This is a genomic window from Pseudoalteromonas sp. SCSIO 43095, assembly GCF_023650455.1.
GTDB lineage: Bacteria > Pseudomonadota > Gammaproteobacteria > Enterobacterales > Alteromonadaceae > Pseudoalteromonas > Pseudoalteromonas tetraodonis.
The window spans coordinates 1,845,486-1,903,156 of the sequence record NZ_CP087995.1 but is presented as its reverse complement, the minus strand read 5'-3'; the positions used below and the strand labels follow the sequence as shown (position 1 = coordinate 1,903,156).

Here is a 57,671-nt window from a genome sequence, read left to right as displayed (position 1 = left end):
ACCGGCTAAATGAAACTCTTTCTTTAGGTATTGCTCGCGTACGCCGCCAAACAAAGTTAAAAAGCTTGGGTTAATATCCACCAGCCTAAAGTCTTTATCATAAATGGCCAGCGCATCAGTGAGTGACTCAACACATTTTGCAAATAAGTTAAGTCGATCTTCCGTTGATTTTAACTGCGAGATATCTCTGACTATGCCAGTCATTCGCAGTGGGCTTAGGTTAGCGTCTTTTTCAATGATTTTTCCGCGGTCGAGCACCCAGTGCCATTTACCAAAGCTGTCTTTAATACGATAAGTTGCTTCAAAAAAAGTACTTTCTTCGGCAAAGTGTTTTTTTAGTAGGTAATCAACATGGGTTAAATCGCGGGGATGGATCAAGCTTTTATTCGGTGGAAATTCTACTAGGTTATTACTATTCATCACGTATTTGTCATTGATACGAATAACTTTACCGGTTTTGATATTCCAATCCCATAGAGTGTCACCACTGCCTTCTACGGTACTTTTTAATCGTTTTTCAGAAAGCTGTAATTGAGAGTGTGAACGCTTGAGTGAGTGAACAATCGTTAACAAATAAACTACAACTAACAACATTATTGCGCACACGCTCACGACCAACGCATTTAAATTCAAGTTAAACGATGACTCGAATGCACTCGCAGAGTAGGCTGTGGCCAAAGAGGCCAACAATAGAATATATTTTATTATTTTTATTTTTTTCATTGTCTTACTTCTTATTAACAAAAGACAATCTAAATCAAGCGCGAGCAAGAGTCAAAGAGAATGCGAATGAAGTGGTAGTTTCTCAGACGAATTCACAGATTTGGCACTTAAAAGCTCATATCTTGGGCGATCTGCATTAAAAATTTCAGCGGCGTAGGCTTTTAAATCTTCAAGCGTTAATGCGTTTAAAGAATCCAGCAGGCGTTGCTGCATATTAAACCGATGATCGCCATTACCTATAGCAAGCCATAAACGTTGTGAACGTAAACGCAAATTTTTGTCTTTTTCAGCAATATGGGTTGTTAATCCATGTTTTTGTTGCAGCCAGTCTTGTTCTGTTAGTTCATTAATTATTGCTAAATACTGGCTAATAAATAAATTATGTCTGTGCAGTAACGTGGTGGGCTCAAATTTTGGTGATTGTATATAAAAGGCAATACCAGCACGGGTATTAAAAGGAGCGTATCCTGCGCCTACTAAATAACCGAGTTGTTGCGTGGTTCTGAGTTCATTAAAGTAATCTTGATTAATTAAATGATTTAGCGCCATCATTTTCACTTTTTCAATAACGTCATCGCTTTGTGCTTGGTAGTAAATCACCATGGCATTATCGCTGCAGGCAAGTTCAAGCTCGTAGCGAGTCACTTTAGTAATTTCATAAAGTGGGCGCTTTAAATCGTTGATAACGGCTGATTTTTTAAGGTGCTGAGCGACCTTCTTTTGAAACTCAAGCGCATCATTTTGCTGCCAATTACCATGTAAAAAAGACTCAACATGAAGGGCATTAAAAAACGCTTGTCTAAATTCATTAAACTGATGGAAACAGGTGTCTTTGAGTGCATTTGCTAACTCGTCAGGCTTAGGATTCCACGGCATTATTTTAGCGCCTAAAATACTAAATAGCTCACTAACGGGTTTGTTTTGATTGCTATTTCGCCAATGTCTAACTAATTGCTTTTTATATTCTGCAAAGCGTTTGGCACAAATTTTTACGTTAAATAGTGCATCAATCAGCTGATCGACTAATTCGAGTTGGCTTGAAGAAAGCCCCGCAGTGTGAAGCGTTAAGCCACCTTGATGAGAGGTTAAGTGATAACTTAAGCCCGCAAGTTCCGCTGGGTAAAACTGTTCGCCAACACTGTCCATGAATAAATCTGAGAATAACCGCGTCAGTGCCATATGTTTCACGTCTTTTACTGCAAAGTCAGAGTCCATGGCTAAATAAAAATGCCCTTTGGCGACTCTAAAGGTGGCGTCTTGTTTAAACCAAAAGTCAAAGCCTGCTTCTTTTACCAGTAATGTTGGATGTCGTTGCTGTGATTCAACCGGATATAAAATGACATCTTTAGCTAAATAAGGATTAGCCGTGGGCAATAGCATTTCACTTTGTGGCTGGCTAATCTGTGCAAGTGCTTTGAGCCAATGTAGCGACAATTTTTCAATTTTATAGGGGGTGTTATACCAAGCAGCTGTGTGTTCAGGCTCTACATCAGGATGAATAAGCACTAAACGCATGTTGTGCGGAGTTAACCACTGCATAGCCATTTCATGCGCGCTGGCTTTAAAGCCCTCCATTAAATAGTCACCCTGTAAGTAATTAACTTCATCGTAGTGTTGCATGTTAATACTTAAATTACTGACCCAATCAATTAGGCGAGACTTTTCTTGGTTATCAAATGCGATTTGTAATAGTTTTTGCTTATCTTGATATAGGCGAGGTAATTTGCTGGTGTTGTTATTGATTAAACAAATGTATTCAAACACCATCTCAATAATATCTTCGTAGTATTCAATGCCTTCATCGGTCAGCGCCATACTAATATTAAAGTCTTTAAAATTACTGCCATTAATTCCGCCACCTGCAGAGAGGGCATTGATCCAACCTTGCTCTTTAAGCACAGAATATAACGAGCCTTGCCCCTCATAACCTAGTAAGTGCGCAATAAAGCTGACCGTTTTATGACGATAAAAATCGTCAATGTTTGGCATGGCAAAGCTAATAATCAACTTTTGTACGTGTTTGTGTGGTTCAATATGAAGCAACTTACCCAAGTCTTGGCTGCGATAAAGCGGCGCTTCTATAGGTGGCTTTAATTGGTGTTTATCTCCCTTTATCTGGGCGAAATACTGGGTTGCCCATGCCTCAAGTGTATCTAATGACTCATTGGCACAAATCACTAAAGTCATCCACTGAGCTTGGTAATGCTGATTAAAAAAGTCACGTAATTCATCACTAATACAGCGCTTTCTATCTGCTAATGTTTGCAAGTTTCCCACTGAGAACTTAGCAAAAGGATGTTTTGGGTTAACCGTTTCTTTATGCACTTGATAAATTCGACGGCCATCGTCTTTAATTTTTAATTTAAACTCAGCCTCAATAGCATTACGTTCTTTTTCTGTTTCAGCGGGGTTTAGTCTGGGCGCTATAAAAAACCGACTAAATTGCGCTAATGCTGTTTCAATATGATGGTTATTAATATCAAAGAAATAGCAGGTATGCTCTGTGCCAGTCCACGCGTTGGTATTGCCACCAGACTGCGAGACAAAATTATTAAAACTTCCTGATTCAGGATAAAGGTCAGTGCCTAAAAACAACATATGCTCTAAAAAGTGCGCTAGGCCTTGTCTATCAAGCGGATCATCAAAGTGACCAGCGTTAACAGCCATGGATGCGGCAGCTTTTGCTGAGTCTTGATCGTGCACTAAAAGTACTTTTAGACCATTGTCCAGTGTTAGTGTGCGGTAAGCTCTGTTATCATTAGTGCTGATTTTCAAATGATGCTCCTGAAACTAAACGTATAATTGTTAACAACAGATGATAACTTCAGGAATGCAATGCTATTTACCTGAACATCATGAAAGAACTATTTTAAGAAAATAAATAGGTTTGAGTTATTAATATAGCGGAAATTCGAGCAAACTGGCTACTGTTTTATATTCTTTAATTGGTTGATTTTTTATGAAAACAATCTTGATAATGCGTCATGGTGAAGCAATACCGATGCACTCTGATGATGTCAGTAGAAATTTGACTCCTTTGGGCCATCAGCAGGTAGAAAAAATGGGGCTGTGGTTACAAAAAAAGCATGCTCCAACGGGGTTATTAGTGAGTCCTTATGTAAGAGCGCAGCAAACAGCTGAGGGTGTTAAAAAAAATAATACCTTTTTATTTGAAGAGACCTGCCAAGATATTATTCCTGAAGGTAACCCGCAGGTTGCTGCAGATTATTTAGAAACGTTAATCGCGCTTCATCCAGAATGCGATACCTGGCTTGTGGTTGCCCATATGCCTATGGTGAGCTATTTGGTTGATCAGTTGTGTGCTGGGCACATGCCTATTTTTAATACCGGCGCTGTTGCACAAATTAGTTATGATGAAACTCGCCATAAAAGTGATTATATCACCATCAATGCACCAGCGAATGTAGATACATAGCGTGTAAATTAGCATTTAGCTAAGCCACTTTCTGTTAGGTAAATGCTACTACTTTTAGGTATTTGTCTACAGTAGAATTGTTAACCACATACTAAAACTCACCACACTCAAAACTGTCGATAAAACAACCGCACTGGCTAACGTATCTTGATGTTGTTTTATTTGGCATGCAATTAAGTACGCATTAACTCCCAAGGGCGATGCGCTCAATAATACGAGTACTTTTAACAGCGACTCATTAATAGCAAATACATGTGAGCCTAACACTAATACCAAGGCGGGCAATATAACTAGCTTTAACAGGCTGGCAATAGCTGCCGCTTGCCAGTTATCGCTAATTTTATAAAAAGCTAAATTTGCACCTAATACAAATAACGCACAGGCAATGGCAGGTTTAGCTAAAAGCGCTAAGCCATTACTTAAATCAGCAAATAAAGTAATCCCTGCTAAATTTACCAATAAACCCATGCTAATACTCAATACGACAGGATTGAGTAACATATTTTTGGCAAATGTTGACCAAGAAAACACATGACTGGCACTGTTTGCACTAATTAAAAAGGTAAGGGTGAACAATAGCGCGCTATGAAAGGTGATGATCATAAAAATAATGCCCATCATTTGCTCACCCAATGCTGCAATAATAATGGGCAAGCCCACCAATACGGTATTTGAATAACTACTGCCAAGGGCAAATACACTGTGACGTTCATATTGAGGATGCTTAGAGAGAGTGTAGCGGTCAATAATGAGCGCAAAAAAATAAATTAAAATAACGGGAATATAAAAGCTTAAAAAGCCATTTAAGCTCACGCTGGTTTTTAAGTCTGCCTGGGCCATATTTAAAAATAAAAAACTCGGTACACTAATGTAAAAAGTAAATTTACTGAGCCCCGTTATATGAATGCGTTCTAAAAACTGACTTCGGCTTGCTATGTAGCCGCATAACACAATAAAAATAAGCGGAAATATAATCGAAAATATATGCACTAAAAAAGGCTCTTATTGATTGGCTCTAGTGCTCAGCGTCTAAACTCATCACTTTGCGGTAAGTTAATTAATATGAGTACCGCCCCTTTACCGCCATACTCAAGCGGAGCTTGGTGCATAGCAATAACGTCGGGGTGTTGCACTAAATATTGCGGTACTTTATGCCTGAGGATATGGCCGCCAATTCCGTGTACAACACAGGCACAATAGTAATGCTTTTTTTTGCACTCATGAATAAGCCCTGCGAGTTCATCTTTGGCTATCTCTTTATTTAAGCCATGCAGGTCGAGGGTTAAATCAGGAATAAAATCCCCTCGACGAAGTTGTTTGGCTAAAAAACGATCCTGACCCTGTTGTACATAATTAACGGTACCATGCGTGTCTATATCGGGCACATATTCATCAGAAAAGAAAAATTCTGACTGTTGTTGCTTTTTTTGCTGGGCAAATTGCTTCGCTTGTGACACTTTAGGTTTATTGCTAAAACGGTGAGTGTCTTGTTTAAATACACGCGCACCACTGATACTTTGACGAAACAAGTCAATGTCGTCAGGACTAATTAGGCTGTTTGAGTGGGGATCTTTTTTCATAGCGGCAGTTTAAACAAAAAAGCGGTAAAAATCGAGTAAAAAGGTGTGATACCCAAGCAGCTTTGAGGTACATAGTACAGCGCCATTAAGGTTAGTTTAAAAGCGATTTATACTGCGTTATTGATTTGCACAATAGAGTGACTATTATTTGCAATCAAAGCCTTACCTAAATCGCTTTTAACACTAACTGCGCTCGCACCTAAAGGTGGCTTGGGTATACAATAGGGTAATCATGGGGCCAATGATGCGCCCCGATTGAGTTTATTTTTTTTGAAAGTAGCAGGCAGATAACACTGATGAGTGAATTACTAATAGAAGAAGCAACCCTAGATGAAGCTGTTGCAGAACTTTCAACCTTACACGATTGGCTTCGTTGGACAACTAGTCAATTTGCAAGTAGCGGTATTTTCTTTGGTCATGGCACCGATAACGCATGGGATGAAGCGGTAAGTTTGTTATTACCGGCGCTTAGTTTGCCTATCGATGCACCCAAAGAGCTGATGCATGCGCGTTTAACCAGTACTGAAAAAAATCGTTTAGCGGGCTTAATTGCCGAGCGCATTAACGATTTTACCCCAGTACCTTACCTTACCAACATTGCATGGTTTGCTAACATGCCATTTTATGTGGATGAACGCGTATTAATTCCTCGCTCACCTTTTGCTGAGCTTATTAATAATCGCTTCACCCCTTGGTTAGAAAAACCAGAGTCAGTAGGGCGTATTTTAGATTTATGTACAGGCTCAGGTTGTATTGCTATTGCCTTGGCACAAGCGTTCGAGAATGCGCAAGTTGATGCGGTTGATATATCCTATGAAGCGCTTGAAGTGGCTGATATTAACATCACTGACTATCAACTAAGTGACCGCGTACTGCCTATTCAGTCTGACGTATTCAGTGGTGTACCTGGGCAAAAATACGACCTAATCGTAGCAAATCCACCGTACGTTGACGCTGAAGATATGGCTGATTTACCACGTGAATTCCACCATGAACCAGAGCTTGGATTAGCATCGGGACACGATGGCCTTGATGTAACACGTACTATTTTAGATCAAGCTAGTGAGCATCTAACAGATAACGGTTTGTTATTTGTCGAAGTAGGTAACTCTATGGTACATATGGATGCACTGTATCCAGGTGCACCATTTGAATGGATTGAGTTTGAACAAGGCGGATTAGGGGTGTTTGTTATTAGCAAACAACAACTAGATGCCTACTTTGCACAGTAATAATTAGTACTAGCCATTCATCCGAAATGGCTGGGCAAAACAATAGCCGAGTTAATTCTCGGCTATAAGTCATTAGGAATGAGGAAAGTTAATGGCAGGTAATAGCATAGGGCAGTTATTTAAAGTGTCCACCTTTGGCGAAAGCCACGGCGTTGCATTAGGCGGCGTAGTGGATGGCACGCCCGCAGGCCTTGAAATCACTGAGGCCGACATACAACACGATTTAGACAGACGCAAACCTGGGCAAAGTCGCTATACCACGCAGCGTCGTGAGAGCGACCAAATCAAAATTTTAGCGGGCGTTTTTGAAGGTAAAACCACTGGTACCAGCATTGGTTTATTAATTGAAAATACCGATCAACGTTCACAAGATTATGGCAAAATTAAAGATGTATTTCGCCCAGGCCACGGTGACTATACCTACTGGCACAAATACGGCCTTCGCGATTACCGTGGTGGTGGCCGTTCATCTGCGCGCGAAACCGCTATTCGGGTTGCCGCAGGCGCTATTGCTAAAAAGTATTTAAAGCAATTTCATGGTATTGAAGTACGTGCGTGTTTGAGCCAACTAGGGCCAATTAAAGCCGAAAATTACGATTGGGATGAAGTGGAAAATAACTTATTCTTTTTCCCAGACGTTAGCAAGCTTGAAGCACTCGATGAATATATGCGTGACCTTAAAAAACAAGGTGACTCAGTTGGCGCTAAAGTAAAAGTAGTAGCTAAAAATGTGCCTGTTGGCTTAGGTGAGCCGGTATTTGATAGGCTAGATGCCGAACTTGCCCATTCATTAATGAGTATTAACGCTGTAAAAGGCGTTGAAATTGGCGATGGCTTTGATGTGGTTGAGCAAAAAGGCTCAGAGCATCGTGATGAGTTAACCCCTGATGGTTTTACCTCAAATCATGCCGGCGGCGTATTGGCAGGTATTTCTACAGGGCAAGATATAATCGCATCCATTGCGCTTAAGCCAACATCAAGTATTACCATTCCCGGTAATAGTATTAACACGAGTAATGAAGCGGTTGAGATGATCACTAAAGGTCGTCACGATCCTTGCGTAGGCATTCGTGCTATTCCGATAGCTGAGGCAATGATGGCCATTACTTTAATGGATCATTTACTACGTCAACGCGGTCAAAACCCGCATGTAAATCACGAACATGGGCCAATTAAAGGCGCTATCTAAGCGCGATTTACTATAAATTAATAATAAACGCGCACCAGCGCGTTTATTATGTACAAGCTATACATCTTAATTGCCGCTCAATAATTTAAATGTGCTCAGCGCACCTAAAAATAAGAGAGCTGTTAGTATGCAAAAAAACAATCAATCTCACGTTACACAAGCTGAATATAAAGCCACCATAAAACGACTCGAAGAGTTTAGCCGCTTTACCGATAGCAGTATTGGTATTCCGTTTACTAAATTTAAATTTGGTGTTGAGTCGCTGATTGGGCTTTTACCTGTAATAGGTGATTTAGCGGGACTTATTTTGTCTGGCTATGTACTAATTGAAGCGCAGCGCTTAGATGTTAGCAAGCGAGTAAAAAGCCGTATTATTATAAATATGTTGATTGATTTTGTTGGCGGGCTCATTCCATTTTTTGGAGATATTTTTGATGCCATGTTCAAAGCAAATACGCGTAACACCCGCATACTTAAAAAACATTTAACAGATAAGCTAACCACAAACCCATAAATATTATTAGTCATAAAGTGTGTAATTAGCCCTGTTATTAACTAACCTGAGCTGCACATAAGAAATGGAACTAAATGCCCTTGCGGTGATCAGATCTTTCGACCAAGAAACATAAGATTACCGAGGCAAGGGCATGAATAACTTAGATGCAATTTACGTAGATGTCGATGATTTTTGTTTATTGTTTGAACCTCAATGGCTTAAACACCTAATAGAATCAGGTGAAAAGCAACGCATTAAGCCATCTCGACTATCCTCTAGCGAAGTGATGACTATATTAATTGCTTTTCATCAATCAGGTTATCGCGATTTTAAAACTTACTACACCAAATTTGTTTGTCAGTATTGGCGACATTATTTCCCTGATTTAGTCAGTTATACACGTATGTTGAAGTTACTTCAGGCCACGTTACCTGCTCTGTGTAGCTATCTGAAGCAGCGCTTTGATAAACCAACAGGCATTGCATTTATCGATTCCACTTCTCTCAAGGTGTGTCACAACATGCGTATTCCTCGCCACCAAGTTTTTGCAGGAGAAGCCAAACGAGGCAAAGGAACAATGGGCTGGTTTTATGGTTTTAAACTTCACCTCATCATGAATGATGAAGGGGGTTTATTAGCTGTAAAAGTGACAGCTGGGAATGTTGATGATAGACAGCCAGTATTAGATATGGTCGATAATGTTGCAGGTAGTTTATACGCTGATAAAGGTTATGTATCTGCAAACTTAAAAGCGGAACTTGCTGAGCAAGGTATTGATTTTATTACAGGTCAACGACGTAATATGAAGCGTCAGCCAATATCATCTTGGGATAGAGCGATGTTATCAAAGCGTTTCATCATCGAAACAGTGTTCGACCAGCTGAAAAATATGGCTCAAATAGACCACACAAGGCACCGCAGCTGCATCTCATTTATGGTTAATTTAATGGCTGGATTAATTGCCTATACTTTTCAGGCTAAAAAGCCGAGTATAAAAGTGACTCGGCTTTAATTCTTATGCAGATCTGAGGTTAACTATTTATTTGGCATCAAAAAAGTACTTAGCGAGTATTTCTTTTTGTTGACCAAACTGATCAGACACTCCAATTCCAATCCCAATTATTTCACCTTGTGCCTGGGGCGGCTCAGCGTGCAGTGCTTTTTGTACTAACGCTAATGCTGGGCTTTGTTCATTCGCGAGTAGGGTTAAATGCGGCTGAAAATTCTGAAATACATTAGGGCTGCCATAACGTTCAAAAGCCACAAGTTTATTAGGGTAATGCTTTACCCAACTTGGCACTAGCGCTTGATGATCGCGAAGCGGCTCAAGATTAAGGGTAACCTCGTCGGCTAAGCGTTGTAACTGATATGATTTTTCTAATTTTATAAATGCCCAATTACTTGGTGACACATTAAACCCATTGGCTTTTATCTCAAACGACTGATGCTCTTTTACAATACGCTCTACCACTTTCTTAATTTCGTTTTGTGCGTCAACGGGATAATCCGTTAAATACAAGGTGGCGTGTACGGGTAACCCTTGTTGGTAAAACGTAATAATTTGGTGCGTAGCCAATTCATCGCTGGTGTTAGCGACTAACTCAACAATAGGCTTAGAAGGAATAGCAAATACGTTAATACTTATACTTTTTGCATAACTGCTGGCAGAAGCAGCCAAGAGTGTTAAAAAAGTAAAAGAGATAAATAGCCACGATAAAAAGCTGTGTTGTTTAACCATAAGAGTGAGTCAATTCAGGTTTTTTGTTGGTGTATGGTAAGCGTAATTAAGCGTTCAGTAAATAAAGTATGGTAAGGAAGCCTTAATTAATGCATCGCTAATTTTTTACTTTGTAGATAAAAGTACGTACAATTCGCTTCGTTTTTAGTGTGCTTTATACTAATTTCATCTGTCTTTAAAGCATCGGGTTCAAACGAGTATACGAAGTATTTATGCACCAAGTAGCTGATCTAATTTCTATTTTCGAACACACTTTTTACCAAAGCTATAACACGCGTTTGGTAAAAGGTGAGCATGAGCCTATTTATATTCCCGCAAATGATACAACCCCGTATCATCAAATTGTGTTTGCCCATGGTTTTTATGCCAGTGCATTGCATGAAATAGCCCATTGGTTAGTGGCAGGTGCGCAACGCCGTTTAAGTGAAGATTATGGTTATTGGTATTGCCCTGATGGGCGCGATGCTACACAGCAAGCAGAGTTTGAGTCAGTAGAGGTAAAACCTCAAGCAATAGAGTGGGCATTGAGTGTGGCTGCTGGGTTCGATTTTAACGTATCGATAGATAATTTAAATGGTGAGCAAACTTGTCGATTTGCGTTTCAATCGCGTGTTCATGCAAAGTTATTAGAGTTGTTGCAAAACGGGTTTAACCCGCGAACAACCTTATTATTAAAAGCACTGTGTAAATTTTATAACACCATGTGGCCTTTAAATGCTGCGCAGTTTTCATGGCATTCTCCCAAGGAGCTAAAAGATGCAGTTTAAGTTAGGGCTGATTGTAAACCCGGTTGCAGGATTGGGCGGTAGTGTGGCGTTAAAAGGCAGTGACGGCGAAGACACCGCCGCTAAAGCCATTGCATTAGGCGCTGAGCCTAAATCAAATAGCCGCACTAAAGCTGCACTTGAAGTGCTGGTACCTTATCAGTCAAATATTACTATTTATACTGTTAATGATGAAATGGGGGAGCACACAGCAAAATCGCTCGGCTTTAATACGCAAGTGGTTTATCAAAGTAGCTCACCCACAACCAGTGACGATACTGAAGCGGCAGCTCGTTTATTACAGCAGCAAGGTGTAGATTTAATCTTATTTGCTGGTGGCGACGGAACGGCGCGCAACATTTGCCATGCTGTAGAAGACTCTGTACCTGTGTTGGGTATTCCTGCGGGGTGTAAAATTCACTCTGGAGTATATGCCATAACGCCAAAAGCTGCAGGTCGCGTAGTTGAAATGTTAGTTAAAGGTGAGCTGGTAACGCTAAGCGATGCTGATGTGATGGACATTGATGAAGTCGCCTTTCGCCAAGGAACAGTAAAAGCAAAACGTTATGGCGAAATGCAAGTACCCAGTGAAGTGCGCTATGTACAAGCGGTTAAAAATGGCGGTAAAGAAACCGATGAATTGGTACTTGCTGATATTGCCGCTTATGTGGTCAGTGAAATGGATGCCGATACCCTCTATGTCATGGGCAGTGGCTCTACCGTTGGCGCGGTGATGGAAGAAATGGGGCTTGAGAATACACTGCTCGGTGTTGATTTAGTTGAAGATCAAGCTTTAGTAGGCCAAGACTTAACAGCTCAACAATTACTTGAACTTACGACAGGACGTGAGACAAAATTAGTGATCACCTTGATTGGCGGTCAAGGGCATATTTTTGGTCGAGGTAATCAACAACTCAGTCCTGCGTTAATTAAAGCGATAGGCCGCGACAATATTATTGTAGTGGCAACAAAAACTAAATTACAGGCTTTAAATGGCCGACCGCTAATTTGTGACACCGGCGATAGCGAGTTAGATGATGAATTAAGCGGTTATATACGTGTAACCAGTGGGTTTAACGACCATATTATGTATGCAGTAGGTCATCAAGATGGGCTGCACCTTGAGGAGAAGTAACACATGAGTTTAGTAAATTACATAGATGCTGCGCAGCAATATTTTGATGATTTAGTGATAAAAGCCACTGATGATGAGCTATTTGCCGGCGGTTATTTACGTGGTCACTTTGATTTAGCGGTAGGGTATGCCCAAGTTGAGGAGCTAAATTTAGAAATTACTGAGCTAAACGACACCGTTGAAAAAAGCCTAGTAAAAGCCTATCGCAATGGCGAACTTAATGAAGACGATAAAGCACTCGTAGTAAGAATATGGGATGAAGTAAAAGCACTCGCATAAGCTTTTTTATTCATTTATAACTGCGCGGCCACTGAGCCGCGTTTTTTTGTGGCTAAAAAAGAACTTGTTTACTCAGTTAAAATTTACCTCATTCCTTAGATACGCTAAAGTAGCGTAGTCTAAATTCTAGGGAATAAGTGAAATGAATAACAATAATAATGCGACAATGCCAACGGGCATAGTTGCGCGATTTTTAAATTTTGTTGAACGGGTAGGTAATAAGCTGCCTGATCCAGCAATTATCTTTTTGTTTGCCATGTTATTAATCTGGTTTTTGTCTTGGTGGTTTTCAAGCGTCACATTTGATGCAATAGACCCTCGTACTGGCGAAGCCATTATCATTAATAACATGCTTGCCAGCGATTCGTTGGCCACTTTTTTATCTTCTATGGTAAAAACATTCACCGGTTTTGCGCCACTGGGTGTAGTGCTGGTTGCAATGCTAGGTGTGGGCGTTGCAGAGCATTCGGGCTTTATTAATACCGGCCTTAAATTAATGCTCAAAGTAACGCCTAGAAAATTACTAACACCCTCAATTATTTTGGTGGCTATTGTGAGCCATACGGCTACCGATGCAGGGTATGTGTTAGTTATACCTCTTGCTGGGGTAATATTTTTTGCCGCCGGTCGTCATCCGCTTGCCGGTATTGCAGCGGCATTTGCTGGGGTGAGTGGTGGCTTTGGTGCTAACTTTATTCCATCTGGAATTGACCCACTATTGCAAAGCTTTACCCAAAGTGCAGCACAAATTATTAATCCGACAATGAGCATTAACCCGCTTAATAACTGGGGCTTTGCTTCAGCATCAAGTTTATTTATTGTGCTGTTAGGTTGGTATATCACCGATAAAATTATTGAACCACGTTTAAAAAATTCACCAGTAGATGGCGAAACTCAAGACCTACCAGCATTTGAAGATGCGCGTAGCGACGAAAAGCGCGCCTTTCTTATTGCAAGTAGTGTAATGATTGCAGGTATTGCATTATTAGCGTATGTATCTGCACCGGCTGATTCAGCGATGCGCAGCAGCGATGGCTCGTTAACAAATTTTAGTTCACCACTAATGCAATCAATAGTGCCACTGATATTTTTGTTATTTTGGATCCCAGGTGCAGTATATGGTTTTACTGTAGGGACCTTTAAAACCTCTAAAGACATGATAGATGCGATGAGCAAAGCCATGAATGGTATGGCGTATTACATTGTTATGGCATTCTTTTGTTCATTATTTATTGCTGCATTTAGTAAATCAAACCTAGGTGCTTTACTGGCAATTGAAGGGGCTCAAGTATTAAAAGCAATGGAGTTACCGAGCTCAGTAACGGTAGTAGGGATTATTTTCCTAACTGGTTTTGTAAACTTATTTGTTGGTTCAAGCTCGGCTAAGTGGGCACTGTTAGGCCCGGTATTTGTACCTATGCTAATGCAACTCGGTATTTCGCCAGACTTAACGCAAGCGGCGTACCGCGTGGGAGATTCTAGCTCTAATATTATCACTCCGCTCATGCCATACTTCCCACTAGTTGTGGTGTACTGTCAAAAATACGTTAAAGGTACAGGCATAGGTACGCTTATCGCGATGATGCTACCGTATTCAATCGCCTTTATGATTGGCTGGAGTATCTTCTTGCTGGGGTATTGGGCACTCGGTCTCCCATTAGGACTTGATGCCAGCTACGTGTACCCAGCAGTAGCGCCTTAACTTAATTTTGATTCATAAACCTCACTCACTCGAGTGAGGTTTATATAAAAGTGCTGTAATATTCAAAGTAAGTCTAAGTTACCTTTCTAAATCTCTCACTATATAGCCAAACAAACTGGCCTCACCAAGAATATAAACATAATCGTTTTTGTTATTCATTATTGTAGACTTATCGTCGTACCATCTAAAATCATGAGTTTCGTTTGTTTTAGGATCTTTAAAATATAAATGAGTACAACTATCTTCATAATCAGAACCACACTTTTGTACATCAGTTAGGATATATTCCTTATACCAATAGTCGCCTTGCGTGTAGTAAGCCCATAACTTTATGGGCTCAGAGATAAAAATATAGAGTGTTCCATAGATTAAAAAAGGGATTAATGGATACGTGAATATTAATGATAATTTCGTTTTTGTATCTGAGAAACTAGATTTAAGATGCTCTCTGTATTTACTGCAGCGTCTATATTTATTGAATACAAGTATATTTAAATAGATGAATGATGCGCCACAAATAATAGGGAGTGTTATAAAGAAAATAACGTCGTATATTTCATTTGTGATAAATGGTGGATCTGTAAAGTCCATTAAGATAGGAATAATGATGCATAATAAAATAGGGAACATTATTGCTACAAAGAGTAAGTTGTCGTAATTTCTTTTCAATTTTTAATTCGTCCATGAATTATAGCCTTTGCTTAGTTTACATAAATTTTATTGTTTTAAAAATCAAAGAAAACATGTTTATACACATTAAGTAATCTGAGTTATTGGGTAATAAAGCTATCTCAAGCAGCTTTTTCAACGCTAATTGCGTTGAATTTACTTACAATAGGCTAGCTATTGACGCGTAATTTAGCCTTGTTTTCACTGCAATCTCTGGTTAGAGAAAGCAAACAAAATATATTTTAATTCAATATGTTAGTTAAGTACCTAATACTGGCTTGCGGCTTCGAGTTAGGGAAATTAAGCTGATACCTGAATTCCAGACACAAAAAAGCCTTGGCACTTTCATGCCAAGGCTTTTTTCTAAAGAGTCGTTGCTTACTTAGCGGTAAAGCTAACTGGGCGACGTTCTTTACGAGGGCCGCTACGCTTATCAGGGCGTTGACCATCTTTATTAAAGCTACGCTTCTTGTCACCACCAGCAGGGCGTTCAGAACGCTCGCCGCGTGGCTCAGAAGGGCCTTGATCTTGTGTTAGTGTCATACCCATTGGGCGTTTACAAATAAACACTTTTTGGAAGTGATCAAGCACATCTTTAGGCATGTTTTGCGGTAATTGTACCGTACTGTGATTATCGTGAAGACGAATGTCACCAATAAACTTGCTTGAAATGTCTGCTTCGTTAGCAATTGCGCCAACAATGTTCTTAACCTGAACACCATGTTCACGACCTACTTCGATACGGTATGTATCCATAGGGCCTGCATCACGGCTGTTACGCTCGCGTGGTTTACGCTCAGCGCGCTCACCACCACGTTCGTTACGACGACCACGGTCATTGCTACGAGGATTACGATCATTACGTTCGTTACGCTCACGCGGTTGAATCTTAACTTCTTCAACTTTAATTGGTGATTGTTGCTGTGCTAAACACAGTAACGCACCCGCTAAGTCTTCAGGAGCAAGCTCAAGTTTTTGTGCCATGTTGGCAGCCACTTCATTGAAGAAAGTAATATCTTTGTTTTCAAGAGCAAGCGTAAGCTTTTCTTGTAAGGCATTGATACGTTTTTCTTCAACAACTTTAGCTGTAGGTAATTCAACTTGTGCGATTTCAGATTTAGTATGACGAATGATATTTTTAAGTAAATAACGCTCGTTATGCTTAACGAAAAGAATCGCTTTACCAGTACGACCAGCACGACCTGTACGGCCGATACGGTGAACGTAGGCTTCAGAGTCTTGTGGAATGTCGTAGTTGATAACTAAGCTTAAACGGTCTACATCAAGACCACGTGCCGCTACGTCTGTTGCAATAACAACGTTTAGCATGCCGCTTTTTAAACGATCAACCGTGCGCTCACGCGCTTGCTGGTTCATGTCACCGTTAAGTGGCGCTGCAGAGAAACCTTCGCGCTCTAATAACTCAGCAAGTTGCACTGTGTCGTTACGCGTACGTACGAAAACAATAGCACCTTCATATTGTTCAGCTTCTAAGAAACGAACAATCGCTTTATTTTTATGAACATGGGCATTCCAAAACACTTGCTCAACTGATGATACAGTTGAGTTGCGCGCAGAAATATGAATCTGTTCAGGGTTATTCATATATTTGCTGCTGATGTTTTGAATTTGCTTAGGCATAGTCGCAGAGAAAAGACATGTTTGCTTTTCACGCGGTGTTTTTTCCATGATGCTTTCTACATCATCGATAAAGCCCATACGTAGCATTTCATCGGCTTCATCAAGTACAAGTGCTTGTAAAGCATCAAACTTGATAGTGCCACGGTTTATGTGATCGATTAAGCGACCTGGTGTAGCAACGATAATCTGTGCGCCACGACGAAGTGCGCTCAGCTGGATGCTGTAGCTCTGGCCACCATAAAGTGCCAATACTTCAACACCACGAGTGTGTTTTGCATATTGTTCAAATGCCTCAGCTACTTGGATCGCAAGCTCACGGGTAGGTGTGAGTACAAGGATCTGTGGCTGTTTCACAGACGGGTCAATATTATTTAGTAATGGCAGTGCAAATGCTGCTGTTTTACCTGTACCCGTTTGTGCTAGTCCCAGTACGTCCTTTCTTTCTAGCAATAACGGTATACATTGAGCTTGGATTTCAGATGGTGTCTTGTAACCCAACTCTTCAACTGCCTTTAAAATTGCAGGAGAAAGATTTAGAGATTCAAACGTGACTGGTTCTGACATTAATACGCCTCAACGAATTTAAAGAGGCGCGCATTGTATAGGAAATGCGAGGCAAATGCTTGTATAAATTACAACTAATTTATATGTGTTTGATGTTGGTCGAAATTTAACCAGCTTCAATTGTGCGTTAATTGAGCTGGTTAACACTCTGTCTACAAAATTACTGGTAAAGGCCTAGGTTTTCTTTAGCATAGGCTTCAAATTCAGTGAATCCACCAATATGAGTTTGGTCTACAAAAATCTGCGGTACGGTTGGGCATGGTTTGCCTGCAGACTTCTCTAAATCTTCTTTACTGATACCTTCTTTGATGATGTCGATGTAGCGGTATTTAAAATCATCGCGATCATTAGCAAGTTGCTCTGCAACATCTTTAGCGCGAACACAAAAAGGGCAGCCTTCACGGCCAAAAATTACTGTTAACATAACGCTCTCCTCAGATTAGTTGACCCTAGTGTAACTAATTTCATTTTTTATTACAGTGCAAAAAAACGATTATTGCGTTCGCTTTTTTTAGGGCCTGTAAAAAAATAAAAATATTTTATAAAAAAATCTTGAAATAAAATTGCCCGCCTATAAATAGTTATTTGAGGACGCCTTATGGGTCTTCAGTAAATCAGAACTATTTGAAAATTATATTATTAATTAACTTTTGCCGTTACTTGTTCAAACGAAAAGTAGCAGCAATATATCGCTTAAATATGAGGATATTATTATGCGTACAGTAGATTTATCACCCCTATACCGTTCATTCATTGGCTTCGATCATTTAGCATCATTAATGGATGCTGCTGCGCAAACTGACAAGCAGCCAAGTTTTCCTCCTTATAACATCGAAGCGCTTGATAAAGACAAGTACCGTATCACTATGGCAGTCGCTGGATTTAGTGAAGACGAGTTAACCTTGCAATCTGAAAACAACACTTTGGTTGTATCAGGCACTAAAGCAGGTAAAGAGCAAAATGATGAGCGTAAATTTATTCATCAAGGGATTGCCGAGCGTAACTTTGAGCGTAAGTTCCAGTTAGGCGACCACGTTAAAGTACTTGGTGCAGACTTAGCCAATGGCTTACTAAGCATCGACCTTGAACGTGAGATCCCAGAAGCGCTTAAGCCACGTAAAATCGAGATTGGCTCAGGCAATATGCTAGAAAGCAAATAGTTAAGCTAGCACACGTATTTTCCCTGTGAAAAGCCGCCATTTGGCGGCTTTTTGCGTTGTTTGTCTTTTAAGTTTATTTGTAGTTGTTCTTGTAAAAGCTTTATTTGTCGGCCTTTAGCCAGTAATTCTTCAAGTTTTAATATTTTGGCTTGTGCAGCAATAACAAAACGTTGCTCTAGCTGTCTTTGCTGTTCAAGGTGGAAATCTTGATATGCCTGGTGATTATTTAAACCACCACCGTACTGAGCAATTGGCTGAGTATTTTTTACTATGTTGGGTAAATAGGCAGGAGAGGTTATTGGTAGCAAAGGCTGAGGGCTCGTATTATTAGTTGTAACCGTGTTTAATTGCGTGCTTTTCAGCTCTTGGGTCATGTCAGCAGTAGTCAGCTCAAGTGACGTTATTTGCTTGACACTTTTAGCTTGGTTAAGGGAATCAATATTCTTTATCGTTGGTTTACTAGTATATTGAGTAAAAAGTGCGTACATACCAACACAAGTTACAACAACAGAAACGAAAACTTTTTTACTCATAAAATTACTCCTGTCTTATTTTGCCACTTGAGCCAAGTATCCTCATACTGTTGTACCGCTTTTTGTTTTGCGATGACCTTTGTTGCTTGGTATCGAACGGTTTCATCTTCTGGCGAAAAGTACTCAAACTGATGCTCATAACTGTGTATCACCACCCATTCATCACTGGGTGTACGTATAATAGGAGAAATGGTGTTTTCTTTAGTTGTGAACGCAAGTTGTACAACCCAGCTACTTTTGTTTTTACGGTTTAATTCACTGGTGTATTGAGCATATATATCTTGTTTTCCTAATATTACTAATGCTTGTTTGAGCGTTTTGTTACCGGCCAAGGTGCGAAAACTTACAGCATTGGCTCGATGAGCAAATTGAGCTCCATGGGCTTTTACGTGGCTTAAAAATTTAAACTGCGATTTATTGGCTTGATAAAATGCTTTAATTTCGCTTTTGTTTACTTGTTTACTTGTTTACTTGTTTACTTGTTTCTCTAGTTTTTCAAGAACGGGGCTTTGCATATGCATCATTGTATTTATGCCTAGCCAGCTTTGAATGGAGGGGCGCAAAATATCTCCTTGAGCTATTTCATACAGATGTTCAATATCAATATTTTGTTTTGCCAAAATCGGTTTGGCTTTTGAAAACGCTATATTGAATTGCCGCTTTTTTATTAATCCACTTTTGAATAGTTCACTATCTCCTTTGTGGAGTTTAAAGCGTACCTGCATTGCTAATGCATCGACAAATTCATATAAATTAATAGCGTTATACAAAAGAGGAGTTAAATCAAACTGCTGCATTTTTTTGATGGCGCTTTGCACATACTGGCCATTTTTAGGGTAGGGCCCTAATGTGCGTTTAAGCCATTGGTTATCATAAATCTCAAGCTTTATTGGGCTTGACTGTGCGCTTATAGCTAATTGTGAATCGAACAGATTTTTTAAGTAACGTTCAACATGGTATTGAGTCCTAAAATCAACAGCAGATTGTCGTTTTATTATCGCAGGTTTTTTTAGCGCAGCTTGTTGTAATAAAAACTGATTTTCATACAGACGAGTTCTAACTTCATTGATTGTAATATCAGGGTTGTGCTTTAAATAAGCACGATGCATAAAGTTAATTTCATCATTGCTGTATTGTGTAAATGATGCCATTACTAGGGAGTGGTAAAACACACCTAGTAATGTAATCACTAAAATAGCCATTTTTTTCATTAGCGAGCAACCATGGCGTGGTTTAATAAGTGCACCACCATTGCTATTGCATGGGGCACGACCTGCTTAGCTATATTGAGGGCGATCAAAATGATCTTCTGAGTTGAGTACAATCCCACCTTGTGCATAAGAAAATGAACCGCCTTGAGTTAATAATGGGCGAACATCTTGGCTATTTTTATCTAAAGGCGAGAACGTTTGCATTGCTTGAGTAACGAGTGATAAATTGTTGAGCTGCTCTTGGTCATAGTAATCGTTTACCCAACTTTCCCAGCTAGAATGATTTAGATCTGATGTAGTCCATGTGTGGTGAGGTTGTAATAAATCAGTAGTATGGAACACAAACCCTAATACCTGCGGATTGCCGCTTTGTAAGTAACTTTGATACCAATATTGCCCTAAATTATCGATAGGTTGAAATGGCATTTCTTCAAAGTCGTCGTACATAGAATAGGTTGAGTTACTATCGATTCTATAGTGAGATTCTGTTACACCATAACTGTTTTATTTTGAAGAATCGGCATTAAACCAACCTGTTTCACCCCCTTCACCATCATCAAGGTAGTCACCTTTAAGCCAAGCAGACGCAAGATTATCAATCGTGCCCCAAACAGTGAGCTTGTCATAATTATAACCACCAAAATCGTTACCATGTTGGTCTGCACCTTGAGTATGATTTTGAAAATACCAATAGCTTGTATATTTAACTATGCTTTGCGCTGCTCCCCATACAGGCGCTTGAACACACGAACCTGTGATTGCACCACAGAAAAAAGTGTATTCAAAGTCATCTACATCATAAGCAGCTTGTCCAAGCAGCTCGGCTAATTCAGAGATTGTCAGATTGTTTTGTGCAGCGTACTGTCGTAGGGCTGCATATTCAGTACTAGTTGGGTGCTGCTGCATATAGTTAACAGCATCAAGAACAATACGTTTGTGAGTTTCTTGACTAAAAGCTTGAGCTTGGCTTGTACTCAGTAGTAAAAGTGTCGCTGCAATTAATTGTTTTTTCATTTTATTCTCATCATAGTCTGGAGTAAGAGATGCAATTAAAAAATAAGCTCATTACACTGACATGATAAACAGATTAAACATTTAATTAACAATATTTCCTGTATTCGGTGCTTTAATATTAACTATCAAGGGTGTTGCCGCCAATTGACGGCATTTGTATTTATAGCTCTTCAATACTATTTAAATAGTGGCTAGCTTGATCTAAAGTTTCTTGGCGTAATGATTCATCTTGTTTATCCCAATTGCGATAAATCATGCCTATTCGTGGATTTTTTTCCAGCCGCTCTCGGTGTGTTTGCATAAATTGCCAATAGAGGCTATTTAACGGGCAAGCGTCTTTTCCTACTTTTTCTTTCACCTTATATTGGCAGCTTTTACAGTAGTCGCTCATTTTATTTATATAGTTGCCGCTAGCCGCATAAGGCTTGGTAGCAATGATGCCATCGTCAGCAAATTGGCTCATCCCTCGTGCGTTAGGCATTTCTACCCATTCAATAGCATCGATATAAACACCCAAATACCATTCATCCACTTCATCAGGGTTAATAGCGGTTAGTAAACAAAAATTACCTATTACCATTAAACGTTGAATATGATGGGCATACGCGCTGTCTAAGCTTTGTGTTAATGAGTGGCTTAAGCAGTTCATTTTTGTTTTACCATTCCAAAAATAACGTGGCAGTGCACGGGTTGCATTAAGCTGGTTTTTGTTAGCGTAATCGGGCATGTTTTTCCAATACACGCCACGCACATATTCGCGCCAACCCAGTACTTGACGAATAAAGCCTTCAACCTGAGAAATAGATATTTCATCTTGGCGTTGTTGGTATTCTTTGACCACACGGTCGATAACATAGCGAGGATGTAAAATTTTGGCATTTAACGCAAATGATAACCGGCTGTGATAAAAGGTATCTTTATCAGGGCATTGATCTGTCATCGCATCTTGAAATTGACCAAAACGGGGAAGTAAATGTGCACAAAAGTGATCAAGTGCGCTTATTGCTTGTTTACGGGTTGTTGGCCAGCTTAATTGGGTTTCTATTTGCCCAAAGTATTTTATTTTATGTTTATCTAAACGCTCAATGATGGTGCTAACATCATTTTTAAATAATTTGGGTTTGGGGATATCGGCTAAATCGCTTTTTGAAAACTTATTACGGTTATTAGCATCAAAATTCCATTGACCGCCATGAGGTTTGTCATCATCCATTAAAATATCAAACTGCTTACGCATTGCCCGATAAAAATGCTCCATAGTGACGTGTTTATCTTTTTTAAAGCGTTTGTCTATATCGTTAAATGCTAATAAAAAATGCTCGCTGTCACAGGCAGTCACAGCTAATTCGCTGTTAGTGGCAAAGTTGTGCAGTTGTGTTTTTAAACGGTACTCATCTGGGTATTGATATTCAATTGAGGTGCATTCATGCTGCTTAGCTAATCGAGTTAAAAGAGCGGGTAAGTTATCATCGTCTTTGGTGTCATCTAACGTTAAATGCAAAACGTTAAAGCCAGCATCTTTTAAGGCGTTAGCGAAGTTTTCCATGGCTTTAAAAAAGGCTGATATTTTTTGTACGTGATGCTTTACGTACTGCGCTTCTTGCATGAGCTCGGCAATAACAAACACGGTGTCATCGGATTTATCTTTAAACCAAGAATGAGCGGGGTTTAGCTGGTCACCTAAAATTAGTTTTAAGGTTTTGAATTTTTTCATAATGAGCCAAAATTATTTTTATACGCAGTATTTTAAAAAGCGATCGATTTCTACATGTCGTTTTAATCATAGAGCAAAGCAATAAACAGCATTGCTTTTTTTATCAACTTATTACTTATTATGGTTGCTAATTTAGTGGCACATCCTTATAATAGTGGCCATTGTTTAGTAGATTATAAAATTTACTAACAGCGATATTAAGTTTTTAACTTTTTATCTATTGGCGCGGGATGGAGCAGTCTGGTAGCTCGTCGGGCTCATAACCCGAAGGTCGTTGGTTCAAATCCGGCTCCCGCAACCAATCTTAATAGTAGGTTTAAACTTACTACTTTATATCGCGCATTCTAAGTAATGCGCGTTTTGCGTTTAAGCTAATGAAGTTTAATTTGGTCAGGGTACTGACTCGCAACCAAGCTTGGCCCTAGGCCACACAGTTTTGCGTTTTTTGGTGTGACGCCCCGCTTGGTTCGGGGCGTTGTTGTATCTGCACCGTTTGATTTAATGTTTATCGATTAAATCAAAATTTAAACTCAGTATTTTAGGGCTATAAGCCCTTTTTTTGTTTGTATGGAGGATTTTCGTGACAAAACTTGAACAAGATTTAGTAACCATGTTAACGCCTGCAGTAGAAATGCTAGGCTTTGAATTACATGGTCTTGAGTTTGTACAAGCGGGTCGCCATTCTACCTTAAGAGTATACATTGCTCATGAGGATGGAATTTCAGTTGACAACTGCGCAGATGCAAGTCGTCAAATTAGTGCGATTTTAGACGTCGAAGACCCGATTACAAACGAATATGATTTGGAAGTGTCGTCTCCTGGTGTTGATCGTCCATTATTCAAACAAGATCACTACGAGCAGGCGCAAGGAGAGGAAGTACGCGTGCGTACTAAGCTTCCACAAGACGGTCGCCGTAATTTTAAAGGCGATTTAATAGCAGTTAGCAGCGATATGATCACACTATCTAGCGATGGTGCAGAGCATTTAATCATGCTTAGTAACATTGAACGTGCGAACATAATCGCAAAGTTTTAATTCGAGTGCGAAGGAATAGGGCAAGCGAGGCATTACCCATGGCAAAAGAGATATTATTGGTTGCTGAAGCCGTTTCCAATGAGAAAGCGGTTCCAAAAGAAAAGATTTTTGAAGCTCTAGAGTTCGCATTAGCGACAGCGACAAAGAAAAAGCATGATGGTGAGATTGATGTACGTGTTGCAATTGACCGTAAAACCGGCGATTACGATACATTCCGTCGCTGGCAAATAGCTGAAGTTTTAGAAGATGGTTCTTTAGAGAATCCATACAGCGAAATCACGTTAGAAGCTGCTCAAGTTGAAGAACCTGACTTGAAAATGGGCGACTACGTAGAAGAGCAGATTGAATCAATTAAATTTGACCGCATAACAACACAGATGGCTAAGCAAGTGATCGTACAAAAAGTACGTGAAGCAGAGCGCGCCTTAGTCGTTGAAGCATATAAAGATCAAGAAGGCGAGCTGGTAACGGGTGTTGTTAAAAAAGCAACCCGTGATGCAATCGTACTTGATTTAGGTAACAACGCAGAAGCGGTTATTTATCGTGACGACATGCTGCCACGTGAAAACTTCCGCCCGGGTGATCGTATCCGTGGTCTTTTATATGAAGTGAAGCCTGAAGCACGCGGTGCACAATTATTTGTAACTCGTTCTAAACCAGAAATGCTGATGGAATTATTCCGCATTGAGGTGCCAGAAATTGGCGAAGAAATGATTGAATTACGCGCTGCAGCACGTGATCCAGGTTCACGCGCTAAAATCGCGGTTAAATCTAACGACAAGCGTATTGACCCTGTTGGTGCGTGTGTTGGTATGCGTGGTGCACGTGTTCAAGCGGTATCGTCAGAACTTGGCGGTGAGCGTGTTGATATCGTGCTTTACGATGACAACCCTGCACAGTTTGTTATTAACGCAATGGCACCAGCAGAAGTGGCTTCAATCGTAATGGATGAAGATACACACTCAATGGATATTGCTGTTGAAGCTGATAACTTAGCACAAGCTATTGGTCGTAATGGTCAAAACGTACGTTTAGCAAGCCAATTAACTGGCTGGGAATTAAACGTAATGACCGTTGATGAAATGCGCGCTAAGAACGAAGCTGAGTCAGATAAGTTAATTAACTTATTTACTGAAAACTTAGATATTGATGACGAATTTGCATCATTACTTATCAACGAAGGTTTCTCAACACTTGAAGAAGTTGCTTATGTTCCGGCTTCAGAGTTTTTAGAAATCGACGGCTTAGATGAAGAAACAGTGGACGTATTACGTTCACGTGCAAAAGATGCATTAACAACGAAAGCGCTTAAAACGGAAGAAAGCTTAGAAGGCGCTGAGCCTGCTGAAGACTTACTTGCGCTTGAAGGCTTAGAGCGTCATTTAGCATTTGTTATGGCAAGTAAGGGTGTAGTAACACTTGAAGACTTAGCTGAGCAAGGCATTGATGAGCTTGTAGATATTACAGAGCTATCTTCAGAGAAAGCGGGCGAGCTAATTATGGCTGCACGTAATATTTGTTGGTTTGCAGACGAGTAATTTATTAACGGAGGTATTAGAGACTATGGCAGAAGTAAATGTTGAAAAACTAGCCGGTGATATAGGTACAACTGTTGATAAATTACTACAGCAGTTTTCACAAGCCGGTATTACTAAACAAGCAGGCGACAATGTAACTGAAGCTGAAAAAGCGACGTTACTTGATCACCTAAGTAAGCAACATGGTGGCACGGGCTCTGAAGGCCCTGCTCGCATGACATTGCAACGTAAAAGCAAAAGCACATTAAGTGTGACGGGCTCTACGGGTAAAGCAAAAGCTGTGCAAGTTGAAGTTCGTAAAACACGCACTTATGTGAAAAAAAGTGCTGTTGAGCAAGAGCAAGAACAGCAACGTCTAGCCGCTGAAGAAAAAGCACGTCTTGAAGAGCAGCAAAAAGCTGAACAAGCCGCTGCTGAATTAAAGGCAAAACAAGAGGCAGAACGTAAAGCAAAAGAAGACGCTGATCGTAAAGCCAAAGAAGAAGCTAAACGCAAAGCAGATGCTGAGCGTAAAGCGAAACAACAGCAGATGACCCCTGAGCAAAGTGCTAAGTCTGAGAAAGATCGCATCGAAGCTGAGCGTCTGCAAAAAGAAGCAGAAGAGGCCGCATTGAAGAAAGCTGAAGAAGAAGCGAAACGTCAAGCAGAAGAGGCAAGAAAGCTAGCTGAAGAGAACTCAGCACGCTGGAAGAAAGAAGAAGAAGAACGTAAGAAACGCGAAGAAACCGCGGATCACCACCTTACGACTTCAACTTACGCACGTGAAGCAGAAGATGTAGCTGATGCTCGCGAAGAGCAAGGCTCGCGCCGTGCGAAGAAAAAGAAAAAAGCGCCAGCAAAAGATAAATTTGCAGCGTCTAAAGGTAAAAAAGGTAAGCTAAAAGCGCCAGCGTCATTACAGCACGGTTTCCAAAAACCAACGGCTGATGTTAAAAATGAAGTGCGTATTAGTGAAACAATTACAGTTGCTGAGCTTGCATCACGCATGGCGGTTAAAGGCGCTGAAGTTGTAAAAACTATGATGAAAATGGGTGACATGGTTACTATTAACCAAGTTATTGACCAAGAAACTGCGCAACTTGTAGCAGAAGAAATGGGCCATAAAGTTATCATCGTAAAAGAAAACGAATTAGAGCAAACAGTACTTAATGACCGCCATGAAGATGGTAAGTCAGAGCCACGTGCGCCAGTAGTAACTGTTATGGGTCACGTTGACCACGGTAAAACATCGACGCTTGATTACATTCGTTCAGCTAAAGTTGCATCAGGCGAAGCCGGTGGTATTACACAGCACATTGGTGCATACCACGTTGAAACTAACGGCAATATGATCACTTTCTTAGATACTCCGGGTCACGCCGCATTTACATCAATGCGTGCTCGTGGTGCAAAAGCGACTGATATCGTAATCCTAGTGGTTGCAGCTGATGATGGCGTAATGCCACAAACTAAAGAAGCGGTACAGCATGCTCGCGCAGCTGGCGTTCCTTTAATTATTGCTGTAAACAAAATGGATAAAGAAGGCGCAGATCCAGATCGTGTTAAAAATGAGCTAGCTCAGCTAGACGTTATCCCAGAAGAGTGGGGCGGCGATACACAGTATGTTCATATCTCGGCTAAAACTGGTTTAGGTATTGATGACCTACTAGAAGCTGTACTAATGCAATCAGAGCTATTAGAACTAAGTGCGCCGACCGAAGGTATGGCAGCAGGTGTTGTTATTGAATCACGTCTTGATAAAGGCCGTGGTCCTGTTGCGTCTATTCTTGTTCAGTCAGGTACGCTTAATCAAGGTGACATTGTATTATGTGGTCTTGAATATGGCCGTGTTCGTGCAATGCGCGATGAAAACGGTAAAGACATTAAGTCTGCCGGTCCTTCTATTCCAGTTGAGATTTTAGGTCTTTCTGGTATTCCAGCTGCAGGTGATGAAGCCACAGTAGTTAAAGATGAGCGTAAAGCACGTGAAGTTGCACTTTACCGTCAAGGTAAGTTCCGCGATGTTAAATTAGCGCGTCAGCAAAAAGCGAAACTTGAAAACATGTTCTCTAACATGGCTGAAGGTGATGTGTCTGAAGTTAACATCGTACTTAAAGCCGATGTTCAAGGTTCAATTGAAGCTATTTCAGACTCACTAACTAAACTTTCTACTGATGAAGTAAAAGTGAAGATTGTTGGTTCAGGTGTAGGTGGTATCACCGAAACAGACGCAACACTTGCTGCGGCATCAAATGCAATCGTAGTTGGCTTTAACGTACGTGCTGATGCATCTGCGCGTAAAGTAATTGATGCTGAAAACTTAGACCTTCGTTACTACAGCGTAATCTACAGCTTAATCGAGGAAGTTAAGCAAGCTATGTCAGGTATGCTTGCTCCTGAGTTTAAACAAGAGATCATTGGTCTTGCTGAAGTACGTGATGTATTTAAATCACCAAAAATTGGCGCAATTGCTGGTTGTATGGTTACTGAAGGTACTATCAAGCGTAGCGCACCAATTCGTGTACTTCGTGATAACGTGGTTATTTACGAAGGTGAGCTTGAGTCACTACGTCGCTTTAAAGATGACGTTGCTGATGTTCGTAACGGCATGGAATGTGGTATCGGCGTTAAGAACTACAATGACGTTCGCGTTGGTGACCAAATCGAAGTATTTGAAACAGTTGAAGTACAACGTAGTCTTTAATTGTTATTAGGTGGTGTTGGACATTCAAGGTTGTACCTCGATAGCCCAACATAACCTATGCTAAGATTTTAAATGGGGGCTCAGCCCCCATTTGTGTATCCATTATTTAGTTAGCTTATTATTATTTTTCAATAAGTTATAATTTTAGGAAAGTGAAATGAGAGAATTTTCTCGCACTGATCGTGTTGCTCAGCAAATTCAAAAAGAAATTGCGGTGATTTTACAACGCGAAATTAAAGATCCGCGCTTGGGCATGGTGACAGTGTCTGCGGTAGAAGTATCGCGCGATTTATCTTATGCCAAAGTTTTCATTACCGTGTTTAACACCGAAGATGAAAATGCAGCCAAGCAAAGTGCCAAAGTACTTAACGAAGCAACCGGTTATATCCGTTCGTTGCTAGGGAAACGTATTCGTGCGCGAATCATGCCTGAGCTTAAATTTGTGGTTGATAATTCATTAATGGAAGGGATGCGCATCTCTAACTTAGTGGACTCTATCATTCGTGAAGATAACGCTAAGCATGTTGATGATGAAACAGATAGCGAAGAAGGCACTAAAGACTAATGGCAAGACGCAGTAAAGGCCGTCCAGTTGATGGTATTTTGTTGTTAAACAAACCAGAAGGTATTTCATCAAACAAAGCACTGCAGCAAGCGAAAGGTATTTATTTTGCTCAAAAAGCGGGGCACACAGGTGCGCTTGATCCGCTTGCGACCGGTATGCTGCCTATTTGTTTTGGTGAAGCCACAAAGTTTACCCAGTTTTTACTCGATACAGATAAAACCTATGTTGTTCGAGCAAAACTGGGTGAACGTACTACCACGTCAGACTCTGATGGCGAAGTGGTCGAAACGCGTGATGTTAATGTTACTGCTGAACTGCTTACACAGGAAATTGCTAAATTTTTAGGTGAGTCAGACCAATATCCATCAATGTATTCAGCGCTTAAATATGAAGGCAAGCCTTTATATAAATATGCGCGTGAAGGCATAGAAGTTCCTCGCAAATGTCGAAAAATTAACGTATTTAGCTTAACGCTTGATGAGTTTGATGAGCAAGCCAACGAAATACAAATGACTGCCCATGTATCTAAAGGCACGTATATTCGTACTATTGTTGATGACTTAGGTGAAAACCTGGGCTGCGGCGCGCATGTGATTATGCTGCATCGTAGTGCTGTAGGGCATTACCCAGCAGATAAAATGGTCACACTTGAGCAGTTAGAAACGTTATTAAATCAAGCGAAAGAACAAGACGTTGCGCCTTCTACTTACCTTGACGAACTATTATTGCCAATGGATACCGCGTTAGTTGATTTACCTGTTGTGGAAATTACTAAAGAGCAGGGAATAGCATTTAGCCATGGTCAAGCTGTGGTGCTAGGTAAAGAGTTACCTGAAGGTGCAATAAAAGTTCTGGCTGACGGAATTTTTATTGGTACTGGTGAACGTAATCCTGATGGCCATCTAAAATCAAAACGTGGCTTGTCTAATCAGCAACCAGAGTAAAGTTTAACTTGTAGTTATGCTGATAATTGGTAGAATACGCCCGCTTAATCGTTTTGGCTGAATTAGTGATCGGCTAAAGCACCTGTTAAATTTAACTTTTGGAGTTATTATGTCACTAAGCAATCAAGAAAAAATCGATATCATTGCTAAATTCGCACGCGCTGAAGGCGACACTGGTTCACCTGAAGTACAAGTAGCATTACTTACTTTTGATATCAACAAGCTTCAAGGTCACTTTGCTGATCACAAGCATGACTTCCACTCACGTCGTGGTCTGCTTCGTAAAGTAAGCACTCGCCGTAAACTGCTTGATTACCTTAAAGGTAAAGATATCTCGCGTTACACTGCGTTAATCAAAGAGCTTGGCCTACGTCGCTAAGAACTTGATTATCAAAAAGGGAGCTTTTTAGCTCCTTTTTTTGTGCTCACATTTTCTCGTCTTCACCAGTACTTCTCAGTAAACCCCTTGAAATATCGAATAAAAGCCATTCTGTTATCATTCACAAAGCGAATGTTTTTGGCATTGCTGTAAGCACTATTTTATCTCGGTGCTAAGCTCGCAATTTCACCTGACTTTGTTATATACTATGGCGCGTAGATAAAAAGGTTTATTTACGGTTATTTACATCATTGCCAATTGTAGTACTTAATTGATTTCCAACTGAATACAATTATGTACTGTAATTGGTACTTTGATGAAAACTTAATTAATACTAAAAATACATTTAAGGAATATTTTAAGTGCAAGCAATTATAAAAGAATTTCAACTAGGTCAACACACAGTGACGCTAGAAACAGGTGCTATCGCTCGTCAAGCAGACGGCGCAGTACTAGCAAGCATTGGCGACACGTCAGTACTAGTAACGGTTGTTGGTAAGCGTGAAGCTCAACCAGGTCAAGATTTCTTCCCACTAACAGTTAACTACCAAGAGCGTATGTACGCTGCTGGTCGTATCCCAGGTGGTTTCCTCAAGCGTGAAGGTCGTCCTAACGATGGCGAAACGCTAATTGCACGTCTTATTGACCGTCCAATTCGTCCACTTTTCCCTAATGGTTTTGTAAACGAAGTACAAGTTATCGCGACAGTTGTTTCTGTAAACCCTGAAATCCAACCTGATATGGTTGCGATGATTGGTACATCAGCAGCACTTGCTATCTCTGGTATCCCGTTCAGCGGTCCAATTGGTGCATCACGTGTTGGTTACATCAACGGTGAATACGTACTTAACCCGACACTAAAAGAGCTTGAAGAAAGCCAACTTGATTTAGTTGTTGCGGGTACTGATAACGCTGTACTTATGGTTGAATCAGAAGCAGACGTTCTTGCTGAAGACGTAATGCTAGGTGCGGTTGTATACGGCCATGAGCAATCACAGTCTATCATCAATGCAATTAACGAATTTAAAGCAGAAGCAGGCAAACCTACTTGGGATTGGACTGCACCTGAGAAAAACGTTGCATTAGAAGAGAAAGTAGCAACACTTGCTGCTGATAAAGTAGGCGAAGCTTACCGTATTACTGATAAAGTAGCGCGTAAAGAAGCATTGACTGCTGCAAAAGATGCGGTTGTTGAAGCACTAACAAGCGAGCTTGCTGAAGGCGAAACGCTTGATAAGCAAGAAGTAGGTAAAGTATTCGGTTCACTTGAGAAGAAAATCGTTCGTGGCCGTATCGCTGCTGGCGAAAAACGTATCGATGGTCGTGAACCAGATATGATCCGTGCACTAGATGTAATGACGGGCGTACTTCCACGTACTCACGGCTCTGCAATCTTCACTCGTGGTGAAACACAAGCATTAGTAACAGCAACACTTGGTACAGAACGTGATTCACAGTTAATCGACGATTTAACTGGCACGCATAAAAACCACTTTATGCTTAACTACAACTTCCCTCCATTCTGTGTAGGTGAAACGGGTTTTGTAGGTTCTCCTAAGCGTCGTGAAATCGGCCACGGTAACCTAGCTAAACGTGGTATCCAAGCTGTAATGCCAACATTGACTGAGTTCCCTTACTCAATTCGTGTTGTATCTGAGATCACTGAATCAAATGGTTCATCTTCAATGGCATCGGTTTGTGGTACGTCTCTAGCGCTTATGAACGCGGGTGTACCAATTAAAGCTTCTGTTGCCGGTATCGCGATGGGCCTAGTTAAAGAAGAAGAAAACTTTGTAGTACTTTCAGATATCTTAGGTGATGAAGATCACTTAGGTGACATGGACTTTAAAGTAGCGGGTACAACTAGCGGTATCACTGCACTACAAATGGATATCAAGATTGAAGGTATCACGCAAGAAATCATGCAAATCGCGCTTAAGCAAGCTAAAGCAGCTCGTTTACACATTCTAGGTGTGATGGACGAAGCGATTTCTGCACCTTCTGAAGAGTTATCTATGTTTGCACCGCGTATTTACACGATGCAAATTCCACAGAAGAAAATTGCTGATGTAATCGGTAAAGGTGGCGCAACTATCCGTCAACTTACTGAAGAAACAGGTACTACGATTGAAATCGGTGATGATGGCACAATTAAGATTGCTGCTACAGATGGTGAAAGTGCTGCAAATGCAATTAGCCGTATTGAGCAATTAACTGCTGAGCTTGAAGTTGGGACTATCTACGAAGGTAAAGTTGTACGTATCGTTGATTTTGGTGCGTTTGTAAACATTCTTCCTGGTAAAGATGGCCTAGTGCATATCTCACAAATCAGCACAGAGCGTGTTAACAACGTTGCTGATCACCTTAGTGAAGGTCAAGAAGTTAAAGTTAAAGTACTAGAAGTAGACCGCCAAGGCCGTGTACGTCTAAGTATTAAAGAAGCAATGGAATCAGCAGCACCTGCAGCTGACGAGTCTAAAGACGCGTAATTGCTAATCTTTCATCCAGATAATTACTGGATAGTATAAAAAGGGGCTGTTTAGCCCCTTTTTTTATGCTTTAATGTTAGCAACCTATTATGTTCAAGACGTTAAGTAACATATAACAAGAATGAACCTTACAAGACAGCTTATGTCTTATCTATTTGCTACTTACCTCGGTATTAAGGATTTTAATGAGACTTAAACATTTAGCCTTGGCATCTTTTGCTATTTTGTCTTTAAGCGCTTGTCAGGCTACTACTAAACCCGCTGCTATTATTAATGTGCCATTTACTGCGCCACTTGCATCAGACTTTAGAAATGAAATTGCCATTGCTCGTTTTTCAGAGCTATTAAATAGAGCAGACTTAAGTACAGAGCAACAAGCAAAGCTCTATTATGACCGTGGTGTGCTGTTTGATAGCTTAGGCATGACCACTTTATCGCGAATTGATTTTAACCGAGCTGTTAAACTGAAACCTGATTTGGCTGAAGTGTATAACTTTTTGGGGATTCAACATACCTTGATGCAGCAATACGAAAAAGCATACGAGTACTTTGATTCAGCCATAGAGTTAAATGAAGAACATGAATATGCGTATTTAAATCGTGGTATTGCTTTGTACTATGGTGATAGAGCCACGCTTGCAAAGGATGACTTTAAAACGTTTTTGGAGCGCTCTCCTAACGATCCTTATCGTGTGCTGTGGCTTTATTTAGCGCAGGCCGCACAAGATAAAACTCAGGCACTCGCTTCGTTAAAAGCTAATGCGGCGGCCCTTGATGAAAACGAATGGGCATATCAGCTTATTGCTTTGTATGTAGGTGATATGAGTGAAAAAGCATTTTTTTCAGGGATAGCCGATGGTGTGAGTTCACAACAAGAATATGCTCAACGTTTATGTGAAGCTTATTTTTACTTAGCTAAACAGCACCAAGCCGCAGGTGAGCTTTCAATTGCAACAGATTACTTTAAGTTGGCGCTAGCAACGAACGTTCATGAATTTATAGAATATAAATATGCACGTTTAGAGCTTGAGTTGATGGCTAGTGAAAGCGCGGGCTAACTTTTTTAAATTAAGTATTTTATTACTGTGCGCTAGCTTAATTAGTGGCTCCAGTAATAAACAAAATAGCATTGGCTTTTGGCAAGTATTGCACGCCAAAGCCAATGTGATTGATAGTTATTGGCAATTCCCTGGTTACTTTGCATCGCATATTTTACAACTCCCCCCGACCTCATTAGCTACCTTAGCACGCAATAAAATAGCCCAGGCACAATACGGATATGGGTTATCATTAATAGCCAATAATCAAACTGAAACCGCCAAGCTCTTTTGGCAAGCAAGCCTCGATGAGATAACAATTAAACAACAAAAACATCTCGCAGCTTCATTGCTTGCTCAACAGCGTTGGCAAGATTTAGCGTTATTAAAAGCTCACAATAAGTTACCTAAAGGGGATGCCTTTTATCATTTACAGTTACAACAGCGTGCTCCTTTCGATGCATTAAACCACTCCTTTATGAATAAATTAGGGTTTTTGGTAGCGAGCGAGCAAATTGAGATACAAAAGCAATGCACATTTAATGTGCTAATGCTGAGCGATCACCGTGATGGTTTATATAGGCTCAACCACTTTGTGAAAAAATACGCACAACACCCAGAGCCTAGTAGTAATGCATTTTGTTTTTCAAAGCCTATATATGTTGGTAATGCAATTGCTTGTAACAGCACTAAAGCAACGCTTGCGCAGTGCGATTGGCAACAGTCATCACTTAAGCAGCAGCTTCCTAAAGGATTCGATTTTGCGATTATGATGCCAAAGCAAGGTACTGCCAATGTACATCAGGGCTTAATGCATATTAACTCGCAGGCTAATTATGCGGTCTTTTTACATGAATTAATGCACTTTAATGGTTTTGAAGATGAATACGCTTTACCAGCAAAAAAACAAGCTTGGCTTTGTCAGCTTGAGGGGTTGGTTGCCCCTAACTTGTTTATTGCTCATAACACTGATGCGCCAAAAGGATGGCACAAAAGCAAAAGCTGTCAGCAAGGAGGTGTTGCTTATAAGCCAAGCGCACAGTGGTCTATTATGCAATATCAACAGGTTGGACTTTCAGATCAATATCGGGTTTTGTGGCAAACTCATATAGAGCAACATGCAGATTTATTCCCGCGCTTTTAATCATTAAATAGAGTGCTTTTAGGTTGTTTAACCAATGATTATACGATCCTATTAAAACGGCTTAAAAGCTGAGCCGGTTTTATCTCAGTTCATTAATTTATAGACTTTTTTGCTTGATTGTTGCCCCGCTAGAAGCGCTTTCTATAGACAAAAACCATGTTTATCAGTATAACTGTACGTATTAATGTTGTTAAAAAACAGATATAAAACGTATACCCAAGTCACTTTGGTATTTAATAATAACAAGTAGCGAATTGATAAACTTTATGATTCAAAAAGGCCCTTCATTATGACTTTGCTCTGGATACCCCTGTTATCCTTATTAGGCAGTGTTATTTCTGCATGCACCGGCAAACTTTCTCGAAATCAGGCAACGAGCCTAACGGCTATTGCGCCTTTAGCCGCGCTTGCAATTACACTTTATCATGCGCCTGCTGTTCTCGCGGGAGAAACCATTCGTTTTAGCGCGCAGTGGATACCTGCTTTAGGGCTGGATATTTCCTTACGCTTAGATGGCTTGAGTTTACTGTTTTTATTTATGATTTTAGGAATAGGGCTGCTGGTTATTTTGTATGCCCGTTATTACCTAAGTCAAAACGATTCACTGCCAAAGCTATTTAGTTACTTAATGTTATTTATGACCGCCATGCTGGGCATTGTTATGTCAAACAATGTGATTCAGTTATGGGTGTTTTGGGAGCTAACCAGTATTAGCTCGTTCTTGTTGATTAGTTACTGGTGGCATAAATCAGAGGCGCGCAAGGGGGCGCGTATGGCACTGGCGGTAACCGGTGCGGGTGGGTTAGCATTACTGGGCGGCTTAATGCTGCTAGGTGATATTGTTGGAAGCTACGACCTAGACACTATTTTAGCTAGCAAAGCGATTATTCAATCACATGATTTATACGAATTAGCGCTGGTGCTAGTATTACTAGGCGCCTTTACCAAGTCTGCACAATTTCCGTTTCATTTTTGGTTACCCCATGCCATGGCAGCACCTACACCGGTTAGTGCCTATTTACACTCTGCCACTATGGTAAAAGCGGGTATCTTTTTACTTGCACGTTTTTATCCAGCACTGGCGGGAACCGACACTTGGTTTTTATTAGTCGGTTTGACGGGTTTAACTACACTTTTATTTGGCGCTTACATCGCGCTATTCAAACATGATTTAAAAGGTTTATTAGCCTATTCAACAATTAGTCATTTAGGCCTAATTACTCTATTACTCGGCCTAGACACACAACTTGCAACTGTAGCCGCTATTTTTCATATTATTAACCATGCTACGTTTAAAGCGTCGTTATTTATGGCCGCGGGTATTATTGACCATGAAACCGGCACGCGTGATATGCGCAAACTCAATGGCATGTGGCGCTACTTACCTTATACAGCTACATTGGCGATGGTGGCCGCAGCTGCAATGGCCGGTGTACCGCTATTAAATGGTTTCTTATCTAAAGAAATGTTTTTTGCTGAAACACTGCATCAGCAAGTACTGGGCTCTATGTCGTGGTTAATTCCTGTGCTGGCAACCGTTGCAGGTGCGCTGTCGGTAGCGTACTCATCTCGCTTTATTCATGACGTGTTCTTTAATGGTGAACCGATAGACTTACCACGCACCCCTCATGAGGCGCCACGTTATATGCGTGTGCCTATAGAAATCTTAGTGGTGCTGTGTATTTTAGTGGGTATTTTTCCGCACTTTGTAGTAGATGGTATTTTATCGGCTGCCTCATTGGCGGTGCTTGGCCAAGCTATGCCTGAGTACAAGCTAACTATTTGGCACGGTTTTAATTTACCTCTACTTATGAGTGGTATGGCGGTAATTGGTGGTTTATTTATTTACGTCAATCGTAAGTACTTATTTCAGTTCCAAGCGTCGTTACCCCCTTTTAATGCTAAAAAAATATTCGAGCGTTTTTTAGCGGTTGTGGTTAATTGGTGTCAAAACAAAATCCAATCAACAGAAAATGGCTCATTACAACGCTATGTATTTATTATGTTAGGCGTTGTATTACTTGCCTCAGGTTGGCCATTATTTGAAATGAAACAGCTAGCTGGCAGTGTGCCTAATACCCCAATTGATATTCAAAATGCTATAGGTACAGGGCTACTGATTATTGGTGCTATTGCTACCGTTATTTGGCATCGAATTCGGATGGTGTCGTTATTAATGCTGTCGATTGTGGGATTAATGGTGTCGGTGGCGTTTACACGTTTTTCAGCGCCTGACTTGGCCTTAACGCAACTTACAGTAGAAGTTGCAACTATCATATTATTAATGTTGGCACTGTTTTTCTTACCGCAAAGTACACCAAGAGAGTCAAGCTCGTTGCGTATTTTACGTGATGTGGTTATTTCCTCTACGGTGGGGGTAATTATTGCTAGTATTTGTTATGCATTACTGACCCGTCCTCTTAATTCAATTTCTGAATTCTTTGTAGCTAATGCTAAAACAGGCGGTGGGGGTACTAACGTTGTTAACGTTATTTTAGTTGATTTTAGGGGCTTTGATACCTTAGGTGAAATCACCGTGTTAGGGATTGCAGCACTGGGTATATTTAAACTGTTATCAAGAATTCCGCTTTATATGCCAGCAAGCGACAGTGAAGGGCGCCCATGGTCTAAAGACCGTCATCCTATTTTATTGGCTTGTATTTCACAAAGCTTATTACCATTGGCGCTATTAGTATCTGCTTATATTTTCTTACGTGGTCATAACTTACCGGGCGGTGGATTTATTGCCGGCCTCGTGACCTCTATTGCCTTTATTTTACAATATATGGCCCATGGTACTGCGTGGATTAATGAACGTTTTGATGTTAACTATCGAAAAATTATTGCATCAGGTATCGCTATCGCCATGTTTACGGGTCTAGGAAGTTGGTTCTTCGATAAACCATTCTTAACTACCTGGTTTGATTACTTTGATATTCCGTTTGTTGGTAAAACAGAGCTTGCCAGCGCCATTGTATTTGACTTGGGCGTGTACTTAACCGTTGTTGGCGCGACGCTAATGATCCTTGCGAGCTTAGGTAATATGACAGCGAACGCAGAGAAAGAAGAGGTAAATATTTAATGGAACTGTTATACGCATCTTGCGTTGGCGTGCTAGTCACCTGTGGTGTGTTCTTATTATTAAGAGCGCGCACATTCCCAGTGGTACTGGGGCTGACAATGATTTCTTACGCGGTTAATTTGTTTTTATTCTCATCAGGGCGCTTAACTATCAATAAAGCGGTGGTACTTGGAACTGGCGCTGATTACGCCGATCCGCTGCCACAAGCCTTAGTATTAACAGCTATTGTAATAGGATTTGCCATGACTGCGTTTGTGGTTATTTTATCGATACGAGGGCGAGCAGATTTAGGGAATGATCATGTTGATGGCACCCTAACCAGAAGTAAACGCAAGGAGAGAAAATGATTCAGCATTTAGCATCTTTGCCTGTTTTAATGCCTATGCTAGCGGCAATCATTCTGCTACTGCCACCGTGTGGCAAAAGTTTATTTGCACGGCGATTAACTTCAAGCCTAATGGCTATTTTAACCTTTGTAATTACAGTATTACTGCTGGTTCAGGTTAAAGATAACGGGGTTATTGTTTATGCAATCGGTAACTGGTCAGCGCCGTTTGGTATTGTACTGGTAGCAGATATGCTCTCAACTTTACTGGTTACTTTAACCGCCTTTTTAGGTCTTGGTGTGGTTTTATATGGGTGTGCCGGCGATGACGAGCAAGGCAGCTTTTTCCATCCCTTGGTTCATTTTTTAATATTAGGGGTAAATGGTGCGTTTTTAACGGGCGATTTATTTAACGTCTTTGTCTTTTTTGAAGTGTTACTAATTGCTTCTTATGCGCTATTAATGCACGGCGGCGGTAAACCAAAAACACGTGCAGCACTGCATTACGTTATTTTAAACTTAGTTGGCTCAAGTGTATTTTTAATCGGCTTAGGTATTTTATATGGGGTATTGGGTACCCTAAACATTGCTGATATGGCTAATAAAGTACCGCAGTTAATCGGTGATGATGTTTATTTAGCTAAAGCGGGCGGGTTACTATTGCTTGTGGTATTTGCCCTTAAAAGTGCACTATTACCACTGCATTTATGGCTCCCAAATGCCTATTCAAGTGCGACACCTGTAGTTGCTGCATTATTCGCGATTATGACCAAAGTAGGTGTTTACGCCACTTTACGCGTATATACAGTGGTATTTGGTGAGCAAGCCGGTGAACTTGAGCATATGGCGCAGTCTTGGTTATGGGCGTTGGCCATTGCTACCATAGTGATTGGGGCAATTGGGGTGTTGGCAGCGCAAGATTTACGTAAGCTTACCGCAAACTTAGTACTGGTTTCTGTGGGTACTTTAGTGGCACTGGTTGCACTTCAAAATATAAACGCCACAGCTGCACTATTGTATTATTTAGTACACTCAACGCTAGTGACTGCAGCACTATTTTTACTCGCTGATTTAATTGCAACTCAGCGAGGTAAGGTCGGCGACAGATTAGTTGGTGGACGCGCAGTTAAGCAACCATTCTTGTTGGGAGCGTGTTTTATTATCGCTGGACTAACCGTCATAGGTATGCCGCCACTTTCAGGTTTTGTAGGTAAAATTTGGATTTTAAAAACCACCTTAAACAGTGAGCAAGCACTAGTATTTTGGCCTGTTTACTTAATTATGAGCTTAGCGTTAATTGTTGCTATATCACGTGCAGGCACGAGTTTGTTTTGGGAGCATAAAGACAAAGGCGGTGAGGCTGGTGATGTTGCTAATGCACATCCGTTGCAAGTTATCGTACTTGTTGGCCTGCTCACAAGCTCAATACTGTTGGTTGTTTTTGGTGATTTGGCAACGCAATATGCACTTGAAACAGCAACACAACTTCACGATATTAGTGGTGGTATCAATGCGGTACTCAAGGGAGGTCTGTAATGCGCTTAGAAGCTCGTTTTCGTTGGTTACCCACACCGTTTCGTAGTCTATTTTTATTTATAGTATGGCTATTATTAAATAACAGTGTGTCTGTAGGGCATATTATATTGGGTGCATTGTTAGCACTGCTTATTCCTTTATTTAGTATGTCATTTAGAGATCCACAACCACTCATATTAAAGCCTGGCTTGGCGTTTAAGCAGTTACTTATTGTGCTTTACGATATTATTGTGGCTAATTTACAAGTGGCCTTATTAATAATGGGCCCTTCAAAAAATTTACGTCCAGGTTTTGTTAAAGTGCCTATCGATTTAATGCATGAAATGCCAATTACTATTTTAGCTAGTTGTGTGTCTTTAACGCCGGGTACAGTAAGTGCTGAGGTTTATCCTCTCATTAAGTCACTTAATGAAGACGATGAACCTGCGCAGCGATATTTATTAATTCACGTGTTGGATTTAGATGATGAGCAAGCACTTATCAAACAAATTAAAGCACGCTACGAAGCTCCCCTAAAGGAGATATTTCAATGTTAGATACAGTATTACTGATTGTTTTTTCAATGGTTGGATTGTCATTACTACTAAATCTATGGCGACTTATTATTGGTCCATCAGTACCAGATCGTATTTTGGCGCTCGATACAATGTACATTAACGTTATTGCATTGATTATTTTATATAGCATCAGTATGGGAACAGGTTTATATTTTGAAGCCGCTTTGCTTATCGCAATGTTAGGTTTTATAAGTACTGTGGCAGTATGTAAGTATTTACTTCGTGGCGATATAATTGAGTAAGGTATTAAAATGATAAGTGAATGGATCGTATCAATATTGCTGTTGTTTGGTGGGCTCTTTATTTTAATTGGCTCTATTGGCTTAATTAAACTGCCGGACTTTTTTATGCGTTTACATGGGCCAACTAAAGCAACCACTTTAGGGATGGCAAGTATACTCACGGCTGCGATGGTATTTTTTGCCAATTCAGCTAGTGGCTTAAGCTTAAAAGAAATATTAATCACTATATTTTTATTAATCACGGCGCCCATTAGTGGTTATATGCTAATTAAAACCGCTATTCATCATAAGTTAAAAGCCAAAGATGGAACGAAAGGACTCGATAATATCGAAAAAGATTAACCCTAAAAAACGACAAAAAGCCGAATAATGGTAGTTATTCGGCTTTTTGTTTTTTTGGTTGTTCCCATTTACAACACTTATTGAACATGTGAGTATGGCGTAAATTCTAATACAAAAAGGATATTAATATGGGTAAGGTATTACTTTTATCACTACTTATTTTTTCAACTAACTTATATGCAGCGCAAACTACTAAGCAACAAAAAATTGATGAGCTGGTAGAGGTGATGAATATGGACGCTATGGTTGACTCTATGTATTCTCAAGTTGAGGGCATGATGCAAAATATGTCGGTGCAAATGGGTGTTAAACCAGATGAAAAAGCAATTTTCGATAAATATTATGCCGATATGACTGAAGTACTAAAAACTAAAATGAGCTGGAAAAAAATGCAGCCCATGATGATTCAGGTATACGACAAACATTTTAGTGAGCAAGAAATTAACGATATGCTTGTCTTTTATAAAACAGAATCGGGGCAAGCAATTTTGAAAAAAATGCCACAGGTGATGCAACAGTCTATGCAAATGTCACAAGCATTAGTGCAAGACGCTATGCCAGAGATCCAAGCAATTGCTGGGCAGCTAGGTGAAGCACTTAAACAATCGCGTAGTGAAGCAAACTAAACTATAGTTAACCTGAGTCGTAGCAAAATAACGTCTACATTTTCTAGCAGTCACTATTTTGTGACTGCTGTATTCTTCCTCTTCCTTAAGTAAACGTAATCACTTATTTAAAGTGTCGATAACGCATTCCCTGAGTTTTAAAATAGCGGTTGACCTGTGTGTTACACATAGGTTTATTATGTCACTACTAAAAGCCGATGGAGTGAGTTATGTATGTTAAACAGTTAGCTAAAATCATGGGAGTGACCCAAGATACAGTGCGGCACTACACGCGTATAAAGCTACTTAAACCCATTCGTAGCCAAAACAATGGCTATCAGGTGTATACCAAAGACGATCAACAACGTTTAAAGTTTATTATTAGTGCACGGCAACTCGGTTTTTCTATTAAAGATATTCAGCAAATAGTTGCTCAATCGGAGCAAGGGAATTGCCCATGCCCACTGACACGACAATTAATAACTAAACGGCTCGAAGAAACAGAGCGGCTATTTCAAGAAACACTCAAACTAAGAACGCGTATGCAAGCTGCGGTAAAACAGTGGGAAAACTCAAGCGATGGTGCTGTAAGTGCTGATATATGTAGTTTAATTGAGACCTTTGTAGATCCCCTTAACGAACAAGTTAGTTCCGAGGAAGCAAAATGAGCAACAATAAAGACACAGTGCAAAATTTTATAATTGAAGGTGCTAATTGCGGGAGCTGCGTCGCAAAAATAGAAAAAGCGCTAAAAAGTGTATCAGGTGCGCAGCGTGTTGAAATGAACTTTGCTGATCGCAGTGTGCAAGTTGAAGGCAATGCGCCATCAGCAGAGCTGATTGAAGCAGTCGAAAATATAGGCTACAAGGCTAAGCCAATGAATAGTGAGTCGGAGCAAGACGCGCTAGATGAAAAAGCCAAAGCCGATAACGCACACTATAAAAAGCTAATGCGTAATATGGTATTAGCGCTAGGCGTTGGCGCTCCGCTTATGCTTTATGGGCTTATTTTTGATATGAGTGTCACCACTAACGCGCAGCGCATTGGCTGGTTTATTGTTGGTATAGTCACTTTAGTGGTTATGGCCATTGCGGGTAAACAGTTTTATAACGGCGCATGGCAGTCATTTAAAAACCACACCGCCAATATGGATACACTGATTGCGTTGGGCACAGGTACCGCGTGGTTGTATTCTATGGTGGTAGTCATTGCGCCAAGCGTGCTACCCGAGGTGGCCAGGCATGTTTATTTTGAAGCCTCAGCGATGATCATCGGTTTAATTAGCCTAGGCCTTGCCTTTGAAGTAAAAGCCCGCGGTCGCACATCTGAGGCGATAAAACGCTTAATCGGTTTGCAGCCAAAAACCGCTCGGGTAGTGCGTGATAACAAAGAGCAAGATATAGCTATTAGTGAGGTACTAAAAAACGAGACTGTGCGTGTACGCCCCGGTGAAAAAATCCCTGTAGATGGTGAAGTCATTGAAGGTAGCAGCTCAGTGGATGAGTCAATGCTCACGGGTGAGCCTATGCCAGTGAACAAAAGTGAGGGCGATACCGTTGTTGCAGGCAGTATTAATAAAAGTGGCACGTTGCTATTTAAAGCCACCCATATTGGCAGTGAAACCACACTTGCCAGTATTATTAATATGGTTAAACGAGCACAAAATTCTAAACCCTCCATAGGGCGTTTAGCCGATGTAATATCCGGCGTATTTGTTCCTACGGTAATGATTATTGCAGTGCTCGCGGGCCTTGCATGGCTTAATTTTGGCCCCGAGCCGAGCATTGCTTATGCGGTAGTGGCCGTGACCACGGTGCTTATCATTGCCTGTCCGTGTGCGCTGGGTTTAGCAACCCCTATGTCAATTATGGTTGGGATAGGTAAAGCCGCTGAATCGGGAATACTTATTCGTAATGGAGAAGCGCTGCAAACCACCTCTAAAATTACCACCATGATTTTAGATAAAACCGGCACGATCACAGAAGGAAAACCCACCGTTACCGATATCATTAATTTTAATGACAGCGATAAAGTACAGGTGCTAAAGCTTGCCGCTAGTCTTGAAAGCGGCTCTGAACATCCTTTAGCGCAAGCCATTGTAAGTTATGCTGAAAATGAAGATATCACGATTGAAAAAGTCAGCGATTTTAACGCTGTGACGGGGCAAGGTGTTACAGGCAGATTAAATGGGCAAACTTTATTGTTTGGCAATGAAGCGCTTATGAGCCAACACAATATCAGTATTGCAGAGGCAAAGGAGCAAGCTGAGCAATTAGCCAGCGCCGCTAAAACGCCAATGTATTTTGCAATTGATACCCAACTACAAGCCATTATAGCGGTGGCAGATCCGATAAAAGACGATTCAGCAGAGGCTATTAAACGTCTACAAAAAAAAGGTATCCATGTTGTTATGCTGACCGGTGATAACCAAGCTACCGCCAGAGCCGTCGCTAACAAAGTAGGTATTAAGGACTTTATTGCCCAAGTAATGCCTGATGACAAAGCCAGTGAAGTAACTAAGCGCCAAGCTAAAGGTGAAATAGTCGGTATGACGGGTGATGGTATAAACGATGCGCCGGCACTGGCACAGGCCGATGTTGGGTTTGCTATTGGCACTGGCACCGATGTGGCGATTGAGAGCGCTGATATCACCTTAATGCGTGGTTCATTACAGAGTCTTGGCGATGCCATTGCGGTTAGTAGCGCCACTATAGTCAATATTAAGCAAAATTTATTTGGTGCATTTATTTACAATGTGGCAGGTATTCCAATTGCTGCGGGGCTGTTATATCCATTCTTTGGTATATTACTCAACCCAATTGTTGCAGGTGCTGCTATGGCGCTGTCATCACTAACTGTGGTCACAAACGCCAATCGCCTGCGCTTTTTTAAACCCAGTAAATCGTAATTTTATAAATAGGAGTAGCATTATGTTGATGTTCAATATACTCGGCGCATTGTTAATTGCGGTTATTATTTACTGGTTTTGGCTATATAAACCTAAGCAAGTGCAGAGTAATAACAACAAAATAACGATAGTGGTTAATAACGGCGTTTATTATCCTGCCCATATTAAAGTGGCTGCTGATAAAAAAGTAACGCTGACGTTTAATCGACAAGACAGCGCTCCATGCGCCGAAACGGTGGTGTTTCCTTCACTCGATATCAGTAAAACGCTCGCTATGGGTGAGAATAACACTGTTGAGCTGCCGGCACTTAAAGTGGGTGAATATGCTTTTCATTGCCAAATGCAAATGTATAAAGGCACGTTATTAGTGTCTTGAATATTAGGGTCTGTTGACCTTTGCGGATTACAATTTGTTCAAACTAGGAGCGGTTTAATCGCGGCGCGAGGTTTGTAACCTAGTGGACTAAATAAGAACCGAGCAAAGCTTCCGCGTCCTGCTCACGCCCCTTACCTACATCCATGTAGGCAACAAAGAGTAAATCGCCCCTAGGCAGAATCCGAAGGGCAGCGCCTGTTTGGCATTGATGCTGCGTTATCGCCTATTTATGGGGAATAACCACACCACATAGGCTCTGCCTTGCCTAAATACCAAACAGACTGCTGCAAATTTAACCTTGAAAGGTCAACAGACCCTAGATTAATAAAACTAAAAATGGCCGATGCGTTTGTTCAAGCAGAAAACTGAGAAGGCGTAGTATGAATAAATTAAACCCTAAAAAACTGTTTAATAGTAAATGGACAGCGATCCCAGCAATTAATAAGGAAAAACATTTTATTATTGTTGAGGTTGAGTTTGATGAAGACGGCAACGTCGTTGAATGTATCACTGAAGCGGTAATGTCAAAAAACCAATACCCAATCCAGTGGCGCGATTTAAAAGATCAACAAAAATGGCTGCAAGGTTGGAAATAAAGCAGGCTGTTTAAAACACATTGCTCACGCTCATAGCCCTTATGAGCATGAGCGACTAGTTTATTGTTTTTTAGAACAACACATTGCTAGCGACTCTCCTCTATTACAGCTTGTTTTCATCCCAATTCGCCATTTGGCAACAAAACGAGAGTTTTTAAATCGTTCTTCAAACGTTTTTATAAAAATAATCTAAATATTATTTTATTTTTATATTTCAATGCGTTATACGTACTATTTTATACCATTAAAGTAAGCATGGCGCATGTGTTCAGAGTCGGTTTATTCTCATAACTGCTCTAAACATGATTTTTCCGGTTTTCTCATTCCCATGTCTCTTTTTATTATAATTTAACTTATTGATTTTAAATGTTTATTTATTTAAGCCTCAGTGGTTGTTGCTAAAAAGCAACAAAATCATGGTTTATTTTTATTAAAATGCTTCAAAATCATTCTAACTGCATGTTTTTAAATAACTTTAAAAACATGGCATCGAAGTTGTAATACCTAAGCTGTATTTAGCAAAAACGTGATAAAGCACATCGCTTCATCGCACAACCTAATGAAGGAATTACATTATGAAAACACTTAAATCAACACTGGTATTAATGGCTTTAGCTTCTTCATCAGCGGCTTTTGCAGCAACCGATTTTGACACACTCGATGTGGATGGCAACGGCGCTATTAGCCAAGCTGAAGCATCAGTTGACGCCTCACTTATGAGCCAGTTTACTGAGCTTGATACTGACCAAAACGGTGAGTTATCTAAAGCAGAGTTTTCTAAGGCGTAACCAGCTTTAGTGCTCAATACTATTACTGATTCTGAGTTGCCCAAGACAACCTAAATAGGCAAGGGAGCCTATGACAAAGAATCGCAAGGATATGAGGTTGATAGTTTTGAGCCAATTATTTTTTATTTGACGAACATTGCACACTTTGAAGGATTATATTATGAAAAAGTTACAATCAACACTGGTATTAATGGCGCTTGCTTCTTCATCTGCCGTATTTGCAAGCACAGACTTTGAAACGCTTGATGTAGATGGCAGTGGCACCATCAGCCAAGCAGAGGCATCGGTTGCTGCTGAGCTTATGGAGCAGTTTGCAGAGCTAGATGTAGATGGTAATGGTGAACTTTCTAAAGACGAATTTTCAGCGTATTAGTTTCCCTTAAGGATCTTTGAAAAGGACTTCTTACCATTTTAATTAAGGCATTTAGCCTAAGGATTAATTATGAAAACATTTACTAAAACACTCGCTTTAATTGCACTTGCTTCATCTTCAGCGGCTTTTGCTGCGGTTGACTTTGATTCTTTCGATACTGATGGCGACGGCGTTATTAGCCAGTCTGAAGCACAAGCTAACTCACAACTAGCCCAATTATTTGATGATTTAGATGTTGATAGCAACGGTGAGCTTTCAAAAGAAGAGTTCGCAAGAATTCAGTAGTTATATTACGGATGAAAGCGTTTATGTAATTTGTAAACGAGACATAAAAAGCAGCTAAGTAGTAAATACTCAGCTGCTTTTTTGTGCGTGGCGGGAAATAATGTGTGCAGTTGTCACTAAAATAGTGCAATGGCGTCAATGAATTTAAATTAAGTTATTGATTTTTAGGTTCTTTAATTTTTGGTTTTAAACTTGCTTAGCTGTTGATTAGGGTATTTAAGGAGCCTAATTATGGCGAGAATGAGTTATATAAGTAGTGTTGAGCGCTATAACGAATATGAGCAGATAATACATAGCTTATTAGAATCAATTTTAATGAGTATAGATGACGGCATCGCTAATAATCGTGATATGCGCTATTTAACAAAGCATTATCCTTTTTTAGAATTACAATACTGTTTAGACGAGAAGGGCTCACAACAGGGCAATAACGTTTGCTTTAAACGTGCCTACAATAAAAAATTGGCACAGAGAGGCAATAATCAGGATTTAAGTGAGCGACCTTATTTTTTAAATGTAAAAGCCTGTAATGCTATTTGTTTTACTGCGCCTTATATTTCTATTGCGACCAACCATTTATGTATATCTGCGATTAAAGAATTAAACAAACCTATCAATAATCAACATTATTTAGTTGTTGATGTAAGTTTAACGCAGCTTATTGAGTTTGTGATGGGTGATACCGCTCGTGCGACTATATCACCTTATTTTAAAGCAGGTTATGGGATTATTGTGGCGTGCTTATTTAGTTTGGTGCTTTTTTTACTCAACATCGTATTTATCGACATCTATGAATTAATAACTCACGTAAATAGTTCGTCCGATCCCCTAGAACCCTTTAGCATCATTATTTATATCACGTTAGCATTGGCTGTTTTTGATCTTGGCAAAACAATTCTTGAGGAAGAAATCCTCATGCATAAAGATATTTTTAGACACTCATCAACACGACGAACCATTACCCGGTTTATCTCTACCGTGTTAATTGCTATATCAATTGAAGCACTACTCACTATGTTTAAAGCCGCATTAGGGCAATCAGAGTATTTAATGCCAGCTATAGCGATGATGCTTGCAGTGGTGGGACTTTTAATTGCTTTAGCGATATATGTGTATTTAGGGGCAAAAGCTGAAACATTGCTTACACAGGCACGGGTAAAACTAAAATCCTCCGAGTAGGAGGATTTTAAGTAGTGATGTTTAATTGTATTTATTGTTTGTCAGCGGTGCGTTTAGCTTTAAAGTCAGACTCGCTTGTCCATTTTGGCCAATCACCGTTATTCGCCAGTTGTGAGGCTATATCAACAATCAGTTCTACATCTTGTTTTACCCCACCTAATGACCAATCAGCTGAGTAATCGTCAGCTTCTTTATGGTATTTATGAGTGATGTAGTCAGGATCGGTATCACCTAAGCTCATAAACAGTAAGCTTGGCACACCTTGTTTGGCGAGTGAAAAATGATCCGATCTAAAAAATAAGCCATTTTGCGCACGAGGATCCAGTTTAACTTGACGTCCTTGCGCGTTTGCGGCTTTAGCTAAATAGTGCTCCATAGTCGAGAGGTCTTTACCGTACTGTAAAATATAGTCGGTGCTATCGAGTACGTTCATCCCATCAATATTTAGTAGGGCAACCATATTCTTTGTTGGGATCACGTCACCAGAGGCAAACTGGGCTGAACCAATTAAACCGGTTTCTTCGGCGGTGAAGTTGGCAAAAATAATCGAGCGTTTAAACGGTGTTTGCTGATGCATTTTTTGCATTATACGAGCAATCTCAAGGGTGGCCGCTGTGCCTGATGCGTTATCAACGGCGCCATTATAAATTTTAGGACCGCTGTCGGTTTGTTTAGTGCCAAAGTGATCCCAATGGGCACTAATAACGATGTATTCATCTGGGCTTTCACTGCCTGTGATTTTTGCGACCACATTATGTGATTTTGCATGTGACACTTCGTTTTTAAATGCAAGGGTCGCTTCTAAATTCAACGCTTTAGCTTGAAATTGCTCACCGAGTGCTTGTTGTTTTAATTGTTGGTAGTTTAAGTGTGCTGATGCAAATATTTGCTCGGTGGCATCGAGTGTTAGCCAGCCCATAACGGGCAATTCAGATGCATTGAGGTTGTTATCTATTAGACTGTATTTAGTGCCGGTATTTGAGCTTTCAACTACCCCCCAAGGGTATGCGGCAGGAGCTGTTTCGTGAACAATAAATACCGCTTTAGCGCCTTGGCGCGCGGCTTCTTCATATTTATAAGTCCAACGACCATAATAAGTCATGGCATTACCAGTAAATAACGTATCGTCTTGAGTGGCAAAGCCCGGATCGTTTACCAGCACAATAACGGTTTTACCGGTTACATCAATATTGGCGTAGTCGTTCCAGTTATATTCAGGGGCATTTATACCATAACCGACAAAGACCACATCAGAATTGCGAACATCAATAACAGGCTGCAATTGTTTAGTACGAGCAGTAAAGTCTTTACCCGCTTTAAAGCTTAAATCACCCATGGTCAATTGCATGTTTTGATCTGCGGTGATCATGGCCATTTTAACCGGATGTAAAAAATCACCGTTATAGGCACCAGTTAACCCTATGGCTTTGTATTGTTCACTCAAATAGCCAACGGTTTTTACTTCACCCAATGTTAATGGACCGCGGCCTTCAAAGTCATCAGAGGCAAGGGTTTTAATATGCTGTTTTATATTATTTAAACTAACGCCCGGACTGTTTTCGAGCGAGGAAGTGGGGGTTGCAGACTCTGAGCAACCCGTTAGTACAATAACTAAAAAAAATGTGATGGTTTTTATATAAGACATAATAAGTTAGGAAATAATATTTTTTTCGACTATAACCCCAAACAGTAACACAATGCGAATTTTTATCCCTTTTAAACCTATTTTTATTCAGCTTACCTCTTTGGCCCTTTACCCATTAACCGCCATTAAGTAAGTTAAAAATAATAACAAAAGGGATAAGTAATGAAGCAATTTACTCGTCGGGATTTTTAAAGGCAGTCAGTTTAGCTGCCGCTGCTGGTGTGGTTAGTAGCTGTGCATCTAGTGGCAGTGTTCATACTAGCGCGCCTATGCGCAACGTGAGTTTGCTGCCGAACATCCCCGTAACCAGCTCAATTATATTGCCGGTGACATGAACACGACGCTGATTAAAACTCTAAAAGGGCGCAGTATTATGGTGTAGCACGATACGATAACCCCTCGGCCGTACTCACGACATAACTTAATACAAGGCACGAATGGCGTGTTTGCAGGTTTCCCTAGTCGAATTGCCCTTGAAACTGGTGGCTCAAAAAATTTTCATGAGTGGGATTATGATATGAGCGCATGGTATGAGCAGTACGACCATCCCTTATGGACAAAAATGGGTGAAGAGGCGCAGCGCAATAGTGGCCACGGTGGCATGGACTTTTTAATGTTTTGGCGGATGATTTACTGCTTAAAAAATGGCGAACCGCTAGATCAAGACGTTTATGACGGGGCGGCATGGTCGGTTATTTCGCCGTTATCAGCCCAGTCTGTGAGTGAGCGTAGCCGCTCAATAGATATTCCCGATTTTACTCGCGGGGCATGGCAAACCGCACAGCCTTTGGGCATTGTAAGCTAAGCCAAATAAAAAAAGAGCGCATGCGCTCTTTTTTTATTTATTGGTTATGTTTATTAGCTACTTCTCACATTAACCTTGAGTTTAAGCTTTTGACCTGGCTGTAAGTATTTTTGCCCAGCCAAGTCATTCCATTTAATTATCTCGCTCACGGTTAAATTAAACTTAGAGGCTATTCGCGCTAATGAATCACCCCGACGCACTTTATAAGTAATAGTGCGGTTGGTGTTATTAGCTGCCTCTTTAGGCTGATTTGCTGATTTATAAACAACCAATTTTTGATTTAAACGCAGCACTGTATTTTTCTTCAGCTTATTCCACTTAGCTAATTCACCCATAGTGACATCGTATTCGCGGCTTATGTCCCATAATGTGTCGCCACTTTTTACCGTGTGTGATAGCTTAGTACGCAAACTTTTATTAGCGGCCGCTCGTACTTGCTGAGGTAAATGTTCACTGTTAATTTTACCATCTGTTAGCGGCACTAAAATTTGTTGGCCAACACGAATTACGTTTGAATTAAGCTTATTTAATGACTTTATTGCATTGGTGCTAGTGGCAAATTTACTGGCAATTACCGACAGGCTATCACCTTTTTTAACTTTGTATTGTTGCCAGCGAAGACGACTTTTAATGTCAGTTGCAGCCAATTTTTCTGTAAATTGCTCTACTTTATCGGTGGGTATTAATAAAAAGTGTGGACCATCAGGGTCTGTTGCCCAGCGGTTAAATCCAGGGTTTAGTCTGTGTAGCTCGGTGAGGGTCATGTCAGCCATGTCGGCTGCCAGCGCTAAATCAATTTGTGACTCAATATTGACCACTTCAACTACTTGCGCGTTAATAATAGGCTTCCATGACACATTAAAATCATCAGCGCGCTTTAATAAATCGGCTAATGCTAATAATTTAGGCACGTAGGCAGTGGTTTCACGAGGTAAATCAAGTGACCAAAAATCGGTAGGTAAATGCTTTTTACGATTCTTTTTAATCGCACGCAGTAAGCGGCCTTCACCTGAGTTATAAGCTGCAATTGCGTTCAGCCAGTCACCCTCAAGGGTTTTGTGTAAGTATGAGAGATAATCAAGCGCTGCGCGAGTTGATTGCACAATGTCGCGACGCCCGTCATACCACCAGTTTTGTTTTAAATCAAAACGCTCGCCGGTTGCTGGCATAAATTGCCAAATACCCGATGCGGTGCGATGCGAGTAGCCATAAGGGTCAAAAGCACTTTCTACTATAGGTAAAAGCGCAATTTCGATTGGCATTTCACGCTTTTCAATTTCTTCAACAATAAAGTGCAAATACGGCTCAGCACGTTTAGAGATACGATCTAAGTATGCTTGATGGCGCGCATAATAGTTACGTTCAGCGACCACTGGGCGATTTTGGGGAATATCGATAGATAATTGGTAACGAATACGCTCCCAAACATCGTCAAACACAGGGGCTTCCTCTTCGATATCGTTCACTTGTTGATATTGCGCGTTCATCATCAGCGCCGTGTTAATATCGTTTGGGCTTGCGCCTTCAAGTTGGTCTTGTGCCTGATTTTGTGAATCTGTGTTTAACGTTGTCAGAGTTTGACAGCCGCTTAGCGCCATCGCTAAGACCAATAAAAGAGGAGATTTATTCATAAATACCAATACTTAGGGTAAAAAACTCGGCGAATACTACCCATAATGAGTCAACATTGCCACTTATGACCGTTAAAAGTTCCAAACAAATATGATTAGAAAATGTTAACTTGTTGTTTATTAACTAATCGTTTTTTATTCTTGTTATTAAGACACATTTAACCTTAACAGAGCAACAGGCCCTAATTAAAAATGATCTTTGAATTTTCTCAGACTAGCAAAGTTTTCCCAAGGTTCATTGCTTTTTGTAACTAAACAATATTTTTTTGGTATTAATTCTGTAATGTTTGGCAAATTGCTACGCATAAAAGGATTAATTTTCAGCTCATGGCCTATGGTACTTGGCAACGTTATTTCATCTTTATTACGCAATTCATCCACTTGCTGGCTGTAAGCGAGTAACTCGGGGTTTCGTGGCTCAACCGCTTTTGCAAACGCCAAATTCGCCTGGGTGTATTCATGAGTGCAATACACTTTGCAATCACTCGGTAGTGCACTAAGTTTATTAAATGAATGCCACATTTGTTCTGGAGTGCCTTCAAATAAGCGCCCACAACCACCGCTAAATAATGTGTCGCCAGTAAAGGCAAGTGCATCATTAACATAACAAATATGATCGAGTGTGTGGCCAGGCGTGGTGATAATATTAAATGAGGTGCCTAAAACGGTAATCGTTTGGTCTTCATTTAAAGGGCGTGTAATTCCTTTAAATGGACTGTTACTTGGGCCGTAAACCTCAACGTTTGGATACTGTTTTACTAATTGGGCAACGCCATCAGTGTGATCATAATGATGATGCGTTATTAAAATACCGCCTAGGGTTAAATTATACTGTGCTAAATGCTCAGTGACCGGCTCTGATTGGCCAGGGTCAACCACCCACGCTTGGTTATTATGCTCGGTGGTTAAGCACCAAATGTAGTTATCAGAAAAGGCTTTAATTGCTTTGACTTGCACCATGTATCGTTGCTCTATAAAGTGGTATTTAATTAATATTATAACGAGCTTATATAATGAAACCAGCCTTTAGTTTTCAAGAAGGACCCAAACCGTTGTCATGGCAGCAGTTTCCGCATGGTGATCATTTACGTTGTGATATAGAACGCAAATTGTCGCCGTGGCTACCGCGTATGTTTGGCTATCATATGCTTAAATTGGGTAATTTAAGTGGTGAGTTAGATACCAGCAAAAGTTCCATTAAGCATCAAGTATGCGTTGCAGAGCCTGGCCCTTATACCGGAGTGGTGGCTGACATAGACGAACTGCCTTTTTATGAGCACAGTATAGATGCGTGCATTATGAGCCATTGTTTAGAGTATCACTCAGATCCGCATCATATATTACGTGAGGCTCATCGTACGCTTATTCCCGGCGGTTATATCGCCATTACGGGGTTTAATCCGTTTAGCTTTTGTGGCTTGGCGCAGTTACTGCCATTTAGTGGTCAAAAACTACCGTGGACAGGGCGCTTTTTTACCCCTGCACGCGTTAAAGACTGGCTTAATTTACTCGGATTTGAAATTGTGGCCGATGAGCGATTTATTTATTCATCGTTGGCACGCGGTAACCGGTTGTCGCGGTTTGCGTTTTGGCGCAGCTTTACCAAGCAATATTTAAAACCTATGGGCAGTGTATATTTGCTGGTGGCACGAAAGCGTGTTGCGCCACTTACGCCAATAAAACCTAAGTGGCATGCACGGCCACAATTTGCGCCAATAAAAGGGGTAGGGCTTAGGCAGACCTCAAAGCAACATTATCAGCAAAATAAAAAATAGAGCGATATTGAGGGTTACGGTTGGTAACCTTCATCATCAATTAAGTTGTTGCCGCTGGCCGCATCACGGGCAAGGTCGTCAACAATTTCATTATATTTATGGCCACTGTGACCTTTTACCCATTTCCAAGTAACATCGTGCTCGGCGCAGGCTTTATCGAGACGTTTCCATAAGTCGACATTTTTAACCGGCTTTTTAGCAGAGGTTTGCCAACCGCGTTTTTTCCAATTGGTGATCCACGACTCAATGCCTTGTTTTACGTATTGGCTATCGGTAGTCAGGGTAACAGGGCATGAACGATTAAGTGATTCTAGCGCAACAATGGCAGCTAGCATTTCCATGCGGTTGTTTGTTGTGAGTTTGTAACCTTGACTTAATTTTTTTTCATGGGCTTCATAAATCATAAAAATACCATAACCACCGGGGCCTGGATTACCTAAACACGAACCATCGGTGTAAATCTCTACGGTTTTTTGCACTGTTTTACCTTGATATTATGTACAATAAAGTGATTATAGAAAGATACCAGAGTCAGGCTTAATTCGATATGGCACGCAGACAAATAGTTTTAGATACAGAAACCACCGGCATCGACCCTAAACAAGGGCATCGTATTATTGAGATAGGCTGTGTGGAGCTAATGAATCGTCGGTTAACCGGCAATAATTTTCACGTTTACATAAATCCACAACGCAGCATTGAAGAAGAAGCAATCGATGTTCACGGTATTACCAACGAATTTTTAAGTGACAAACCGCTTTTTCGAGATATTGCCCAAGAGTTTTTTGACTATATTAAAGGCGCAGAACTCGTTATTCATAACGCGCCGTTCGATATTGGCCATATGGATAATGAATTTGCGTTATTAAATCAAGGTTATCAAAACACCCATAGTTTTTGTGGGGTACTTGATACCCTTAAAATGGCGCGTGACTTGCATCCAGGACAAAAGAACAACCTGGATGCGCTTTGCCGTCGCTACGATGTTGATAACACTAAGCGGACGTTACACGGCGCCTTACTGGATTCTGAGATTTTAGCCGATGTTTACCTGGCAATGACCGGGGGACAAGTAAAGCTAAATCTAAATCAAAATAAAGATGACACAAGTGAAGATCAAAAGGGCGGCATTAGGCGCTTAAACAGCGATAGAGCCCCATTGGTTGTTGTAGCAGCAAGCGAAGCAGAGCAAAGCGCACATCAATCACGTTTAGACATTGTACAAAAGGAGGGCGGCCATTGTTTATGGCGCGCTGAATAAGGCACTATTATGAAAACGCTATTAGTAGTTTCACTGTGTTTAATCGCCGCGTGCTTCATTCCCGATGCACACAGCGTTAAACAAGTTGAAGAGTTAAAAGGCAGCGGTAAACAAAATGAAATACCGTTACTGGATAACCGTTTTCGTATAGATGACAAAATTGATGAAATAAAATTAATATTTTTTAGACGTCCTGGGTCGCCTGCCGTTATTTTAGTTAGACCCGATGGTACTAAATACTTTGCAACCAATGCGGTAGGAAACACCAGCCTAGATTGGTACGACGAATTAAATTACGATCTAGTGGTTATTCGCAACCCTATGCCTGGGCCATGGCAAGTTATTGGCCAAATAATGCCACAGAGCCGTATTGTTGTAATTGGTGAGCTATTTCTTAAGGTTGATCCACTCCCTAAGATTCTTTTTCAGGGTGAAACTGTAAAGGTAACCGGTGAGATTTTAAATGATGGCGAGCCCATTCGCGCTAATCTTTTCAAAGATGCGGTATCGCTCAATGTGAGTTTTGTGAGTACTAATAATGAAAATTTTGAAAATTTTGGAGCGGGCATACAGCAAGTTACTGAATTTAAAGACGATGGCTACGGATTTGATGAAAGTGCAAAAGACGGTGTGTTTACGGGTGAGTTTACCTTAAATTTCACACCTGGCGAGTGGCGCCCTGAGCTTTATATTACCACTGATGTATTAGAGAGGCGGGTGGTTCAAGATCCTATTGTTGTGCATGAGCCGCCTTTTAGTTTTACCTCAGTTGAAGCAACCGATGAGGGGGACGATCACCGTATTACTATAAATATTGATGAAAAGTTACTAAAGCCTGAAACCGTGATCATGCAAGGGAAAATTTATTATCCCAATAATGAAGAGCAAGTATTTTACTTAGACACTAATAACACCGCAGTAAGAGAACTGGCTTTACAAGATTACGGATGGGGACGTTACAACATTGAAATTTCTGTGTTTGGCTCAACAGTAAATGACAGAGAGTTTATGGCTACGTTGCCAACCTATTTATTTGAAATAGAAAGACCGATAGAAGTTATCCCAGAAATTCCAAAAGCGAGCATCATTAAGGAAGAAAATATTCCAGAGCCTGTTATAAAACCAAAAGTAATGGCCACGGGATTAATAGCTAGTTTAATTATTGGTGGGAATTTGGTCATATTATTTATTGGTTGGTTATGTATTCGTGTTTTTGTGCAGAATAAACCAATAAAACTTAAATTGAATTTTGCTTTTTTAAAGAAAAAGAAAGCAACCGAGGCAAAAAAATCAGATCAGCAAAAAACAACTGATGCAAAAAATGGCTCAAAAAATGACAAAACAGGTGAAATTTTAAACCTTTCGATGTCAGATGACTAAAAAACCTGTAAAAAAACAAAAAAGCCCTTGACGAAGTAGGGGCTGGTTCGTATTATTCACGCCGCTGTTAGGGGAGACTCAGACAGCAACGAAAATGCGGAGTGGTAGTTCAGTTGGTTAGAATACCGGCCTGTCACGCCGGGGGTCGCGGGTTCGAGTCCCGTCCACTCCGCCAATTTTCGACAATTTGTAAGTAAAAGCTGGAGTGGTAGTTCAGTTGGTTAGAATACCGGCCTGTCACGCCGGGGGTCGCGGGTTCGAGTCCCGTCCACTCCGCCAACACTTACACAACATATGGTTGTAAAACATATTCTTATTATGGAGTGGTAGTTCAGTTGGTTAGAATACCGGCCTGTCACGCCGGGGGTCGCGGGTTCGAGTCCCGTCCACTCCGCCAATAAGAAAAAATAACAGTTTAAATACGCGCTGGAGTGGTAGTTCAGTTGGTTAGAATACCGGCCTGTCACGCCGGGGGTCGCGGGTTCGAGTCCCGTCCACTCCGCCAACTATTTAAACATTGTTATATTACAAAATTTGTATGCTGGAGTGGTAGTTCAGTTGGTTAGAATACCGGCCTGTCACGCCGGGGGTCGCGGGTTCGAGTCCCGTCCACTCCGCCAACTATTTAAACATTGTTATATTACAAAATTTGTATGCTGGAGTGGTAGTTCAGTTGGTTAGAATACCGGCCTGTCACGCCGGGGGTCGCGGGTTCGAGTCCCGTCCACTCCGCCAATAAATTAAGTAATGACAAGTAAAAAGATATCTCTGCGGAGTGGTAGTTCAGTTGGTTAGAATACCGGCCTGTCACGCCGGGGGTCGCGGGTTCGAGTCCCGTCCACTCCGCCATTTGATATCGTAACAAAATTAGTAAGTGCATTACCCCATGCACATACCACTGCGGAGTGGTAGTTCAGTTGGTTAGAATACCGGCCTGTCACGCCGGGGGTCGCGGGTTCGAGTCCCGTCCACTCCGCCACTTGTTATTTCCTCAATAACAAGTTAAAAAATACTTTCCTAATTAATAACAGCTAATATATTTTCCTATCAGCTATCAGCTATCAGCTATCAGCTATCAGCTATCAGTCATAATTTATACGTAAACCGTAGTAGATTTGAATTAAAAACACATAGCTTAATTTTTAGTTTAGTCATAGCTTTACGTGTTATCAAAATTCAAATTGTCCTTTAAAGTCGTTTATATGGCTTGAGGCTAAGTCATAGCGCCGCAGATGTAAAAAGCTTATCTTTATAGTGAAGTGTTAGAGAGGAACGCTGTTGATGCCACAAGCTTTTTCAGAGCTTCTGATACTGTTTCACTTTGCTAAAAGATTTGTCGCTATTAGAAAGCGACGTTACTTTCCCATTAGTGTTGTTTTAAAGCT

At 40.6% G+C, this 57,671-nt stretch carries 52 protein-coding genes, 9 tRNA genes and 2 pseudogenes (1 of these 63 only partly in view); 47 read left to right on the top strand and 16 right to left on the bottom strand.

The annotated features are described in order from the left end of the window. Both LOC50_RS09030 and LOC50_RS09025 read right to left on the bottom strand, forming a co-directional pair. Positions 1-723: the 5' end (the start) of a sensor domain-containing protein gene (locus LOC50_RS09030; protein ID WP_250653073.1), read on the bottom strand. It extends 1,518 nt beyond the left edge of the window; 723 of the gene's 2,241 nt are visible here — the first part of the coding sequence; its start codon is at positions 721-723; the stop codon falls past the left edge of the window. A gap of 51 nt (positions 724-774) precedes the next feature. Further along, the gene (locus tag LOC50_RS09025) at positions 775-3,498 is read right to left on the bottom strand and encodes an insulinase family protein (RefSeq protein ID WP_250653072.1); all 2,724 of its coding nucleotides are present in this window, start codon (positions 3,496-3,498) and stop codon (positions 775-777) included. Positions 3,499-3,682: 184 nt separating this feature from the next. Here LOC50_RS09025 and sixA point away from each other — a divergent pair, with 184 nt between their 5' ends. Beyond that, positions 3,683-4,159: a phosphohistidine phosphatase SixA gene (gene sixA / locus LOC50_RS09020; protein WP_171034749.1), complete on the top strand. Its 477-nt coding sequence runs from the start codon at positions 3,683-3,685 to the stop codon at positions 4,157-4,159. Between the two features lie 66 nt (positions 4,160-4,225). Here sixA and LOC50_RS09015 read toward each other — a convergent pair whose 3' ends face one another. Continuing rightward, on the bottom strand, positions 4,226-5,149 hold the full coding sequence (locus LOC50_RS09015) for an AEC family transporter (RefSeq protein ID WP_069440256.1): 924 nt from the start codon (positions 5,147-5,149) through the stop codon (positions 4,226-4,228). Between the two features lie 32 nt (positions 5,150-5,181). Then, complete coding sequence (gene smrB, locus LOC50_RS09010; protein WP_016899440.1) at positions 5,182-5,739, bottom strand: endonuclease SmrB; 558 nt, start codon at positions 5,737-5,739, stop codon at positions 5,182-5,184. Positions 5,740-6,035: 296 nt separating this feature from the next. Here smrB and prmB point away from each other — a divergent pair, with 296 nt between their 5' ends. From prmB to LOC50_RS08990, 4 genes are all read left to right on the top strand, one after another. Then, complete coding sequence (gene prmB, locus LOC50_RS09005; protein WP_013464520.1) at positions 6,036-6,971, top strand: 50S ribosomal protein L3 N(5)-glutamine methyltransferase; 936 nt, start codon at positions 6,036-6,038, stop codon at positions 6,969-6,971. 91 nt (positions 6,972-7,062) lie between these two features. Continuing rightward, the gene (aroC, locus tag LOC50_RS09000; RefSeq protein ID WP_069440254.1) at positions 7,063-8,160 is read left to right on the top strand and encodes a chorismate synthase; all 1,098 of its coding nucleotides are present in this window, start codon (positions 7,063-7,065) and stop codon (positions 8,158-8,160) included. Positions 8,161-8,287: 127 nt separating this feature from the next. Then, positions 8,288-8,674, top strand: a complete 387-nt coding sequence (locus tag LOC50_RS08995) for a DUF4112 domain-containing protein (RefSeq protein WP_069440253.1) — start codon at positions 8,288-8,290, stop codon at positions 8,672-8,674. Between the two features lie 133 nt (positions 8,675-8,807). Next, a complete protein-coding gene (locus LOC50_RS08990; protein ID WP_250653071.1) occupies positions 8,808-9,668 on the top strand; it encodes an IS982 family transposase in 861 nt (286 codons plus the stop codon). Positions 9,669-9,695: 27 nt separating this feature from the next. Here the strand turns inward: LOC50_RS08990 and LOC50_RS08985 are convergent, their stop codons facing one another. Continuing rightward, the gene (locus tag LOC50_RS08985; protein ID WP_069440252.1) at positions 9,696-10,394 is read right to left on the bottom strand and encodes a 2'-5' RNA ligase family protein; all 699 of its coding nucleotides are present in this window, start codon (positions 10,392-10,394) and stop codon (positions 9,696-9,698) included. Between the two features lie 212 nt (positions 10,395-10,606). On the opposite strand from LOC50_RS08985, the gene LOC50_RS08980 reads away from it, so the two are divergent. From LOC50_RS08980 to LOC50_RS08965, 4 genes are all read left to right on the top strand, one after another. Continuing rightward, the gene (locus LOC50_RS08980; protein WP_036983194.1) at positions 10,607-11,161 is read left to right on the top strand and encodes an elongation factor P hydroxylase; all 555 of its coding nucleotides are present in this window, start codon (positions 10,607-10,609) and stop codon (positions 11,159-11,161) included. Next, positions 11,151-12,293 (top strand): ATP-NAD kinase family protein, encoded by a 1,143-nt coding sequence (locus tag LOC50_RS08975; RefSeq protein ID WP_036983192.1) that lies wholly within the window; start codon positions 11,151-11,153, stop codon positions 12,291-12,293. The genes LOC50_RS08980 and LOC50_RS08975 overlap by 11 nt, the downstream gene beginning before the upstream one ends. A gap of 3 nt (positions 12,294-12,296) precedes the next feature. Continuing rightward, positions 12,297-12,572: a YfcL family protein gene (locus LOC50_RS08970; RefSeq protein ID WP_024602794.1), complete on the top strand. Its 276-nt coding sequence runs from the start codon at positions 12,297-12,299 to the stop codon at positions 12,570-12,572. Between the two features lie 142 nt (positions 12,573-12,714). After that, the gene (locus LOC50_RS08965) at positions 12,715-14,274 is read left to right on the top strand and encodes an AbgT family transporter (RefSeq protein WP_214551816.1); all 1,560 of its coding nucleotides are present in this window, start codon (positions 12,715-12,717) and stop codon (positions 14,272-14,274) included. Positions 14,275-15,321: 1,047 nt separating this feature from the next. Here the strand turns inward: LOC50_RS08965 and LOC50_RS08960 are convergent. Together LOC50_RS08960 and LOC50_RS08955 are read right to left on the bottom strand one after the other, a co-directional pair. Next, positions 15,322-17,148, bottom strand: a complete 1,827-nt coding sequence (locus tag LOC50_RS08960) for a DEAD/DEAH box helicase (protein WP_250653070.1) — start codon at positions 17,146-17,148, stop codon at positions 15,322-15,324. Between the two features lie 160 nt (positions 17,149-17,308). Then, positions 17,309-17,572 carry a GrxA family glutaredoxin gene (locus LOC50_RS08955; protein ID WP_008114535.1) on the bottom strand — a complete coding sequence of 88 codons (264 nt, stop codon included), beginning with the start codon at positions 17,570-17,572 and terminating at the stop codon, positions 17,309-17,311. A 289-nt stretch (positions 17,573-17,861) separates the two neighbouring features. Here LOC50_RS08955 and LOC50_RS08950 point away from each other — a divergent pair, with 289 nt between their 5' ends. Beyond that, positions 17,862-18,308 carry an Hsp20 family protein gene (locus LOC50_RS08950; RefSeq protein WP_036983183.1) on the top strand — a complete coding sequence of 149 codons (447 nt, stop codon included), beginning with the start codon at positions 17,862-17,864 and terminating at the stop codon, positions 18,306-18,308. A gap of 5 nt (positions 18,309-18,313) precedes the next feature. On the opposite strand, the gene LOC50_RS08945 is transcribed toward LOC50_RS08950, so the two are convergent. The 5 genes and pseudogenes from LOC50_RS08945 to LOC50_RS08925 all read right to left on the bottom strand — a co-directional run bounded on the left by LOC50_RS08945 (position 18,314) and on the right by LOC50_RS08925 (position 22,780). Then, entirely contained in the window at positions 18,314-18,841 is a 528-nt protein-coding gene (locus tag LOC50_RS08945; RefSeq protein ID WP_250653069.1) for a hypothetical protein, read from the bottom strand. Beyond that, a complete protein-coding gene (locus LOC50_RS08940; protein WP_250653923.1) occupies positions 18,838-19,281 on the bottom strand; it encodes a peptidylprolyl isomerase in 444 nt (147 codons plus the stop codon). The genes LOC50_RS08945 and LOC50_RS08940 overlap by 4 nt, the downstream gene beginning before the upstream one ends. A gap of 27 nt (positions 19,282-19,308) precedes the next feature. Further along, positions 19,309-20,052 (bottom strand): hypothetical protein, encoded by a 744-nt coding sequence (locus tag LOC50_RS08935; RefSeq protein WP_250653068.1) that lies wholly within the window; start codon positions 20,050-20,052, stop codon positions 19,309-19,311. After that, positions 20,052-21,066 (bottom strand): annotated as a pseudogene (locus LOC50_RS08930) (phospholipase C/P1 nuclease family protein). The gene LOC50_RS08935 and the pseudogene LOC50_RS08930 overlap by 1 nt, the downstream one beginning before the upstream one ends. 160 nt (positions 21,067-21,226) lie before the next feature. Next, positions 21,227-22,780: a cryptochrome/photolyase family protein gene (locus LOC50_RS08925; protein ID WP_248474310.1), complete on the bottom strand. Its 1,554-nt coding sequence runs from the start codon at positions 22,778-22,780 to the stop codon at positions 21,227-21,229. A 224-nt stretch (positions 22,781-23,004) separates the two neighbouring features. Here LOC50_RS08925 and LOC50_RS08920 point away from each other — a divergent pair. The 25 genes from LOC50_RS08920 to LOC50_RS08800 all read left to right on the top strand — a co-directional run bounded on the left by LOC50_RS08920 (position 23,005) and on the right by LOC50_RS08800 (position 47,789). Continuing rightward, positions 23,005-23,081, top strand: a tRNA-Met gene (locus LOC50_RS08920). 279 nt (positions 23,082-23,360) lie between these two features. Next, positions 23,361-23,816, top strand: a complete 456-nt coding sequence (gene rimP / locus LOC50_RS08915; RefSeq protein ID WP_008114543.1) for a ribosome maturation factor RimP — start codon at positions 23,361-23,363, stop codon at positions 23,814-23,816. Between the two features lie 38 nt (positions 23,817-23,854). Then, positions 23,855-25,354 (top strand): transcription termination factor NusA, encoded by a 1,500-nt coding sequence (gene nusA, locus LOC50_RS08910; RefSeq protein ID WP_013464535.1) that lies wholly within the window; start codon positions 23,855-23,857, stop codon positions 25,352-25,354. A 25-nt stretch (positions 25,355-25,379) separates the two neighbouring features. Then, complete coding sequence (gene infB / locus LOC50_RS08905) at positions 25,380-28,037, top strand: translation initiation factor IF-2 (protein WP_036983180.1); 2,658 nt, start codon at positions 25,380-25,382, stop codon at positions 28,035-28,037. 157 nt (positions 28,038-28,194) lie between these two features. Next, positions 28,195-28,602 carry a 30S ribosome-binding factor RbfA gene (gene rbfA, locus LOC50_RS08900; protein ID WP_008467148.1) on the top strand — a complete coding sequence of 136 codons (408 nt, stop codon included), beginning with the start codon at positions 28,195-28,197 and terminating at the stop codon, positions 28,600-28,602. After that, on the top strand, positions 28,602-29,546 hold the full coding sequence (gene truB, locus LOC50_RS08895) for a tRNA pseudouridine(55) synthase TruB (RefSeq protein ID WP_013464537.1): 945 nt from the start codon (positions 28,602-28,604) through the stop codon (positions 29,544-29,546). Before rbfA ends, truB begins: the two co-directional genes overlap by 1 nt. A 109-nt stretch (positions 29,547-29,655) precedes the next feature. After that, complete coding sequence (rpsO, locus tag LOC50_RS08890) at positions 29,656-29,925, top strand: 30S ribosomal protein S15 (RefSeq protein WP_006793376.1); 270 nt, start codon at positions 29,656-29,658, stop codon at positions 29,923-29,925. Between the two features lie 362 nt (positions 29,926-30,287). After that, the gene (gene pnp / locus LOC50_RS08885; RefSeq protein ID WP_036983177.1) at positions 30,288-32,414 is read left to right on the top strand and encodes a polyribonucleotide nucleotidyltransferase; all 2,127 of its coding nucleotides are present in this window, start codon (positions 30,288-30,290) and stop codon (positions 32,412-32,414) included. A gap of 185 nt (positions 32,415-32,599) precedes the next feature. Beyond that, a complete protein-coding gene (gene nlpI / locus LOC50_RS08880) occupies positions 32,600-33,472 on the top strand; it encodes a lipoprotein NlpI (RefSeq protein ID WP_036983175.1) in 873 nt (290 codons plus the stop codon). Next, entirely contained in the window at positions 33,456-34,595 is a 1,140-nt protein-coding gene (locus tag LOC50_RS08875) for a hypothetical protein (protein WP_250653067.1), read from the top strand. The genes nlpI and LOC50_RS08875 overlap by 17 nt, the downstream gene beginning before the upstream one ends. Positions 34,596-34,884: 289 nt before the next feature. Then, positions 34,885-37,677 (top strand): monovalent cation/H+ antiporter subunit A, encoded by a 2,793-nt coding sequence (locus tag LOC50_RS08870; protein ID WP_250653066.1) that lies wholly within the window; start codon positions 34,885-34,887, stop codon positions 37,675-37,677. Further along, a complete protein-coding gene (locus tag LOC50_RS08865; protein WP_013464542.1) occupies positions 37,677-38,024 on the top strand; it encodes a Na+/H+ antiporter subunit C in 348 nt (115 codons plus the stop codon). Before LOC50_RS08870 ends, LOC50_RS08865 begins: the two co-directional genes overlap by 1 nt. Further along, a complete protein-coding gene (locus LOC50_RS08860; RefSeq protein ID WP_128583300.1) occupies positions 38,021-39,538 on the top strand; it encodes a monovalent cation/H+ antiporter subunit D in 1,518 nt (505 codons plus the stop codon). Before LOC50_RS08865 ends, LOC50_RS08860 begins: the two co-directional genes overlap by 4 nt. Further along, complete coding sequence (locus LOC50_RS08855) at positions 39,538-40,074, top strand: Na+/H+ antiporter subunit E (RefSeq protein WP_036983168.1); 537 nt, start codon at positions 39,538-39,540, stop codon at positions 40,072-40,074. Before LOC50_RS08860 ends, LOC50_RS08855 begins: the two co-directional genes overlap by 1 nt. After that, positions 40,068-40,337: a K+/H+ antiporter subunit F gene (locus LOC50_RS08850; RefSeq protein WP_008114565.1), complete on the top strand. Its 270-nt coding sequence runs from the start codon at positions 40,068-40,070 to the stop codon at positions 40,335-40,337. The genes LOC50_RS08855 and LOC50_RS08850 overlap by 7 nt, the downstream gene beginning before the upstream one ends. Positions 40,338-40,346: 9 nt before the next feature. Next, a complete protein-coding gene (locus tag LOC50_RS08845) occupies positions 40,347-40,679 on the top strand; it encodes a Na+/H+ antiporter subunit G (RefSeq protein WP_214551812.1) in 333 nt (110 codons plus the stop codon). Between the two features lie 128 nt (positions 40,680-40,807). After that, positions 40,808-41,305: a DUF2059 domain-containing protein gene (locus LOC50_RS08840; protein WP_250653065.1), complete on the top strand. Its 498-nt coding sequence runs from the start codon at positions 40,808-40,810 to the stop codon at positions 41,303-41,305. A gap of 209 nt (positions 41,306-41,514) precedes the next feature. Then, the gene (locus LOC50_RS08835) at positions 41,515-41,952 is read left to right on the top strand and encodes a MerR family transcriptional regulator (RefSeq protein WP_016899460.1); all 438 of its coding nucleotides are present in this window, start codon (positions 41,515-41,517) and stop codon (positions 41,950-41,952) included. Further along, positions 41,949-44,192, top strand: a complete 2,244-nt coding sequence (locus LOC50_RS08830; RefSeq protein ID WP_250653064.1) for a heavy metal translocating P-type ATPase — start codon at positions 41,949-41,951, stop codon at positions 44,190-44,192. Before LOC50_RS08835 ends, LOC50_RS08830 begins: the two co-directional genes overlap by 4 nt. 22 nt (positions 44,193-44,214) lie before the next feature. After that, positions 44,215-44,568, top strand: coding sequence for a cupredoxin domain-containing protein (locus LOC50_RS08825; RefSeq protein ID WP_069439995.1), 354 nt, complete (start codon positions 44,215-44,217; stop codon positions 44,566-44,568). 380 nt (positions 44,569-44,948) lie between these two features. After that, positions 44,949-45,164 (top strand): TIGR02450 family Trp-rich protein, encoded by a 216-nt coding sequence (locus LOC50_RS08820; protein WP_036983160.1) that lies wholly within the window; start codon positions 44,949-44,951, stop codon positions 45,162-45,164. 575 nt (positions 45,165-45,739) lie between these two features. Then, on the top strand, positions 45,740-45,952 hold the full coding sequence (locus tag LOC50_RS08815) for an EF-hand domain-containing protein (RefSeq protein WP_008467122.1): 213 nt from the start codon (positions 45,740-45,742) through the stop codon (positions 45,950-45,952). A gap of 160 nt (positions 45,953-46,112) precedes the next feature. After that, complete coding sequence (locus LOC50_RS08810; protein ID WP_008467121.1) at positions 46,113-46,325, top strand: EF-hand domain-containing protein; 213 nt, start codon at positions 46,113-46,115, stop codon at positions 46,323-46,325. Positions 46,326-46,394: 69 nt separating this feature from the next. Continuing rightward, the gene (locus tag LOC50_RS08805; protein WP_250653063.1) at positions 46,395-46,610 is read left to right on the top strand and encodes an EH domain-containing protein; all 216 of its coding nucleotides are present in this window, start codon (positions 46,395-46,397) and stop codon (positions 46,608-46,610) included. 231 nt (positions 46,611-46,841) lie between these two features. Then, a complete protein-coding gene (locus LOC50_RS08800; protein WP_250653062.1) occupies positions 46,842-47,789 on the top strand; it encodes an EAL-associated domain-containing protein in 948 nt (315 codons plus the stop codon). A gap of 31 nt (positions 47,790-47,820) precedes the next feature. Here LOC50_RS08800 and LOC50_RS08795 read toward each other — a convergent pair whose 3' ends face one another. After that, complete coding sequence (locus LOC50_RS08795; RefSeq protein WP_250653061.1) at positions 47,821-49,434, bottom strand: M28 family metallopeptidase; 1,614 nt, start codon at positions 49,432-49,434, stop codon at positions 47,821-47,823. 265 nt (positions 49,435-49,699) lie between these two features. Here LOC50_RS08795 and LOC50_RS08790 point away from each other — a divergent pair. Beyond that, positions 49,700-50,239, top strand: a pseudogene (locus LOC50_RS08790) (alpha-N-acetylgalactosaminidase); the annotation flags it as partial. A gap of 53 nt (positions 50,240-50,292) precedes the next feature. Here the strand turns inward: LOC50_RS08790 and LOC50_RS08785 are convergent. Together LOC50_RS08785 and gloB are read right to left on the bottom strand one after the other, a co-directional pair. Beyond that, entirely contained in the window at positions 50,293-51,870 is a 1,578-nt protein-coding gene (locus LOC50_RS08785) for a lytic transglycosylase (RefSeq protein ID WP_250653060.1), read from the bottom strand. A gap of 186 nt (positions 51,871-52,056) precedes the next feature. Continuing rightward, on the bottom strand, positions 52,057-52,830 hold the full coding sequence (gene gloB, locus LOC50_RS08780; protein WP_248532245.1) for a hydroxyacylglutathione hydrolase: 774 nt from the start codon (positions 52,828-52,830) through the stop codon (positions 52,057-52,059). A 53-nt stretch (positions 52,831-52,883) separates the two neighbouring features. Between gloB and LOC50_RS08775 the strand changes: the two genes are divergently transcribed. Further along, entirely contained in the window at positions 52,884-53,645 is a 762-nt protein-coding gene (locus LOC50_RS08775; protein WP_069439990.1) for a class I SAM-dependent methyltransferase, read from the top strand. Between the two features lie 14 nt (positions 53,646-53,659). Here the strand turns inward: LOC50_RS08775 and rnhA are convergent, their stop codons facing one another. Beyond that, complete coding sequence (gene rnhA, locus LOC50_RS08770) at positions 53,660-54,124, bottom strand: ribonuclease HI (RefSeq protein ID WP_013464557.1); 465 nt, start codon at positions 54,122-54,124, stop codon at positions 53,660-53,662. Positions 54,125-54,192: 68 nt separating this feature from the next. Here rnhA and dnaQ point away from each other — a divergent pair, with 68 nt between their 5' ends. From dnaQ to LOC50_RS08720, 10 genes are all read left to right on the top strand, one after another. Next, positions 54,193-54,906, top strand: coding sequence for a DNA polymerase III subunit epsilon (gene dnaQ / locus LOC50_RS08765; protein ID WP_250653059.1), 714 nt, complete (start codon positions 54,193-54,195; stop codon positions 54,904-54,906). Positions 54,907-54,915: 9 nt separating this feature from the next. Next, the gene (locus tag LOC50_RS08760) at positions 54,916-56,286 is read left to right on the top strand and encodes a TIGR03503 family protein (RefSeq protein WP_036983153.1); all 1,371 of its coding nucleotides are present in this window, start codon (positions 54,916-54,918) and stop codon (positions 56,284-56,286) included. Between the two features lie 98 nt (positions 56,287-56,384). Beyond that, a tRNA-Asp gene (locus LOC50_RS08755) sits at positions 56,385-56,461 on the top strand. A 27-nt stretch (positions 56,462-56,488) separates the two neighbouring features. Further along, positions 56,489-56,565, top strand: a tRNA-Asp gene (locus LOC50_RS08750). A gap of 41 nt (positions 56,566-56,606) precedes the next feature. After that, a tRNA-Asp gene (locus LOC50_RS08745) sits at positions 56,607-56,683 on the top strand. Positions 56,684-56,714: 31 nt separating this feature from the next. Beyond that, positions 56,715-56,791: transfer RNA gene (locus tag LOC50_RS08740), tRNA-Asp, on the top strand. 38 nt (positions 56,792-56,829) lie between these two features. Further along, a tRNA-Asp gene (locus LOC50_RS08735) sits at positions 56,830-56,906 on the top strand. A 38-nt stretch (positions 56,907-56,944) separates the two neighbouring features. Continuing rightward, positions 56,945-57,021: transfer RNA gene (locus LOC50_RS08730), tRNA-Asp, on the top strand. 37 nt (positions 57,022-57,058) lie between these two features. After that, positions 57,059-57,135, top strand: a tRNA-Asp gene (locus LOC50_RS08725). Positions 57,136-57,188: 53 nt separating this feature from the next. After that, positions 57,189-57,265 (top strand) — tRNA-Asp (locus LOC50_RS08720). The last annotated feature ends 406 nt before the right edge of the window (positions 57,266-57,671 follow it).

Bases quoted from the DNA above. Each gene is read 5' to 3' on its own strand.
- LOC50_RS08785 (WP_250653060.1), bottom strand. From the start codon at position 51,870: ATGAATAAATCTCCTCTTTTATTGGTCTTAGCGATGGCGCTAAGCGGC.
- LOC50_RS08825 (WP_069439995.1), top strand. From the start codon at position 44,215: ATGTTGATGTTCAATATACTCGGCGCATTGTTAATTGCGGTTATTATT.
- aroC (WP_069440254.1), top strand. From the start codon at position 7,063: ATGGCAGGTAATAGCATAGGGCAGTTATTTAAAGTGTCCACCTTTGGC.
- LOC50_RS08945 (WP_250653069.1), bottom strand. From the start codon at position 18,841: ATGAGTAAAAAAGTTTTCGTTTCTGTTGTTGTAACTTGTGTTGGTATG.
- LOC50_RS08810 (WP_008467121.1), top strand. From the start codon at position 46,113: ATGAAAAAGTTACAATCAACACTGGTATTAATGGCGCTTGCTTCTTCA.
- LOC50_RS08950 (WP_036983183.1), top strand. From the start codon at position 17,862: ATGCGTACAGTAGATTTATCACCCCTATACCGTTCATTCATTGGCTTC.
- LOC50_RS08990 (WP_250653071.1), top strand. From the start codon at position 8,808: ATGAATAACTTAGATGCAATTTACGTAGATGTCGATGATTTTTGTTTA.
- LOC50_RS08970 (WP_024602794.1), top strand. From the start codon at position 12,297: ATGAGTTTAGTAAATTACATAGATGCTGCGCAGCAATATTTTGATGAT.
- rpsO (WP_006793376.1), top strand. From the start codon at position 29,656: ATGTCACTAAGCAATCAAGAAAAAATCGATATCATTGCTAAATTCGCA.
- truB (WP_013464537.1), top strand. From the start codon at position 28,602: ATGGCAAGACGCAGTAAAGGCCGTCCAGTTGATGGTATTTTGTTGTTA.
- LOC50_RS08830 (WP_250653064.1), top strand. From the start codon at position 41,949: ATGAGCAACAATAAAGACACAGTGCAAAATTTTATAATTGAAGGTGCT.
- LOC50_RS08775 (WP_069439990.1), top strand. From the start codon at position 52,884: ATGAAACCAGCCTTTAGTTTTCAAGAAGGACCCAAACCGTTGTCATGG.
- LOC50_RS08975 (WP_036983192.1), top strand. From the start codon at position 11,151: ATGCAGTTTAAGTTAGGGCTGATTGTAAACCCGGTTGCAGGATTGGGC.
- LOC50_RS08840 (WP_250653065.1), top strand. From the start codon at position 40,808: ATGGGTAAGGTATTACTTTTATCACTACTTATTTTTTCAACTAACTTA.
- LOC50_RS08805 (WP_250653063.1), top strand. From the start codon at position 46,395: ATGAAAACATTTACTAAAACACTCGCTTTAATTGCACTTGCTTCATCT.
- smrB (WP_016899440.1), bottom strand. From the start codon at position 5,739: ATGAAAAAAGATCCCCACTCAAACAGCCTAATTAGTCCTGACGACATT.
- prmB (WP_013464520.1), top strand. From the start codon at position 6,036: ATGAGTGAATTACTAATAGAAGAAGCAACCCTAGATGAAGCTGTTGCA.
- LOC50_RS08815 (WP_008467122.1), top strand. From the start codon at position 45,740: ATGAAAACACTTAAATCAACACTGGTATTAATGGCTTTAGCTTCTTCA.
- LOC50_RS08965 (WP_214551816.1), top strand. From the start codon at position 12,715: ATGAATAACAATAATAATGCGACAATGCCAACGGGCATAGTTGCGCGA.
- rbfA (WP_008467148.1), top strand. From the start codon at position 28,195: ATGAGAGAATTTTCTCGCACTGATCGTGTTGCTCAGCAAATTCAAAAA.
- LOC50_RS08985 (WP_069440252.1), bottom strand. From the start codon at position 10,394: ATGGTTAAACAACACAGCTTTTTATCGTGGCTATTTATCTCTTTTACT.
- dnaQ (WP_250653059.1), top strand. From the start codon at position 54,193: ATGGCACGCAGACAAATAGTTTTAGATACAGAAACCACCGGCATCGAC.
- LOC50_RS08845 (WP_214551812.1), top strand. From the start codon at position 40,347: ATGATAAGTGAATGGATCGTATCAATATTGCTGTTGTTTGGTGGGCTC.
- LOC50_RS08855 (WP_036983168.1), top strand. From the start codon at position 39,538: ATGCGCTTAGAAGCTCGTTTTCGTTGGTTACCCACACCGTTTCGTAGT.
- nlpI (WP_036983175.1), top strand. From the start codon at position 32,600: ATGAGACTTAAACATTTAGCCTTGGCATCTTTTGCTATTTTGTCTTTA.
- LOC50_RS08870 (WP_250653066.1), top strand. From the start codon at position 34,885: ATGACTTTGCTCTGGATACCCCTGTTATCCTTATTAGGCAGTGTTATT.
- sixA (WP_171034749.1), top strand. From the start codon at position 3,683: ATGAAAACAATCTTGATAATGCGTCATGGTGAAGCAATACCGATGCAC.
- LOC50_RS08955 (WP_008114535.1), bottom strand. From the start codon at position 17,572: ATGTTAACAGTAATTTTTGGCCGTGAAGGCTGCCCTTTTTGTGTTCGC.
- LOC50_RS08795 (WP_250653061.1), bottom strand. From the start codon at position 49,434: ATGTCTTATATAAAAACCATCACATTTTTTTTAGTTATTGTACTAACG.
- LOC50_RS08960 (WP_250653070.1), bottom strand. From the start codon at position 17,148: ATGTCAGAACCAGTCACGTTTGAATCTCTAAATCTTTCTCCTGCAATT.
- nusA (WP_013464535.1), top strand. From the start codon at position 23,855: ATGGCAAAAGAGATATTATTGGTTGCTGAAGCCGTTTCCAATGAGAAA.
- LOC50_RS08860 (WP_128583300.1), top strand. From the start codon at position 38,021: ATGATTCAGCATTTAGCATCTTTGCCTGTTTTAATGCCTATGCTAGCG.
- LOC50_RS08995 (WP_069440253.1), top strand. From the start codon at position 8,288: ATGCAAAAAAACAATCAATCTCACGTTACACAAGCTGAATATAAAGCC.
- LOC50_RS08850 (WP_008114565.1), top strand. From the start codon at position 40,068: ATGTTAGATACAGTATTACTGATTGTTTTTTCAATGGTTGGATTGTCA.
- LOC50_RS08800 (WP_250653062.1), top strand. From the start codon at position 46,842: ATGGCGAGAATGAGTTATATAAGTAGTGTTGAGCGCTATAACGAATAT.
- gloB (WP_248532245.1), bottom strand. From the start codon at position 52,830: ATGGTGCAAGTCAAAGCAATTAAAGCCTTTTCTGATAACTACATTTGG.
- LOC50_RS08865 (WP_013464542.1), top strand. From the start codon at position 37,677: ATGGAACTGTTATACGCATCTTGCGTTGGCGTGCTAGTCACCTGTGGT.
- LOC50_RS08760 (WP_036983153.1), top strand. From the start codon at position 54,916: ATGAAAACGCTATTAGTAGTTTCACTGTGTTTAATCGCCGCGTGCTTC.
- LOC50_RS08925 (WP_248474310.1), bottom strand. From the start codon at position 22,780: ATGAAAAAATTCAAAACCTTAAAACTAATTTTAGGTGACCAGCTAAAC.
- LOC50_RS08835 (WP_016899460.1), top strand. From the start codon at position 41,515: ATGTATGTTAAACAGTTAGCTAAAATCATGGGAGTGACCCAAGATACA.
- LOC50_RS08820 (WP_036983160.1), top strand. From the start codon at position 44,949: ATGAATAAATTAAACCCTAAAAAACTGTTTAATAGTAAATGGACAGCG.
- LOC50_RS08935 (WP_250653068.1), bottom strand. From the start codon at position 20,052: ATGAAAAAAATGGCTATTTTAGTGATTACATTACTAGGTGTGTTTTAC.
- infB (WP_036983180.1), top strand. From the start codon at position 25,380: ATGGCAGAAGTAAATGTTGAAAAACTAGCCGGTGATATAGGTACAACT.
- LOC50_RS08980 (WP_036983194.1), top strand. From the start codon at position 10,607: ATGCACCAAGTAGCTGATCTAATTTCTATTTTCGAACACACTTTTTAC.